The organism is Chryseobacterium sp. CG10_8 (assembly GCF_058117085.1).
In genome coordinates this window covers 57672-101583 of the sequence record NZ_JBYVEB010000002.1, presented here as the reverse complement: position 1 = coordinate 101583, position 43912 = coordinate 57672, and the positions used below count along the sequence as shown (strand labels likewise).

The window sequence follows — 43912 nt, the reverse complement described above, 5'->3', positions numbered from 1 at the left end:
AAAAATTTTAGTAAAACATTTGATTTTAGAAATTCAAGTGATTCTAAATATCAAATAGAAATTCAGAGATTGAATACATATTCATTTACCAGTAAATTTTCTGTTGCGCCCTATTCTCAGCCGAAATCGTTGATTAATCCATATAGCGTTTCTACACCAAAAACCGCTTTATTTCTGGGAATAACCCATGGAATCAAAGATGACTTACTCAAAAAGAAATGGGTGTTGCGATAAAGAATTTAACTGAATTTAACTATGTAATTACTTAAAGAAGTATACACATAAATGAGGAAGTTTAGGTAACTAGGCTTCCTTTTTCTTTGAAAAAAGTAGCTGGCGGAGGAGAGGTAGATTGGCCAAGAAGATGATAATCCAAATCATATAATCCAGATTTTCTTTCACCCAATTAATTTTTCCTAAGTTGTATCCAAGTAAGCTAATAACTCCCACCCAAAGGAAGGCACCGATAACACTATATAATAGGAATGTCGAATATTTGACTTGGGTAGAACCACATAGGAAAGGTACAATTGTTCTCACTACAGGAATAAAGCGTGCAATGATGATAGAATTTCGTCCATTTTTATCAAAGAAAGCCTTTGCTTTGTCTAATTGTTCCTTTTTGATGAAGGACTTTTCCGAGTTCATGATGAAATTGCCAAAACGCATTCCTACATAATAATTGAGGTTGTCTCCCAATATTGCTGCGAGTATCAATAATGGAATTACAATGAAAATATTAAGCGAACCCTGTTGAGCCAATAATCCAATTGTGAAAATAAGGGCATCACCGGGAAGAAATGGCATTAGAAAAGACGCAATGATAAGGCCTGTTTCTGCAAAAACAATCGCAAATAGGAATAGATAAACCCAATTATCGTACTTCTCAATAATGGCAAGAAGCACTTGGTCAGGCTTGGAAACAAAATCCATCAAAAAATTCCACAGGCTCTCCAAAGTCTCTATTTTTTCCTGTTAATTGCTTTCCAAATAATAGGAATCACTGAAATGAATACAATTCCTAAAACTACTTTTTCAAAATTTTCCTTTACCCAAGTGATATTTCCAAGGAAATATCCTAATAAAGTAATAGAAGTTACCCAAAGAATAGCTCCTGTAATACAATAAGTTAAATAGGTACGATATTTCATTTCTCCCGCTCCCGCAACAAAAGGCGCGATGGTTCTAACGATGGGGATAAATCTCGCAATGATGACGGTTTTACCACCATTTTCTTCAAAATATCGTTCGGTTTCTTGGATGTGTTCTTTCTTTAAGAATAGAATTTTTTCTTTCGACTGTATAAAATCACCAAATCTTTTACCGATAAAATAGTTGAGATTATCTCCCAATAAAGCGGCTCCTATTAGTAGAGGGATAACAATGAAAACATCAATTTGTCCAGTTGTAGCGGCGATTAATCCAACTGCGAAAAGCAATGAATCACCTGGTAATAATGGCATTACGACAACACCAGTCTCTACAAAAATTACTAGAAACAAAAATAGGTAAATGTAGATTCCGTAATCTCTGATAATCCCCGTCAATACAGTTAGTGGGTCTCCTAAAAAGTCTAATATAAACTGAATAATTTCCATCCTTAATTTTAATGCGCAACAAATATACTATTTATCCTCTCATTGTCTGAAGTTTTTACACGATAATTCCAAATTCTATCGGCTAAAATCTAATGCTGAATCCAATCCAAAATGGCTGGAAAAATCAGTTCGTCTCTCTTTTTTTTGCTCCAAAATCTTGGTACATGCCCACTGTTTTTCATCAGAATCAGACGATGCGGAATATTTTTCTCGCTTAGAACCGAATCTAATTTTAGTCCTTGGCTTTTGTTGACCAAAAAATCAGAATCACCTTGAAAAATTAAAGTCGGTACATTCGTTACTTGTTCGATTGGGCTTGCTTCCCGAAAAGCATTTGAAAGATTTTTTCTATCAAATTTGACTCCCACTGCTTTTGAGATGGTTGGTGAACTGTATTTGGAATAAGTCGAGTTCAGAAATGTATCAGAAAAAAAATCCGTTGGTCCGCTCATGGAGATGATTTTCAGGATTTGGTCTGGATTGCGATAACCATAGAGCAAAGCCAAATGCGCTCCTGCACTTTCTCCTAAAATAGTATAGTGATCGGGTTTCCATTTAGACTTTTGTGTGAGTTGGTTGAGCTTTTCTATGGACGAAGCAATGTCTTGCAATTGGTCTTTGTAATTGATATTCTTTTTTATAAGACGATAGTTGATGTTGGCAGAGGGAATTTTGTTTTCAAAAAGAAACTTCTGAATTTTAATCATATTTTCTTTCTTTCCATATTTCCAACCACCGCCATGAACAAGGATTACAAAAAGATTTTCTTCATATTGAGATGGTAAGAAAATGTCCATTTTTTGCTTTTTATTTTCACCGTACTTTAGATTGAAGATTTTTTGTTCGTTATCATCTCCAACCCAAACTCGGTATTTGGTATTACAAGAAGCCAAGAAACTTCCTAAAATTCCCAAAACCCAAAAATGATATTGCAAAATCCATTTTTTCATACTATAAAAGTATTAAAATCACCTGTATTGTTACAAAAAAAGAGTTCCTATAAGAAACTCTTTTTTTATGATTTTTAACTAAATAAATCTTTCACTTTATCAAAGAAAGTTTTCTCTTTTCCTGAAGGTTCAGCAAGCATATCTCCGTTGCTCATTTGTTTTTCAAAGAATTCTTTCTGTTCTGGTGTTAATTTTTGAGGAGTCCAAACGTTAATATGTACAAACATATCACCTTTACCATAACTGTCGATACTTGGAAGTCCTTTTCCAGCCAATCTCAATATTTTTCCAGATTGAGTTCCTGGATCCACTTTGATTTTGACTTTTCCTCCAACAACAGGAATTTCTTTAGATGTTCCCAAAGCAGCTTCTGCAAAAGAAACATATAATTCCTGATGAAGATTGTCGCCTTCTCGTTTGATATTTTTATCAACTTCTTCTTCTACAACAACCAGCAAATCACCTGCAACTCCGCCAAATGGAGCGTCATTTCCTTTTCCTCTTACATTAAGTTGGATTCCGTCTCTTGCTCCAGCGGGAATTTTGATTGTTACTTCTTCCTCTTCCTTTATCAGTCCGTGAGAATCTGCGCCACTTGGAATATGGTCAGCAACTTTTCCGATTCCGTTACAAGTTCCACAAGTTGCTTGCGTCTGCATTTGTCCGAAAACGGTATTCATTACTTTGATTTGTACCCCCGATCCATTACAAGTAGGACAAGTTTTAGAAGTCGTTCCTGGAGCGGTTTTCAAACGTTTTACCTTGATGGTTTTTTGAGTTCCGTTAACCATTTCTTCGAGGTTAAGCTTGATTCTTACCCTCAAATTGGAGCCTCTGACTTGTTGAGTTCTGTTTCCACCGCCAAAACCACCACCGAAATGTCCTCCAAAAATATCTCCAAATTGAGAGAAAATATCTTCCATGTTCATTCCGCCTCCGAAACCGCCACCGCCGAAGCCACCTGCTCCGCCAACACCAGCATGACCATATTGGTCATAACGAGCACGTTTGTTCTGGTCGCTTAATATTTCGTAAGCTTCAGCAGCTTCTTTAAATTTTTCTTCAGCTTCTGTGTCGCCTGGATTTTTGTCAGGGTGGAATTGTAAAGCTTTTTTTCGGTAAGCTTTTTTGATTTCTTCCGCAGTTGCTGTTTTAGAAATTTCAAGTATTTCGTAATAGTCTCGTTTTGCCATCTTTGTAATTAATGAGATATAGAATCAAAAGCTTTGCCATAACGGCACTACTCTTCCTAAAAGATTTGATTCTTTGTACTTTTCTTTTTGATTAAAAAATTGATTTTAGTTTCCGATTACCACTTTTGCGAAGCGAATCACTTTGTCATGCAAAAGGTATCCTGTCTCGATAACGTCTACGATTTTTCCTTTCAAGTCGTCGCTAGGAGCGGGGATTTGTGTAATGGCTTCGTGAAAATCAACATCAAAATTGTCTCCAGTTTTAACCTCCATTGTTTTCAAGCCTTTTTCTGAAAGTTTATTCTTGAATTTTTGATAAATCAATTCAACTCCTCTAAAGTCATCCTCGTTACCTGATTTAGCAATTTCTCTTAAGGCTCTTTCGAAATCATCCAAAACACCAAGCATAGAAATCATCATATCTTGGTTAGCGTATTGGAAAAATTCCATTTTTTCCTTAGAAGTTCTTTTTTTGTAGTTTTCGAACTCTGCATAAAGACGCATATATCTGTCCTTTTCTTCTGCCAAAAGTTCTTCTGTAGTTGGACCTTGCGTCACATTTGTCGCAGTTTCTTCAGGCTGATTTTCCTGAGTTGGAGTTTGCTGATTCTGCATTTCTTCGTGAATATCGTGATTTTCTGACATAATTTATCTTTTTAATAGGTTGCTTTTCGCAAAATAGTTGCCAAAATTGATTTTAGGACAAAAGGGCAGAAATTATGAACTGATGTTTAGAAAAATTTCATTGAAAGCAAATAGAGATTGAGCCCGATGATGATTGCAGAAATGGCGATAACGGTTATCTTCATCAACGGTTTGTTGGCAAAAGGTCCCATTTTGAGTTTGCTATTAGTAAACATCACGAGCGGGACAACTGCAAAACTCAGCTGCATCGATAGAATTACTTGACTCAAAACCAAAAGTTCTGTCGTGCCTTTTTCACCATAGATTGCAGTTACAATTATTGCAGGAATTACTGCTAGCAGACGTGTAAGTAGTCTTCGAAGCCATGGTTTCAGGCGAATATTTAGAAAACCTTCCATAACAACTTGTCCAGCAAGAGTTCCAGTTACAGTGGAGTTTTGGCCAGATGCTAAAAGTGCAACCGCAAAAACGATACTCGCAAGTGAAGTTCCTAAAATTGGAGCCAACATATAATATGCGTGGTCGATGTCCGCAACATCTTGGTTGCCCGTTGTGTGAAAAGTCGCCGAAGCTACAATAAGAATTGCTGCATTGATAAAAAATGCTAAAAACAAAGAAACGGTACTGTCGATAGTAGCAAATTTGATGGCTTCTCTTTTGCCTTGCTCGGTACGGTCGTAGTTTCTTGTTTGCACGATGCTACTATGTAGATATAGGTTGTGAGGCATTACTGTTGCTCCCAAAATTCCAATGGCAATATATAGCATTGATGGATTGGTGACAATTTCTGGTTTTGGTAGTAGTCCCTTGAAAATCGGAATAAAATCAGGATTGGAAGCCCAAATTTCGTAAACGAAGCAGGCTAAAATAACGAAAACTAAACTTGCGACAATTCTCTCAATCCAACGGAAACCTTTTTGCTGAAGTAACAAGATAAGGAATACATCAGCTACAGTGATGAGAATTCCCCACATTAGTGGAATACCAAATAGTAAATTGAGGGCAATCGCCGAACCAATGACTTCTGCAAGATCCATCGCAGCAATTGCAATTTCGCAGAGAATCCATAACACAAAATTGACTTTTGGAGAGAAATGGTCTCTACAAGCTTGAGCCAAATCTCTTTCTGCAACAACTCCTAGTTTTACGGAAAGATGCTGTAATATCATTGCGAATAGATTAGAAATAAGGATGACAGAAAGCAAGGTGTAACCAAATTTGGCTCCTCCTTCTATATCGGTTGCCCAATTCCCTGGGTCCATATAACCGACTGCAATCATTAACCCAGGACCAGTAAACGCCAATAACTTTTTCCAAAAACCAGCGTCTTTGGGAATATTAATGGAAGAAAAAACTTCCGGTAAGGAATTGGAGTGTTTCTCTCTTTGCCAAGGTTTCTTCATGTTGCAAATGTATAAATGTTAGATTAATCTAACAAATTAAATTTTGCCTATTTTAATTGAAATGTAGTTACTTATAAAATAAAGTTGAAGTCCCTTGATGGGATTCTAAAAATGAAAGAGGTGAAATGAGTGCTTATATCAACAGAATTCGTTGAAAGAGGTCGGAATTAGCAGGCTTTATAGTTAGTGCCTAACGAAACTGAATTTTCTAGATTGGGTTTTCGTTTCGATAAAAAGAAATATAGTTGTCTCGTATCTCTTCTAAATGAGTTGGGATAGCTTCAAGTTTTGGTGCAGGTGTTCCATTTTGGAGGAGCAGATCTGGATTTTTGATAACTATCGCTTCGTCCCACAGATTGTTGTCAATAAATTGTTGTAAAGTATATCGACCGCCTTCGATTATGATAGATTGAATTTCTTCATGATAAAGATGACTCATCATATTCTGAAGGAAATTATCTTTTTCTACTTTGATGAATTTTGCATGTTGATTATCTTCATTTTTAATTGAGTTAAAAACTATCGTTCTTGATTCGGAATTGTAAATTTTATTAGAAATTGGAACTTTAAGGTCAAAGTCAATCAGGACTCTAATGGGATGATTACCTGCTGCATTTCTGACTGTTAGACTTGGATTGTCTGTCAATGCCGTCTGTGTCCCAACCAAAATTGCTTGTTCGTCGGCTCTCATCTGATGTACGAATTGAGAAGCCAATGGATTTGATATTTGAGTAGGTTTGAAATCCTTGTCCAAAAATCCATCTTCCGATTGAGCCCATTTCAAAATAATAAAAGGTCTTTTTTTCTGATGAAAGGTGAAGAATCGTTTGTTGAGTTCTCTGCTTTCTTTTTCCATGATTCCAGAAATAACTTCGATACCAGCATCTTTTAAAATTTCAATTCCTTTGCCATTGACTTTTTCGTGAGAATCCAACGTGCCAATGACTACTCTTCGGAATCCAATTTCTTTCAATTTCAAGGAACATGGAGGCGTTTTCCCAAAATGGGAGCAAGGTTCCAAAGAAACATAAATTGTGGATTCTGCCAGTAGACTTTGGTCAGTTACCGAATTAATCGCGTTGATTTCTGCGTGATTTTCTCCTGCTTTATGATGATAACCTTCTCCAATGATTTTGTCGTTATGTACGATTACGCTTCCTACCAAAGGATTGGGATAGGTATTTCCTAATGCTTTTTTAGCAAGCTCAATACAGCGGAGAATATAGGTTTCGTGATTCATTATTTAATTGAAATTCTTTGCAAAAATAGGGAAACTTCTCTCTTATACGCAGAAAAAAAGGTGCCAAATAATGACACCTTTTCTTTATGATTTATTGATTCAAGATTATTCTGAAGCAATAATGTTGTGTAGATTTTGTTTCAAGTTTTCCAGATGCTCTTTCTTTTCATCGATACTGTTGTAAGTATCTCTAAGCAAAGGATTTTCTCGACTAGGGTTGTTAAAGAATCCAAGGTTGTTTTCTAATTTAACGATTTCAGCTTCGAGATCTGCAATTTGATTTTTGATTTTTCTTGCCTTATCTGTCAACTGGTCATTAGAGAGACCTTCTTCTTTTAACTCGAACTCAGTGATGTTGTTTCTTTTCAATTTTTCACGAAGCGTCTTATTGAATTCGTTATGAATAGACATTTTATCACGAGGAACTTTTCCAATACTGTTCCAAGTTGTTTTGATGTGCTCGATTTTTTCAATACTTCCTTCGTCATTGCCAATCGAAGACAACTCTTCCAAAAGCGCTTTTTTCTTTTCGTAATTGTTCTTCCAATTGTCTTCCTCGATACTATTTTTTAGACGATAGTTGTTGAAGAAGGTGTTACAAGCTTCACGGAACTCATTCCAGATAGTATTGGCATGACTTCTAGGAACATGGCCGATACTCTTCCAATTGTTTTGAAGTGTTTTATACAAAGGAATTAGCGTTTCCCAATCATCGGAATCCATATTGGCTTTGGCTGTCTCCACCAACTTTATTTTTTCTTCGAGATTTTTGTGTTGGTCGTTTTTAAGATCCTTGTAATATTGATTTTTTGCGTGATTGAAATCTCTTAAAGCCTGCTTAAACTCTGTCCAATTCTGGTTAGAAATCTTTCTCGGAACGCTTCCTAGCTTCAAGAATTCCGAACGAAGTTCTTCAACTTTTTTGATGGCGTTTTGCCAGTAGCTGTGGTTAGGTTCTTTATCAGGAGTTGCTTGTTTTTTGATAGATGCAATAATCTCGTTTTTCTTTTCAAGATTTTTTTGGTGCTCTTCGTCTAGTTGTGCATTAAGTTCTGACTTGCGGTCATGAATTTGATTAGAAATTGACTTAAATAATTCCCAAGTTGACTCGCGGAACTCTTCAGCAACTGGTTCTGCTTCTTCTTTCCAAAGTTTGTGCAAGAATTGTAATTCGTTAAGTGCTTTCTGAACAGAAACTTCGTTCACCAATTCTTTTGCACGGTCAATAATATGTTGTCTTTTCTCCAAATTATGACTGAACTCTTGCTCCAAGTACTCCTTGTTGAGATCCAACATGGCATAGAACTGATTCAAGTGGTGGAAGTAGTCGTTATTAAGAATTTTGAATTTTGCTTTAGCTACCTGACCGGCATTTGACCAAGCTTCTTTGATTTCTCTAATTTCTTTGAAGAGATTGGTTCCTGGTTCTGTATTGGTATACAAATGCTTCAATCGGTCAATAATCCCATGTCTAGCTTCTAGATTAGCTTCCTGTTCTTTTTCTTGAGTCTGGTGATAAGCATCTTGCTTTTCTTTGAAAATATTGACAAGACCATTGAAATTTCCTTGCGAAGCATGAACATAGATGAATTCTTCTTCAGGTTGTCCACTGTTAAGAAATTCTTGTTTTTTATCCAGTCTGTCTTCCTCAAATAGTAAAGTTGCGTTATCTCTCAGTCGATTGAATTTTTTGTATTGCGCACCTGCATTTTCAGAATTGATAATCTGCTCCATTGCGACCAAAATTTCGGGAAGTGTCAAAATCTGCAATTCTTCATGGTCTTCATGACCATGATCTTCCTCGGCTTCTTCAGTATGGATTTCGTCAGTCGTTAAAGTTTCTGAAACTTCTTCAGAAGATGATACTGAAGTAGACTCAGAGATTATTTCCTCTGATGTTTCACTTGTAACCGTTTCTGATACTTCTGGAGATTCTACAATTTCTGAAGCAGTGTCAATATTTTCTGCATCTTTTTCAATTTCAGAATTTTCCATTGAAGTTTCTTCAATTTTGTTTAATTCCTTTTCGTTTTCAGGGTTGGCGTTTTCAGTTATCATAACCTCGTTTTTTTAATAATAATACTTGATCTTTCAATCATCGAATAAATTTAACTTTAATCGTAGAAAAACGCAATAAATATACTTATTTTTTAATTAACTACTCCAAATTATCCAAGATTTTTCCGCTTGTTGTTCTAACATAAAAAGCCCATTTAAGGTTTTTGCACCCTTTTCTGCGCTCTTTTGGATGAACTGGGTATAATCAGGATTATATATCAAATCAATGATTGAATGTTTTTCTGATAAATTTTCGAACGGGAACTCAAGACAGTCCTCTATATTGGGAAAAGTCCCAACGGGAGTACACTGTACAATCAATTGATGTTCGTCAATGACTTCTGGTGTAAGATTGCTGTATGTTATTTCTCCGTTTCTTGATATAATTTTATATGCTATATCTTGCTTATTAAGGACATATTGTACTGCTTTTGCGGCACCTCCATTTCCTAGAATTAAGGCTGATTTTGGTTTTTCGCTCAACACAGAAAGACTTTGTTGGAAGCCAAAAGCATCAGTGTTATGTCCAATCTTTTTTCCATCCTTGATGCTTACACAATTGACAGCTCCAATTTTTTCGGCCTCATCACTTAATTCATCTAGGTACGGGATAATATCTATTTTGTAAGGAATTGTTACGTTAAATCCTCTTATTTCTGGATCATTAAAAAGGCTTTCTACCTCAGAAATATTCTGGAGGTCAAAAATTTCATAAGAATAATTATCCACCATTAGTCTTCGAAATTTTTCTTCGAAAAACTTCTTTGAGAAAGAGTAGCTGATGTTTCTTCCGATGAGTCCTAGTTTGATTTTGTTATTCATTTTACTAAAAAAGACCGAAATTACTCGGTCTTAGTTTATTATTCAACAATAAAGGTATGAGTTTCGTCACCTATTTTTAATATGTATATTCCTTTGGTCTGATTCTTAAGCTGAATCTGATTTCCTCCTTTAAAAGGCTGATTGATTTTTTGAATTAATCTTCCTGAAGTGGTATAGATTTCGGCTTTAGAAACTTTGCTTAAATCTTTTCCTGAAACATTTAAGATCCCATTTTTTACCGGGTTGGGATATATTTGAGTTTCGTTTGTTAAAGCATTTTCGCTAGTAGATAAGTTGGGGTAGCAAGTCCATGATAAATCATCGAATGCTACTCGATTACCAGAACCAGAATTGTCTGTTATGCTGATGACAACACTTCCTGAAACATTAATATTGTTAATCGTTGTGGTCGCTACAGTTGAAGAATAAGGAATCGTCCCAACTGTATTTCCATTGATTTTTAAATTGAAAGTTCCTGCACTTCCCGTGAATTTTAATTGAGTAGTAACCGTCAGACTTCCAACTCCATTGGCAATGGTGGAGGAGGTAAGAGCGCCATTTCTTATGCAAATAGCTTTTGTATTGATTGTTTGATCAGAACGAGAGTCCGTTGCAGTCCATGTGATTCCATTGCTAGTCCAAGTGTAAGTTGAGTAACCTCCGGTGTATGCTGGTAAAAGTTCGAAATTTTCTGTTCCACAACTACCAGATGAAGATCCAGCTAAAGTCGCTAAAGAAACGGTATTGCTTGCTGCTGATGAATTTCCTGCTAAGTCTTTTGCAATGACATAAAATGAATAAGTCGTGCTAGAACTAAGTCCGCTTACTGTTGCTGTTGTGCTTGTCACAGTTGAATGATAAACACCATTGACATAAATATCATACGCTACTACTCCAACATTATCGGTTGATGCCGTCCATGCGAGATCAATCGTGCTTGAAGTAGGATTGGAAGCTACTAAATTGGTTGGTGCACTTGGAGCCGTACTGTCGGCTGTACCCCAAATTTGTGTAGCATAATTAACGTTGTCGATAAATGGATTTCTATTTCCTTGAAACGTGTAACTAGCATTATTTCTTGCTATTTCAGCAGGAGAGACTGGATCAATAGCATTCCAGATTAAGAGTTGTTGTAGTTCCCATGTTTGCAAGCCTGGAAATGCACTTCCTCCTAATATATTTCCTGTTGCAAATCCAGCAAGTTGACCCTCGTATCTTGTTACAAAATAGAAAATCATTCTTGCTACATCTCCTTTGAAGGCATCCACTGGCTCGAAAACGGTTCCTGAATATCCAGTAGACGCTGAGGTTCCCAGTTTTGAACCGTTCATCGTTGTTAAGCTAGCTGTTCCGACAACTCCGAAAGGATAATCAGCTCGCCAACCGTTAACTTTGGAATCGGTTGGTCTAATAAAATGTACATCAGCAACCATTGGATCTGCGCTTCCAAACAAACTTTGAGGAATAATATGTTCTCGGTTGTAACATCCTCCCTCTGCGGAAGGAGTGCTTCCACTACATTGATTGGTACTCAAAGTATAATTGTAAGGATCAGATGCTGTTGCTCTTTCCGAATAGATATCCAGAATAGTACCGTCATTTTCATAAAAATAATCCCGATCGGTGGTGGCATAGGCAGTCCAAAGAGCACTGTAACCCATATTTTGGTGACCGTTGGTGATGATGTTACTCAGAGCGGTTTTGAGAGAAGCACCTGTTAATCCATTAGCTGCATCATAATAGCCAGCTGGAGCCTGAGCCAGCGCAAAACTGAATCCTAAAATGGCTAAAAAAAGTTGTAGATTTTTTTTCATTTTATCTGAAATTATGGGAGGGTAAAATTACCAAAATTAATGTTTAGTAAGTAGGTGACTTTTGTTTGGGTTTCAAACAGAGGAATCTTAAGAAACGGGTTGAAGCGTTCTTTTGACTCTGGAGAAAAACCAAGAAATAATTATGCCAAAAAAGGCAGTGAAAAATGTTACCAAAAAGTAGTTGAGTACATTGATTCTTACAGGGAAAGGAAAAGTCTCGTTTGCTTTGAAGATGCCAGTTACCATTTGGAAATAGCAAATAAGTGTTCCGAAAATCAAACCAATAATGATACCTGCAGTTACAATAAGACAGCCAGTATAGAAATATACTTTTCTTAGATCTTGAATAGGAAATCCTAAAGAAACCAAAGAACGAGCTTGTTCTTTTTTATCCAATTGTAAGATGACAATGGCTCCTGCAAGATTAAAGGTGGTGATGAAGATGACTAGAATAAAAATTAAATAGATAAATAATTTCTCTGTGTTAATCATTTTCCAAAAAGCTGCATTCTGTTCTTTTTTGGTTTTGATTACGTAAGCGCTACCTAATTCTTTTTGAAGTTTTTCTTTTTCCAAATCTGCATTTTCAGAATTCTTAAGTTTAATTACAATTTGATAGGCAGAATTCTTGGGCAAATTAAGAAGCTCTTCTGTAAGTTCTAATGGCGCAATGATATAATTGTTGAGTTGGTCATTACCAGGGAAAACCCCGCTCGCAAAAACTTCCTTTTTATTAAAAATATCTTCCTCTTTGTTTATTAAGCCTTTTCCTGCTTTTGGAATAATGACGGTCGCAAAGTCCTCATCAGTTGCGACAGGGAAGGATAGTCTTGCATCCAGAGAATGTTCGATAAGAACCTCGTTAGAATATTGAAAACATGGATATTTTCCAAAGAATACCGATTTATCGATTGGATTTACCAAAACATAAGCTGAGTCAACACCTCTGAGATATGCAACATCTCCTTTTCCTTGGTAATCTAAATAAACTTTTTCTTCGATTAGCTTCGAAAAATGTAGAACTTCAGAATTTTTCTTTAGAGTTTTAGCTACCTTCTCAGTGTCAGTAAGGGTTTTTCCTTTTCCGCTTTCAATTGTTAAATCTGCGTGAAGGTTAGAAATCATCTCGAGGTTGAGGTCCTCTAATCCCGAAAAGACGGAAACGATAATAAACATAGAGGCCACAGCAATTGACATTGCAAAAACAGCGAGCCATGTAATAAAGGTCACTGCGGTACTTCCTTTTTCGGCAAGGAGATATCGTTTTGCTATGTAGAAAGCTGTATTAGCCACGTTATATCAGAATATTAAAGTACAGGATTGTCTCCTTCTCCTTTTAATTCTCTTTCAATTCTTTCTACATCGTCCATAGATGTGTCAAGATAGAACTGGATTTCCGGAACTATTCTTAACTGGCTTCCAAGTTTTTGTCCCAAAAAGTTACGATAAGCTGATTTGTTTTCATTAATCTCTTTCATGATAGGCTTTCTTAACTCTGCTGGAAATATACTAAGGTAGATTTTGGCAATACCCAAATCAGGACTTACTCGAGCATCGGAAACACTCACAAGGAATCCTTGCTTGCTTTCGGCAGCTTGTTTGCGAAAAAGTTCAGCAAAATCCTCTTGAATTATTTGGGCTACTTTTCTTTGTCTGTTGCTTTCATTCATGGCGCAAATTTAGTATTTTTGTTTGAGAAATAAAGAAGTTGATAAATGGACGTAAAATTATCTTATTTAATACAGATTTTATGAAAATAGAACATTTAGGAATTGCGGTGAAATCTCTGGGTTTGTCTGATGATTTGTTTACAAAATTATTAGGAAAAGAGAGTTATAAAAAGGAATCTGTGGAAAGAGAAGGAGTAACGACCTCTTTTTATCAGGTTGGCGAGAGTAAAATTGAATTGCTAGAAGCCACTAATCCAGAAAGTCCGATTGCAAAGTTCATTGATAAGAAAGGAGAGGGGATACATCATATTGCATTTGGTGTTGAAGATATCAGAAAAGAAGTCGAAAGATTGAAGGAAGCGGGGTTTGTTTTTATCTCGGAAGAGCCCAAAGATGGAGCTGATAATAAATTAGTTGTCTTCTTACATCCAAAGTCTACCAATGGCGTCTTGGTAGAATTATGTCAAGAAAAGCCTTAATTTTTTTTGAATTTCTATAAAAAAGATTATTTTTGCAAACCAATTAACGAAACCTACAAGTTTCAGGTCCTATAGCTCAGTTGGTTAGAGCACCTGACTCATAATCAGGTGGTCCTTGGTTCGAGCCCAAGTGGGACCACGATTGACCTCCCTTGAAATTTTTTCAGGGGAGGTTTTGTTTTTTAGAAGGAAAAGATGATTGAATATTATAAAATTTAAATTGAGTACTTAAATTTCTCTTATTAAAAAGTTGATGCTGGAGTAGTATTGTTATTCAGTTTTTTGTTGATTTCTAGTTTTTTACCGGATGACATATCATAACTGATTCCCAAAACAAACATATTTTTGTTATTGTGGATTTGGTTAAGGACGGTATAATTGACCAAGCTTTCTGGAAGACTTTTGGTTTTGTACTCCGAAGGCATCCCTAGCCAATAGAACCCCGTTGAGAAGGACCAATTCTTCAGTTTGTAATTGGCGAAAAAATGACTGGCATTTTCGTTTGTAGAAAGGAAAGCCCCATTCAAAGTATATACCGGAATATTAAATTGGTATTGTGCCGAAAAATTCTTGTATTCCGTTGAAATCGTAAAATAGTTTCTAATATAATTGTTTTTGATTTCTGATCCGTCTTTTAGCCTAATGAGAATCGAAGTTGGTTGTAGGAAGGGTTTGATGACAAGCAAATTGTTGCCCAAAGGTTTAATCGAACCCGCCAATTGTAGTCCAGCTTGTTTTGTAAAATCCGAATTGTCATAGGTAAGTGCGATACCATTAAGTTCATCATTCAAAACGTAAAATTGCGTAATATCTTTGTACAAAATGTTATAGAAAGGAACTAAGTTAAGGTCAAAATATTTGCTGTTAAAAGAATAATTAATATTATTTCGAAATACGTGACTTGGCTCCAAATACGGATTTCCTGTCTTGTAAATATTGGGAACCAATTGTGAAACATTGCTACTCAATGCCTCTGCCCACGGACTTTTGGAGGAAAAAGACGATGTTAACCGTATCGATTGATTATTGGATATGCTATAGGAAAGAATGAGTTTTGGATTGAGAGCCCAATCATCCGAAACCGTTTCGCTACTTTTATTATGAATATTGGTTACTCCCATTCCTAGGCGGTAAGAAAATTTGTCCTTTTTTCCAGAATATTCGGTGTAAAGGTACTGTTCCAAGTAATTTACTGAATAATTAGATGCTCCAAGTAGATTGACCAAGTCGTTGGAAATATAGGTGTTGGTTACCCGATATCCAGAACTCAAAGATCCTTTCTCAAATTGATGGACATGCGCAATTTCGCCTACAATACCAGTCTGTTTCGCTTTGAGGTCCATGTCATTATTGAAAACGTCAATACCCGAATCGGTATTCCATTCGTGGTCAAATCTGTAAGATTTGGTATTATAGAAGGAGCCAATTATATTTAGGCTTAAATCATCTTTTTTTCCAATTTTTTTTGAATAGTATAAATCCAAAGTAGGAGCGGTGTAATCAGAATTTGAGTTATGAACAGTACTGTGATTTTCTGTAATTAAATCTTCTGTATAAATACTATTCCCTAAACCTTTATTAAAACTAGAGCTAATCTGAAAACTCAATTTACTCTGAAACGTATATTTATCAGGTACTACATTGGCGTAGCGTAATGCGATGTCTTGATCAGTGTATCCAAAATGATCCCTCTGTCTTTCATCTGATCGATAGTGGATATTATCTAGATCATATTCATAGGTTTTGTCAACAATTCGGTTGTCATAATCTCTAAGATTAAAAGAGTATTCGAAACCGAAATCATTTTTACCTTTTGTATAACCTGCATAAGCGGAAGCATTGATGAAACCAGTTGTGAGCGCGGAAGTAAGATCTGCACCATAAGAGTATCCAACTTCAGGATTTCTGGTGATAATATTAACTACTGTATCTGCGCGTTGAGCATATCTAGCAGGTGGAATGTCAAAATATTCGACTCGGATAATATTGCTAGGAGCGATGCTTTTAATCTGATTATCACTGACTTCGATTCCGTTAATTAAAAACAAGACCTTGCCTCCCTTGATGCTCGTAACTGTATTAGAAATAGGATCTAGCTGAAGCTCTGGCAAAGTCACCAATAGATCTTTGGAATGTCTAGCTTTATCAAGAGCTTCTTTTTCGAAAGTATAATTAGCGTGGTCAGCAAATTGTTTTTTTCGTTGTCCTTTTAGAATAACTTCTTGGATTTCTTTTGTGTTAAGCGTATCTGTTTTTTCTGCTGCAGTTTGTGAAAAAACAATTGTTCCCAAAAATGAGAATGCTAAAATACAAAATGGTCTAGCTTTTTTTATCATAGTGTTTTTAATATAAACAGTCATTGACCAGTTTTTATTACATTTTTATTACATTTTTTTAAGATCAGACTAAAATATTTTTCTAATGGAAATGTTTTTTAGTTCTAAAGATTTCGTAAGATAATTCATAATGGATTTTACCGAATTATTTTCACTCTTATTCCTTCTGTATGCGCACTCATCGTAGGGGCGTACATATTTTGGAAGGTCGTTATTCCATTGGAGAAATCACCGGCATTGTTGGCTTTCAATTCATATTCGAAGACGTAGGTGCCTTTGTACATTCGATCAAAAAAGAAATTGGTAGCTGTATCTCTCGTATTTTCATAATAACCGACGCCATTCTGCCATTTGAAAGAAGAAAGTACATTAACAGGTTCAAAACCGCTTGCTCTCATATCTTTGAGATGAATGTATTGCATGTCTTTATTCGTTTTGATGACCAGTCGAACGATCACTAAGTCTCCAACTTTTATGGGGTTTTCTGTTGTGATTTCTTTCAGTTTTACTTCATTATTATCAAACTTTTTTTGGAATAGCTTTTTCTCAATGCTAACGTCCGCAGAGCCATTATTGGTAATTTGGTCGATCGTTTCGTAATAGAGACGGTGCATTCCGCCCCAAGCTACACCTGGACTGGTTTTGTTGATCACCAGTTTGCCTTTGTCTGGTGTGATTTCTTTCCAGTAATATGAAGTTTTAAAAAATCCTGCTTCTGACGTTTTTTCAGGGTTTGATTCAGGATAAATTGTTTTATTACCTAAATTCAGGGTAATCCCTTTCTCAGCATCAATCCAAGATTTCCCATAATTTAGGAGGGCATAAACTGCTTCTGTAGTTGCTTTGGTGGTTTCCCAACTTTGGGTTTGTTTATTTTTGAGAAGCCAAATTTTCATTTCTTCGATGCTTTTTTCGTCTTCAGGAGTAATTTCGGCAAACGCACCAATCAACATGGCTTGAGTCTCAATCGGAGCTTGATACCAATACCAACCGGGATAATTATTAGTCCAGTACATTCCGTCCTCTTCTGTGGTTTTTGCATTTTTCTTTAGTATCGAAATCACTTGTTTTGCTTGTTCTTTGTATCCGTATCGATTAAGGAAGGTTGCAATCATGGCTTGATGATAAAGACTGTAGTCCTTAACATCTTCTTTGTATCTTTTGGATAACTGATCTAATATTGGTAAAAGTTCATCTGGAATTTTTTCGTCGTCAAGCCAATAGCTTCGGTAGTAAAAGTAAGAAGCATAGTCGGTAATATCCACTTCGATTTTTTCCTTTTTGGTTTGAGCATAAGCCAGAGTATATTCTTTATCAAGATAACTAATCGTTTTTTTGATCGTTCGATTAAGTTGAGAAGAGAAATAGAGATAATCTTTCTTGTTCAACATTTTTTTTAGTTTTCCAAATCCTGCTAAAATATGCCCAGAAATAGTTTTGTCACTATTTCCTCCAGAGAACCACGAGTAACTACCATCTGGATTTTGTCTTTTGATGAGGTCTGCTTCTGATTTTTTGAAATCCTTGGACATCTTATTGAGTTCAAAGAAGAGCGCTAAATTTTGCATTTGTTTCTCTTTGTCCTTGATGTCAGCTAACCAAGGAGTTTCTTCGATCAGAATACTCTTTAATTCTTGATTAGTTTCCAAAGGATTGGTTGGGGTTTCCTTACTGTTCCATTCATCAAAAACCTTTTTGATTTTTGGAGATGAATTCATGATGTAACTGGAAAGAATATTCCCATAAAGTCGACTGAAAAGTTGTTCGGAACATTCGTGAGGAAAAGTTCTTAGGTAAGGAATTGACATTACCGCAAACCATAACGGATTGGCCGTAAGCTCGACACTAAGATTGAAGTTGGCTGCAGAAGTTGAAGAAGGAGTAGTGATACTCTTCATCTCGTAAGTTTTGCTCTGACCTTCTTTTATAAAAATAGGAATGGTCTCTGTTACCAGTATTCGATTGCTTAAGATGGGTAGGATATTGGATTCCCCATCTGAATATTTATCTGCATTTGCTAAAATTTTATATTTAACGGCTTTGATATTAAATGGAATTTTAAGTTTCCATGAAACTTCTGTCGAACTTTTTGCGTTAATTGCAATTTTGTTGAGGTTATTTGTATTAACAAACGCTGAATCCAAAGGTTGATCAGTTTCTGGATCAAATAAAGATAAGATTGCATTTCCTGAAATCTTTTCTTCCGAAAGATTGTCTATTTTAGTCGAAAAGATGATTTCGTCTCCTTGTCTTAAAAATCGTGGTGGATTAGGCGTTATCATGAGTTCTTTTTGAGTCCTCGTGAAAAACTCTGCTGTTCCCACTTTCAAATCTTTGGTATGTGCGAAAATCAAAAGCTTCCATTGCGTAAGTGCTTCTGGTGAGGTAAATTCTAACAGAATATCTCCATTTTCATCGGTATGTAAATAGGGTAAGAAAAAGGCGGTCTCATTAAGATTGGTACGAGCGCTAACATTCTCCATAAGTTCTCTTTTTTTGGCTTCTTTAGAAGTAACGACATATGCTCCATTTTTTGCTCCTTCTCCATAAATTGGGATGGCTTCTTTTGCATTTAGAAATCGTATTTCTCCAATCTCATCATCAGGCAAATTTTGCGATGCTTGTTCTCCATCAATGATATAGATTGGAGCAGATGCATTTTTTTCGGTCTTTTTGCCGTAACCCAAGATTACTACTTCTTCTATTCTTTTTTCTCTAGTGGAATCTCTGCTTGAAGCACTCGCTACATATGCAGTTGCATAACTATTTCTTCTTCTTTCATTAATATCTATATGGTCAAATTTTAGAATGCGAGGTCTAGTGTAAGTGTAAAAATTTTTGATATTGTATTTTGGTTGGCCTTCGTATAGCTCTTCGGAGTCATATTTTTGCAATTCTTGTAAAAAAGATGAGGAGTTATAGCGATAAGAATCACTATAATAGTAATAACCGCGATTGTTATAAGGTTTATAATGAGAAAATTGGAAGGTGTTTTTTGCAAACTTGTCCAATGATGCATCATACATTGCGGCTAATACTTCGGTATTTAGTTTATTTTTATCCTTACCACTAATTTTCAGGGTCCATTTTTCTGGGGTCCTTGGTTGAATCTTGTCACGAAATACTTGAGTTGTGATATCTAGGTTTCGATTAATGTTCTCAGTTATTTCAAAAGTGATTGAACCATCCTCATAACTACCATGGTTGATAAAATCATATTCCAAGTAGATTCCTTTTTTGAGATCTGTATCCGTTATTGTGAATGCAAGTTCTGCTAAACCATTTTTTAAATTGATGAATTGATAGTCTTCAAACGCTCCATTTCGATGTAAGCGATAGTTAATAGTGCCTTCTTGAAAATCTGATCGGAATATAACAGTTGCTTTTTCTCCAACTTCATATATTTTTTTGGAAACGTAAGCGTTAAAGAAGATAGGACTGCCATTTTGCAGGGTTTTATCGTCAAGAATTTCAACTATTTTAAATGTTTTGATCAGTTCGTTGTCCACCAACGATTCGGCTTCGACTAGATACTTACCAGCTTCGATTCGGTCCTTTAATTCTATATTTTCCGATTGCGAAGTGTCAAAGTCCTTTTTCAGTATGACTTTTCCAAGTTTTTGTTTGCTATCCTTATCTGAAATTTCGTAGCTAATATAAGGGAAGTAAGCATCAAATACCTCTTTGTCATATTGTTGATAGTAATTAGTATGATTACTTCTGATATGTTTTGGAAGAAGAATTTTGTCTTCACCAATAAGTTGGGTAATCGTAAGTGTTCCTTTGGATTTGAGAGGTTGGCCATTGAGATTGGAAATTGCAACTTTCACGGATTTCCAGTCTTTCTGAAGCATTTTCTTTTCTACTGATAGGTCTATTTTTGCATGAAGATCACCAAGCGTAATCGTTGCTTGATTACTTTGCGATTCGCCATTAATGTCTGTTGCAGTGAAGCTGACGAAATATTGATAACATCTTTTTTTGTTGGTTGTCTTCTCGTTAGTCTTGAAGTCGGAATCAAAAGTTATTTTGAAATTTCCATTTGCATCTGTTTTTATTTCTCCTTTTGAGATGAAGAGATCATTATCATCATAAGCATCATAGGAATAGTCATCATACGAGTACCAATAGTTAGCATTTCTTCTTCTTATTTCGTACCTTATTTTGGTTTGCGTGATTGCGGCGCCAGAAAAAGCTTCTACCTTCCCTGATACTTCAATAGAATCACCTATTTTGTAAGTTTGTGTAGTTGGATTGACAGCAACTTGAAATCTTGGTCTTTTATATTCTTCAACTTTTATTGATTTGGTATAATCATAGTCTTTGTCGGACTCTCTTTGAAGGTGTAGGGTATAATAATTAGCATTGGCATCTTTAGGTAAAACAAATTCTCCAGAAATGCTTCCAAAATCGTTAGTCACAGCTTCAGTTTTTGAAATTTCATCACGATAATTGCTTTTTAAACTTACCGTAACTTTTTCGTTGGGGAGGACTTTGGTTTTTTCGTAATACTCCTGTTTTAAGATGGCTTTGTAAAATACCTTCTGTCCAGGTCTATAAATTGCACGGTCTGTAAGTGTAATGAAGCTCTGGTCGATCGGTTCTTTTTCCTCTACATTTTTTTGAGATTCGAGATTACGTATTTCATCAAATGAATAACGAATCATAAAGTACTTTTTGAGGTTCGGGAAATAGATGATGCTACCGTCATACTCTCGATCTTCGGATTTTGGTAAAGAAAATAATCCGTTTTTGTCAGTTTTGCCATTTCCCGTTTTTAACAGCTTGTTTTTGCGTCCAGCAACATAATCATTTTTGTAATCATCAGTACTTTGATACATGATGTAATCCATGTTGGAAATTCCTTTTCCAGTCGACGTGCTAATTGCTTGGAGGATCACTTTTTGATCGTCCTCGAACCTTTTGGTATAAGAGAGATCCGTAACAGCAATCCTAAAAATAATGTCGTCTTCTGCATTCAGAATTTTTACATAATAAATTCCTTCCTCTAGTGGAGGTATTGCAAGAACGGTACTATGACGTTGGAAATCGGAAAATTTCTGAAGTTGGTATTCGGTTGTGTAGAAAAAATTATTTTTGATACTTTGATGATCTTCATCTTCAATAAATTCTTCGCTGTCCTCGTAATCTTCATCCCAATTATCAATATGGTCAAAATCAATGGAGCCAGATTTTTTACTTATTTCTAATTTTAGTTTGTCAATATTCTTGTGAGAAATATTCATTGGAATATACTCTTTTGGAAGTGCATACGCTGGAAGATCAACACCAAGAGTTTTACGATCCCATTCATCAATAAGTGTTTTGCAGTAATTACTCCACTTGGACGACGGAATCTCATCAATTGCTTTTACACAAATACGATGGGCTTCTTTCAGATTCCTTTCAGGTTTTTTCGATGACCATTGATCTGCTGCTAAAAAAAGTAAGAATGAAGAAAAAGGTTGATCAAGATTAGCGTTGGCTAGTTTTTCTAATTCAAAGGCTTGATTTTCTTTATTTTTTTGAATGATGGTGGTTTTGAAATACAGAATAGCTGTTTTGTCGGCATCATTTTGATGGAAATCTTCTAGGGAATTTTCGATGTTTTCGATTTTTGTCTTTCTGTCATTGTCAAAATTTGGAGGTAGAAGATGCAAAAAATTAAGGTATGAATAAGCTATGACGTCAAAAAGAGTTGGTGTAAATTGGACATATTCTTGTTCATCAGACTCGTCAATAATATCTTTCCAAAGCATTGTTTTTTCTTTTTTCAACATTTCATGATCTATGAGAACAGCACTATATAGATGGTCGGCTTCTCTATAAAAATCATTAACAGCCCAAGTTTTGTAATCATCTGGAAGCGCTTGAAGAGCGGTTCTATCGATGCTTGCGATACGGTTGTTATAAGTTGAAATATAAGAAAAGTATATATTGGCTAAATAATATTGATATAGTGTCTTTCTAAGACCTTTTGAGGACTTTATTTTATCTCGTAGAACCAAAATCATATCGTCTTCAGGATCATCATTATCTTCATCCCAATCATAATAACCATCAATAATGTCTTCAATTTCTGATTGTATGCTGTCTGTTGAAGATGGGATTTTGATTATGGCAAGTTCGATAGAATCCTGTTTAGCTTTTTCTACTTTTTTGGCTCTTTTGTGAACAGGAATTTGACCATGAAAGAAAGTGATCGTTAAGATGCAGAAAAGGGAAAATATTTTAAAAGGAAATCTCATTAGTCTTCTTTTTTAGTCGGTTGGGAATTGGTGTAGAACGGGATCTCTAGAAGATCTTTAGATTTCATTGGAATAAAGTAGCCTCCGGTTTTTAGCAACATAATGTACTTTTGTGGTGAGATTTCAACGTAGACGAGAGGGATATTTTTTTCATCTATTACGACTTTTCCTGATGATTTATAAATGGTTTTTTTAGCGATGTAATCTGGCGATGCAAAATAAATTTCTTCAGAAATCGGTTTGTCCTTCAGATAAGGATTATTCCATTTTGACTTAGATTTTTTTTTGTAAATCTCTTCCTTAGAATAGGATTCAATTTCTGAAATAGGGATCAATTGGGTCTCTTTATTTTGATATATTTCTATAGGATACCATGCTTCGTCTTCGTAAAGCGTCTTTGATCTAATGTAAGATATATTGTTGTCTTCAAAGTAATTAAATTCGGTTTCTCTAAATTTTTTCTTAGTCTGATCTATCTCCAAAAAGTGAATACTTCCAGCGTAGAGAAGGATATGAGTGATGTTTAATATTTTTGCATCAGAAAGCGGATAACTTTGATACTCTGTATAGGTAGGAGATTTGCTGACACTACTTCTGTTGAGGATGTAATTGAATTCTTTACCATTTTTTTGTTCATGTTCTGGGTAATAGTAAGAGGTGCTATCGATTTTTTGAATTAAGTTACCTTGTTTGTCAAAATCTTTTTGAAGTACTAATTTGTCATTAATATAGGTTAATTCTGCTGCTGTTTTCAAGTTACTTTTCCAATAATAAAGAACAGTGTATTTGCGATCTTGTCCTTTGTATTCTGGTACTTGTACAGCTCTGTCATATCGACCATCAATATTATAGGAGTCATAAGAATTGCTGTTGGTCAACTTACCAGTGATCCCAGAGATTATGGTTCCATCTTTGTAGGTGGAGATTCCAAGTAGACTTCCATCGGTTTTGTATTCTGTTGTTTTGCCATTCTTGAAGCCCAAGTCACCATATTCGACACTTTTCCAAAGTTTTCCATTATCGAAGTAATAATTAAGGACTTTTTGATCAGTTTTATTAAGATTTAAATCAAAAGAAGAATCATCTCCATTTTCTTCATGCCAAAAAATTTCACCGACATAATTTTTTTCTATTCCATCAGCATAATATCCTTGCATTTGGAGGTTCTTGTTTTCGAAATAGTAATCTCTCAGAAACTCCAAATTACCAATTTTTGGGAGTGGTAAGGGTCGGTAAAATACTGCTTTATTTTTGGTAGTTTCTTTCCATTGCTCATCAAAATAGATTGTTTTTTCTTGGGAAAACAATTGGTGAGAAACGATGAGTAGAAGGAGGAGAGATATAAAGTTTTGTCTATTCATTTTCTGTAAATGATGTGTTTTTACGAATTTAGGAAATTACGGTCGTGCGGACAGCTTTTAGGATAAAATTTTATTATGATTTTTATTTTGTCAAAAATCGTCTGCTGAGGTTCCGTATTTGATTCCGGTTTGTTCAAAGAAAGATTTTAGAAGTTTGTATTTCCCGTCACATTCTTCACCAAGTTCAAAATCTTTTTTGTTACTTCTAACTCTTTCGCACTCGAAACAGATTTCAATAAAACCAATTAGTTTATTGTTTTCGTCACAGAACAAAATGGCATTTCTTGGTATGTAGCAAAGAGCTCCTCTCCTTAAATCTGTATTTCCCTTGAAACCATAATTGTATATAATATCTGTTAAATCATCAATTTGGGTTGGGTTAAGGGTGATGGTTTCATCAAAAATATCATCACTAATAACACTGTTGTTTGTATATAAGCTATCCAATAGTTTTTGTAGTTCTTCACCAATAATGCCAGCATCTTTATTTCTGTATGAGATGATTTTAATTGTTTTTGCATTTTTGAAAGGAAGTTTTGCCAACCTTTTTTGAGCAGGAATTTTGAACTTTTTTACACATTTTAATTGATCCCAAATGTATTTCTCATTATTTTTTTGAGATTTAAAAATTTGGAAAAAACAAAGTAGAGTTAAAATGAAAATGTATTTTGTTTTCATTTGAAAAATTATTTGATGGGTGGGGGAATCGGTTTTGTTGGGAGACTATTTTTGCATTGATGTTTTTCAATCAAGTCATTAAAAATATTCATAATCATTTCTTCTTTGTCTTGATTGAGTTCTATTTGATCCATTTCGGACTCGCTAAAATTCGTGAAGATTACGCTGTTTGGGATGACGACATAGCGTTCCGTTTTACCATTTTTTTTGAATAAAAAAATAAGCTGTTCGGGAATATAAGGACAATCACAACCAACAGTTTCGATTAAACTAGTTCTAAAAATATTATGGTTAATCTCAAAATAATTGAAAAGAATGTCAGTAATGGCGTCAGTTTCTTTATCACTCAAAAGCTGTTGTTCAACAAAATTATGTGTGAGAAATTCGGATTCCTTAATTCTATTATCAAGCATCGAAACATAAATGGAATCATATTGATTAAAAGGATAAAGTTTTCGTCTATCTTTTGCAGGAATATTAAAAAGTCGACGTGTTTTGTTTTTTTTATAATCTTTAAGACTTGGAGGCATTGGTGGTTGTGTCGTATCAATAATTGGGCTTCGTTCTTTTTTGAGAAATTTTATACTTCGAGGTGTTGCATTGGCAGTTCGTGCAGAGTCTAATTTTTGACTTTGCGCCAAGAATCCAAAAATGATTAATATGAAGAGTAAGCACTTTTTCATTGGGTATCATTGAAAATATTATTCACTATGATTAACCATTATTCTTTCATTGAAGGAGATCGCAAACGCTTGTAATGCCAAATAATAGAAAAGTAATTTCATTAATTGAAAGTATTAATATAATATCCACCTGAAAGGATAGTTAATCTAAAATTCCTCTAAAGTGTTAATCATCATAGCTGTTAACAAATTTATACATTTACAATTTGTTCGGCACTAACGAATACGAAAAATAACCCAGCGAATATCAAATTCGTGGGTGGTCTTTGAAGTTGTTAAAACTTGTTTAACTAGTTCGGAATGTGTACTTCTAGAATTTTGCTCTTTTCTGCAGCCTCAAAATGGATTTCTCCTAATTGTGATGCAGGAATTAAGACTGTTTCTCCGTAATTAAGGATGACGGATTCTGCGTTGGAGGTAATTTTTACCGAACCTTCAACACCTATAAGGATTACAAATGAATCTAAACCTTGATAATCTCTTACTAAATTCTCAGTTATGTTTAAAATATTAGTGTTGAAATAATCACAACTCACTAAATTAGAAACTGGGCTGTTGAAGTCTTCTTGAATTGCAAACGGACTATCTATATCGTCAAATAAGATTACTTTTTCTGCGATGTCATTATGGAGTTCTCTGGTTTTTCCATCTTTATCTATTCGGTTGTAATCATAGATTCGGTAAGTGACGTCTGATGTTTGCTGAATTTCTGCGAGCAAAATTCCGGCACCAATAGCATGAATTCTACCTGCAGGGAGAAAAATAGTATCTCCTTTTTTTACCTTCCATCTTTTAACGATATCTTCTACTTTATTCTCACGTAAAGCATTACGATATTCATTTAAATCAACAGCTTTTTCGAAGCCAGAAATAATTTCTGCGCCTTCATCGGCTTCCATTACGTACCACATTTCGGTTTTTCCAAAAGAATGATGGTGTTCTTTTGCAAATACGTCATTTGGATGAACCTGAACGCTGAGAGGTTCATTAGAATCGATAAACTTAATAAGTAGAGGGAACTCTTTGCCATACTTTTCGAAGACCCGTTTTCCAAGAACTTCGTTGGGGAATTCGTTAATAAGTTCTTGAAGATTTTTACAATCTTGGAAAGGGGCAGCCAATTGACTAACCGCTTCTTTAACCCCTGAAATTTCCCAACTTTCACCGATGTTTTCGGCTGTATAATTTTTATTTAAAACAGATTTTAGTTTGTCTCCGCCCCAAATTCTATATTGAAAAATGGGTTCAAAGGATAAAAAGGTATTCAATTGCATCGGTCTTTTTAGGTGAGACAAAAATAATGAATTAAAAGGAATTTGAAGAATTCCTCAGAGTATAATTGTTGAGTTATTAAAGTTCTAGCAATTTTTTCCTTAGAAATGATGATTCAGCTAATGTATTTATTCAAATATGATTTTTTATAGAAAGGTTTGTTATTTATTTTTTCTCAATTTTCTCTATATTTAATGGTTAAAAATGCAAAAATGGAAATCAAAGTTACAGTAAAGCAATTGGGTAAGAAGCATCCATTGCTTTCGGAACAAAGCCTTGAAATCGATTGTACAGAATCTCAAGTTTCTGTTGAAAATTTCTTAAAATTAGTCGTGAAACAGCAAGTGGAAGCATTTAATTCTAAGTCTTTTGAACTCGAAGATCAAGATTACGAAAAGACACCCAAGGAAAATTATCTCAATATTCTGACCGATACAGGTAAGGTTGGTTTTGGAAGTATCTATAATGAAAAACGTGCTGATCTTTCGCAAGCTCAGGATAATGCTATTCAAGCTTTTGAAGATGGACTTTTTGCAATTTTCTATGGCGACGAACAACTAGAAAATTTATCTCAAAATGTGGACTTAGATCAAAATAAAACATTCACTTTTATCAGGCTCACTTTTCTTGCAGGTAGCTATTGGTAACTAATTTAAAATTAAAAAAACACATGGAAATTACGGAGAAATTAAAATCAAAACAGGTTGTTGATTTTTATAAAAATTTAAGGGCAGATTTGAAGGAGCAAGCGGAGAAAAGCACTCTTTCAAGGTTGTTCTCCAAACCAAAACTCAAAAAAGAAGTTGCAGAACTGGGATTATTGTTTTTGGGAAAGGAAGACTATTTGCGAGAGGTGACGTTGGGTTCCAAAGAGGCACAAGGTATTAAGACTTATTTGAAACCTGACATTTGGGAAGATAAAGAATATTATAAATTACTCGTTTATTTTTTCGGAGATCAGGCAGAATTGGTGAAGCGGATTTGGTATTCCATGCCCAATAAAATGTATCAGACGGGTTATGCTAGAAGGTCTTTTCGAGCTCCTCATTTGGAGAGATACATCCAACTTAATCAGATGAATCTCATCCGTAGTCTTTTGCGTCTTCCGTGTACTTATTCTTACGATACAGGTACCGTGTATTATAGCTTGTCTATGGAAGAGGAAATTATCTATGATAGTGCGTTAGGAGGTTCTAATCGATTTTATATTTGGTCTGCTGCGATAGATAGCGGAAACCAAGAAATTTATCAATTGCTCGAGGATATTATATTTAACAAACACCCTGAAGGAAAGGTTTCGCGAAACATTATTAAAGCGTTGCTCAATAGTGAAGAACAACGTTGTTGGGAGCTAGTTGAGAAACTTTTGCTTGCCGCTCAAAGACAAGAAGGGCTTCGGCAGACAATTCTTGAAGCCTTGGACGAAACCAGTATTGGTGCCCTGCAATACATGACTGGAGTTATTATCGAGCACAAATTAACTCGTTTTTCATCGGTCGTTCGCGCGATTGATACATGGACGGGTCTCGGTTGGGAAGGCGAGAAAGAATCTGTAGTGAAAAATATCGTTAGTCTTGCTAATGAATACTTTAATAACCCGAATTTGATTCCATCAGCGATAAAAAGCAAGAACAATAATGAAGTTTACATGGCACTTTGGGTGCAGGGAGTTTGGGATATTGAAGGAACGATTCCATATATGCATGAACTTTATGATAACGGAAATATAGAGAAAAAGTGCTTGGCGATTAAGTTTGCCAGCGAAACAAATGATCCCCACATCCAGATGCCGATTTATTATAAAGCCGTATTGGATGGAGATCCACAGGTATTGGCTTTTGCGGGGCAGCTGATGGCGTCTCTATTGGAGGCTAATATTAAATCTAAATTTTTCATAAATAATCCTGATTACCCAGATTTCTTCAATAAGTTGTTTCAACAAGCACAAGCGCTTAGTTTTAAAGAAAAGAAGTTTGAAGGCAAAGTTTTTTCATGGTTAAATGCGACCTTCAAAAGGAGTCATCTTTATGAGTCGATGTTCTATTTAGTTGGAGAAGATATTGAGAAGAGAGATTTGCTGCTTTCGCAATTTGAGCAATTTGATATCTCCTTGAGGGAGCAATTGGCTCGAAGTATTCTTGGTGATTTCTATTGCTATTCTTATTCATACAACTTTGGGAAAAGAGAGGAAAAAGTCACTCCGTTTCAGAGAGAATTTGCTTTTAAAATCTTAAAAGATAGAGGTGAATCACTGGTTTCTTCGAGTATCAATGTTTTGCAGCAAGACCCTTTAAGCGCGGATGACGTTTTAACCTTCTACGATTTATTTAAAAGGAAAGGCGGAACCTTGAGAAAGAATCTTATTGAATTGGTAATGATGCAGGAAGATACCATTATTATTCCGCTAATTGATGAGCTGATTGCAAAGGGAGATCTAGAACAAAGAACTGCTGCTTTGGACATCATGTTACAGCTTCAAAAAGAAAAGCGTATCCCAGATCAGATATTGAAATGGCTTCAATTATATAATGAGAAACCTAAAATTTCTGATCGAGAGCAGAGCTTCCTTGATCAATTAGTTCCTTCAAAGGATAAAGAAACGCTTTCTCCAGAAAATGGTTTTGGATTTTTTGATCCTACTATCAAGTCTGAGTTCAAACTGCCAGAGATTTCGCCCGATTCAGTTTATGCGACGGCAATCAAGAAGGATAAATATGGTTTTTCAAAACCATTGAGTGACATCAAAGCTGAATTAAAGAAACTCAATGATCTATTCCTACAAAATAAAGATTACGAGTACGAATCCGAAAATTGGGATGATTCGGTTTCGAGTCAGTTGATCGGAAATAGTTTTCAGCAAATTAAGAGAAATACAGAAGGCTTCTCGCCTGAGCAGATTACCGCTAATTATCCTTTGCACGAGGTTTGGGAAAAGTGGTATACAGATTCTGGACTTCAACCCAGCGATTTGTTTTTACTAACGTTTGTTGAGAGTTGTGATAGGAAGAAGTTTAGGGATTTTCTGGAGAACTACGTGTTTTACTACAAGGATGTTTTACCTAATCCGCTTAAAAGTAATTATTATTGGAACAATCCGATCAAGATAATTTTAGAATCCCTCCAGTACAAATATGCATTTGCAGATTCGGTTGATTTCTTAATTGATATTACAGCGACTATTTTTTCTCAAATGCCAACAGAATTTATTAATTACAAATCGGAGAAAAAAGACTATTATTACAGTTATAACAATGGAGGTGATGGTTGGCAGCAGACTGGATTTTTTACCGTTTTTCTTAATTCGATTCCATTAAAACATGTTTCGGATGAACAGTTCAAAAAAGTATGGAATCTTTATCGTTGGATGCAGTTCAATGGAAGAGAGGATAATGTTTATTATACGGTTCCAAGCTTTTATCTTTTCTGTCATGCTTTTGAACTGAAGCTTATTACAAGAGATGAACTCTACGAAGGGATTTTTACTGCAGATTTTGCAATTAGGGATATGACTACAAGAAAGGTCTATTATAATGGCGAAAAATATTTGGAACTTTTTCTTTTTTTAAAACCAATCATTGAAGGAATTCAAAATAAATTTCTAGATGTAGAGTTGGTCAGAGGAGACGCGACTACACCTGTTTCTGAATACGTACAAGCATTCCAAACGATATACGGAGCTCATCGTTTTACTCAAATTTTAAAGGGACTTGGAAAATCAAGCTTGTATGCTAATTATATTTCGACCTATGGAAGAGAAAGTATGACCAAACAGAAGTTATTTTCTTACCTATTGTCCAACTGTTTTCCTTTGGAAACTGATACTCAGGAGTCCTTTAATGAAATGATGAAAAAGGAGAAAATCTCTGAGATTAAATTAATTCAAGCAGCAGTATATGCGCCTCAATGGCAAAAGTTGGTGAGCAATTATCTGGGATGGAAGGGACTTGAATCTGCAATTTGGTGGATGCATGCGCACACCAAAACTTCTGGTTATCAGGCGCAGAATTCTGGTTTGGAAAGTGAGGTAGCCAAATATTCGTCTGTGGATATTCAGGAGTTTCAAGATGGTGCCGTGGATAAAGATTGGTTTACCAAAGCTTATAAAGAATTGGGTCGTGCAAGATGGGAAATGTTATATGAGTGTGCGAAGTACATTTCGGATGGAAATGGACATCGTCGAGCAAGGCTATATTCGGACACTTTAACTGGTGATCTGAAGATTAAAGAAGTGACGGCGAAAGTTAAAGATAAAAGAGATCAAGATTATTTGCGAGTTTATGGATTGGTTCCTTTAAGTAAGGCAAATCCTGAAAAAGATGTCCTTAATCGATATCAATACATTCAACAATTCAAAAAAGAAAGTAGAGAGTTCGGCTCTATGAAGCAAGCAAGCGAAGCTTTGGCTATCAGTGTTGCTTTGGAGAATTTGGCGCGTAATGCTGGCTATCCAGACCCAGTCCGTTTGACATGGGCGATGGAAACCAAGCAGGTTCAGGACTTATTATCAAAAGAAACGCAGGTGACCATTGACGGAGTAACCGTTGGGTTGATTGTTGAGGATAACGGAAAGGCAGAATTAGTAGTTTTCCGTGATGATAAACAGCTGAAGTCTATCCCCCCAAAAATTAAGAAGGACAAAGCAATTGTCCAATTGGGAAGTTATAGGAAAATTATGCGCGAGCAATGGACTCGCTCTCGAAAAGGGTTGGAAGAAGCAATGATTAGAGGGGACGAATTTTTGTTTTCTGAAATCAAAAATCTTTTTGATCATCCAGTGATCGTAAAACATTTGGAGAAATTGGTCTTTATTTCCAATGATAACAAGATAGGATTCTATCATGACGGGAATCTGATATCGGCACAGGGCGAAATTCAGGAACTTAAAGAAGATTCAACCCTTCGCATAGCGCATTGCGTTGATTTGCATGAACATTCGGTTTGGGGTGATTTTCAGCATTATTGTTTCAGGGAAAAATTAATTCAGCCTTTCAAACAGATTTTCAGAGAATTGTATGTTCCGACACCAGATGAGTTAAAGGAAAAATCAATTTCTCGTCGTTATGCAGGACATCAGGTTCAACCAAAACAGACTTTAGCATTGCTGAAGACTAGAGGTTGGAAAGTGGATTATGAAGAAGGTTTGCAGAAAGTATATCACAAGGAAGGATTTCAAGTGAAATTGTATGCAATGGCAGATTGGTTTTCTCCAGCTGATGTAGAAAGTCCAACGTTAGAAACGATTGAGTTTCACTCGCTGAAAGATTTCAAAAATATACCTTTTGAGGATATCAATCCTAGATTGTTTTCAGAAGTCATGAGAGATGTGGATTTGGTCGTTTCGGTAGCTCATGTTGGAGGTGTTGATCCAGAGGCAAGTCATTCTTCTATTGAAATGCGAACGGTGTTACTGAAGGAGACTTCACGATTATTTAAGTTAGAAAATGTTTCAATCGAAGGTTCACATGCTTTAGTCAAGGGAAAAATGGCAAATTATAGCGTTCATTTGGGTAGTGCAGTTGTTCATCAGGTTCCGGGCAAATACCTTTCCATACTTCCAGTCCATTCACAACACAGAGGAAGACTATTTTTACCTTTCGCCGATGATGATCCCAAATCCGCAGAAGTATTATCCAAAGTATTGTTGTTAGCAAAAGACAGTGAAATACAAGATCCAACAGTTCTTTCTCAGATTAAGAGGCAGGACATATAAATTTTAGTTACAATTAGCCTAAAATCACTTTACATATTTCCAAAAGCCACTTGTTTTTACAGGTGGCTTTTTTAGTAAATACTTGGACTTTTATTTAATTAGTTGTCAGGTGAGTTTTGGATAATTCATCAAGTTTAACAATTCAAAAAACGAATCTTAATAAAATCCAAACTAATTACTCGAAAAATCAAGCGAATACAAAAGTTGGCTCACCTTGCAAGTTAACCATCGTACATTTGATAATCGAAAAATAGTTGAAATTCAATTAATTAAATCATCAAAAAATGTCACATGATACTATTAATATACTTTTCTACTTAAGTATGGTCATTGGATTTGGAGGAGGATTGTTTTTCTTCATATGGTGGGGACGTCGAATCTGGAAAAGATTATCTAATACTAATGAAGGGGGAATTGATGCAATTGCTCTCCGTAGCATTTTTTTTATGTTTCCAGCGATTCTTGTCATGGTTTTGCTGTGTACACCGATGTTCTATTTCGGACATTTATTAAAGCTGGAGCAGCATTGTAAGGATATCATTGCATTCAACAAAGGGATTACCAAAGACGATCCAGATATACAGGAAGACTGTGGTTGCTTAGACTTAGATGAACTTTTTAAAAACCAAAAACAATGAAAAAATTCGAATTCAAAAATGTTAATAACAAGAGTGTCACCAAGGGGCTTGTTGTTGCGGCAATTTATTTAATAGCAGTTTTCGCCCTGTTTTACTATATCTACGGAGGCTTTTTCGGAATGATTGAAGCGCTGGACGGTATTGGAGGTGGGGGCAAAGCCAAAGGCTTGGTGGTAGGACTCATTGTTTTGGTCCCTTTTATGGTGATTTTACAGTTTATTCATCCTAAAGTATCTGTGGAGATTGATCCTTACAAGATGGTTATTAAGAGTAAAAGTGCTCCAGATCAGACTGTTGAACTTTCTAGAATTACAAAGATGAATCACAATGTTACAAAGATTAACAAACTTAATTTTTATGATTCTTCAGGTGTTTTGATAGCTGAATTAAATCCTGCTCAAAACCAAGTGGTTCTTGGTGAAATTATCAAAGAAATTTTAAGCCATCAAAAATTCGAGAAACAAATGAAAACTGAAACCTATTTTGGAAAATCTATTGAAAAATCGACTTACATGAGGAGCTAAATGTTTCAATAGTATTTTCTAAAGGAAGTTAAATTGTTTTTCGCGAATTCTTATGTGACTTCAACGAATTTTAATGATATCGTAGCGAATATAAAATGAGCTTAGAAAGTACATAATTAATAACGACATTTATCTTGTGAAAATATTCAACCCTAGTGGATATTGATACACAACCAAGGCAAAAAACACAAATAATGACTTTTGGTGAGAACATAGATTTCAAAAAGACGAAATCTATGTTTCTTTTTTAGTAGTTATGCAGTTGTAAATGTTGTTTTTGATTTTTCTTTTTGTAATTAGTATTGAAATTTTTCTTTTGACGATTATATTATTTTTTCTGAAAATAAAATCCGTAATTTGTTGGTTAAAAGGACGCCAATAGTAGATGAAAAAAATAAAAACACTCATTGTAGAAGATGAAGCTTCCATCCTAAAAGAGATTGAATGGTTGGTAGCTCAACAAGAGAATTTGGAGCTTTTAGGAACTGCGGTTTCTGTCAAGGATGCATATGAAATAATTAGTAAAGAAAATCCTGATTTGGTGTTGTTGGACATTCAGTTGACGGATGGTACCGCATTCGACTTATTGAATAGATTGCCCGAAATTAATTTCCATATTGTGTTCATGACGGCTTTCAATCATTTTGCGATAAAAGCTATTAAATATGGAGCTTTGGACTACCTTCTGAAACCTATTGACGAAACGGAGTTTGCCGAAGCAATTATTAGAGTAAAGGCGGAAAACGATAAATTGCTCTATAACAGTCAAGTGAGTTTGACCAAATCTCTAGTTAACGAAAGTCAGGTTGACCTTAATACGCAGATTTGCATTTCTTCAGTGGATTACTTACAGTTGTTGAAGATTGGAGAAATTATGTACTGCAAGTCAGAAGGGTCTTACACAGAGGTATTTGCCCAAAATCAAAAAAAAATTGTAGCTTCCAAATCTTTGAAACATTACGAAGATATTTTGCCTCCGCAGTGGTTTATTCGCACACATCAGTCTTATATCATTAACAAATTGCATGTGGATAAATTGCACAAATCTGGTGTTATTATTATGCAGAATGGTCAGGAAGTTCCTATAGCAACGCGACGAAAAGATTTTGTTGTAGAACAATTGGTTAACATTAAGGGGTGATGAGGAATAGTTTTTTCTTTCTTTTGGTTGTTATGCTGTTTGTTTTTTCTTGTAAAAAAGGAACTTACAATCAGAAATCAGGTTTAGTTGTTGATAAAGAAGTACTGAAGGCCGTTGGTCAAATGTCAAAAGAAAGTGCGATGTCTACTAACCCAGATTCTTGTTTGTCCGTGCTTCAAAACTATCTCAAAAAGGCTGAACAAAAAAAAGATAGTGTGACCAGTGCTTATCTTCAGATGGAAATGTCCTATTGCTTGCTTAATCAAGGCGAGTTTGATAAGGCGGTAGATTACAGCGAAAAAGCACTCAATTTTTTCAAATCCAAGCCCAATAATGATAGCTTATTGACAATAGCCTACAAATTGGCCGCATATAACAATTTCTACAGCGGAAAGAATGAATATCGTGGGAATTATGATATTTCAAAGGCGGCTGCATTAATACTGTTGCCGAAAAACAAGGACATGTTTTCGGCAGAAGACAAAGCTAGAATTCTTGTTGATGCGTCTGCATTTAATGGCCAGTGTCAACAGTATGAAAAATCTGTTTTTTATGGTAAAAAATCGTTGGAGTTTGCGGAGGAATTTGGTAAGGAAGAGGATTTGTATTTAAGGTGTGTCCTTAATATGATTCTTTCATATTCCATTTCCAAAAAGTTTGATTCGGCTCAGATTTATATTGATGAGGTAGAAAAAGTATTTAAGGAGGAAAAGAACCTTCCTGGTCTAGATAGGGATTTGTATCTAGGAAAAGCAGCATTTAATTACGAGAAAAAAGAATGGGATAGTGCGCTTTATTATTCGGAAAAGGTAGCAGCAATTGACGAGAAAGATGGTAGTAGCGAAGCTACTTTAGCTTACAACTATAGCAATAACTTGGGGTTGCATACGAGACTTTTTCAGCAAAGAGAAGCAAAAGATGAGCTGAATAAGCTGCAGAATATGAAGGGAGAATTTGATGTAAGTGATGCTGATTTTTTAGAAAATATTGCTGCTTACGACATTTTGTATGGGGACAGAAAAATTGCTGTAAAGAAGTTCTATGAGTATGTTGACAAAAAAGCAGAAGACTATAACAAAGAACGTCTAAAGCAATATGCATCTATAGAATCCGAACTTGAGGTGGCTGAGCAAGAGAAAAAAATCAAAATACTTAATGAGCAAAAATCAAAGTCAGATGCGCAGAAAAAAACCTTGATTTGGGTTTCCGCGTTGTTGGCTTTTATAGCGATTACAGGTGCTTTGATGACTTATCTGTTTATCCGACAAAGAAAGTTAAAGGCTTTGCAGGAGAGTATTTTGGATGAGAACAGAAGGATGCAGTTGGAGCAGCGACTTTTGCGGACTCAGATGGAGCCGCATTTTATTTTCAATACTTTGTCAGCATTACAGAGTCTAATTAGATTCGATGAAAAGGAAAAATCGTTAAAGTATCTCAATCAGTTTAGCCGACTTCTGCGAAGCAGCTTGGAGCTCAGTCGTCAGGATTTGGTTCCATTAAGTGGAGAGTTAGAAGCACTGGAAAATTATTTGAGCTTGCAAAAAATGCGTCATAATAACGCCTTTGATTATAAAATTGAATATCCGCTAGACACGGACCTTACGGCGATTATGATACCACCCATGTTGATACAACCTTTTGTGGAGAACGCGATTGTTCACGGAATTGATATGCAAAGTCAGAAAGGCATAGTCGAAGTCGATTTGTCTCTCAAAGACCCTTTTTTACAAATTGTTATTAGCGATAATGGAGTAGGACTGTCAGGAAGTGCAACAAGTGCAACTAAGGAATACAAATCACTTTCGGGAACCATCGCTAAAGAAAGATTAAGAATTTTGACGGAAAATTATAAGCTTCCTGCGACGATTGAAACCGTTTCGGAAGAGAATAAGGGAACAAAGGTTCTTATTACTTTGCCGATATTGTAGTAATCGGAGTAGATGTAGTGGATATTGTAAAGCAATTTCGTTGAGCAAAGTTTTATGATTTAGTTGCTAAGTGTTAACGCCTTTGCGAGCTTGGTTTTTTGTATTTTGATGAAAACTAATTGATTGCGATCGTTGCGTTTTTATAGAACTCGAGATAGTATTGAAGTTAAGACTTCATTTTCCTTCTCGGTAAACCAATTTCGTTTTCGCTGGGGTAAGGTTGTCGCCAAGTCATACTGACATCTTCGTTGATTTTTTGGTAAACTTCGTAGCGTTTTTCTTTTTCTAATTCGTAGCGAGGGTCTGGAATGAAAGGCATTTTTGCCATTTTGTGTATCGTAATCGTAGGAAAATGAAAGTCGACTTCCACCGTTCCCAAAAGCAAATAAACACCACCTCCTGCGAATGGATATTGTATAAGACAATCGGGGAAATGCGCCGTATCAAAATAGTCTCCTTCCACATCAATCCAAGTTCCGAAATACATCGTTCCTTTTTTGGTGGGAACGTGTTTTCTTGAGATGAGATACGCCAACATTTTAACTTGTTTCTTATGAAATTTAATTAAATCTTTCGCCATCACAGAACCTCGATATTTGGTCTGAAGCAAATCAAACGGACTGCAAGAAACGGGAAAACCTAAAATTTCAATCTCGTCGAAAGCATCTTCCAAAGGATTGCGTTGGAGTTGTGGAAGTTGATATTTCTGAGGTGGCGTTTCAAAAAATGATGGCAGTCGAAAATCCGGTTTGAAGTTCACCATCAACAATCGGACTTCAATCAATAACTCGTTTTTTTTCTTTCCTGTGAAGCGAAATGCTCCCGCAAAAACTAAAATTTGAAGTGTTTCTAAACCGATAGGAACACGTTTCACAAAATCCTCCAAAGACAGATAATCACCATTGTTTTTTCGTTCTTCAGGGATAAATTGTGCCAATCGACCTTCTAATTTTTCGATATGCATAAAGCCCAAATAAACGTCGGTTCCGTATAACGTTGTCTTGTAATCACTCCGATTAATACAAGGATTAAGAATGGTTGCCCCCGACATTCGGCATTCGTGGACGTAGACTTCGGTTCTGTAAAATCCACCGCCATTGTTGATGGCTCCAACCATAAATTCAATCGGGAAATGAACTTTTAAATAAAGACTTTGATAACTTTCCACCGCATAAGAAGCCGAATGCGCCTTACAAAAGGAATATCCCGCAAAACTTTCGATTTGACGATAGACTTCTTGTGACAATTTTTCGGGATGCCCTTGTTTTCTACAGGATTGAAAAAAATGCTCTTTCACTTCCTGAAGCTTCTTCAAAGAACGACTTTTTCCACTCATCGCTCTTCGTAAAATGTCGCCATCGTCCGCAGAAACACCACCAAAATGCAGAGCGATTTTAATGACATCTTCCTGATACACCATAATTCCATAAGTTTCACCCAATTGTTCTTTAAAAACATCGTGAAAATATTCGAATTGATGAGGGTTATTGTGTCGGAAAATATATTCGCGCATCATTCCACTTTGTGCAACACCTGGTCTAATAATGGACGACGCGGCGACCAAAGTTTTGTAATTGTCGCATTTCAACCGTCGAAGTAGCCCTCTCATTGCAGGACTTTCGATGTAGAAACAGCCTAAAGTTTTTCCTTGAGCCAAATATTCATTTGCCGTTTTTTCATCTTTTGAAATCGATGTATCCCGAATATCCACCGTAATTCTACGATTTTGTTCGATGAGTTTTACGGTGTCATTAATTGTTCCCAAACCACGCTGAGAAAGGATATCAAATTTTTCAAAACCAATATCTTCTGCGACGTGCATATCGAACTGAACGATAGGAAAACCTTTTGGAGGCATTTCCAAAGCGGTAAAATTGGTGATAGGTTCTTCCGAAATCAAAATTCCACAAGCGTGCATACTTCGTTGATTCGGGAATTTTTCTAAAAGCATTCCGTATTTCTGAACGAGTTTCACCACCGAATTATCATCGTGCAATGCCATTGGATTTTTGGCAAGGACATCCAGTTCTTCTTTAGGTAAACCAAAGGCTTTACCCACTTCACGGAAAATTGAACGGTACTTGAACTGAACATTAGTTCCACAAAAAGCAACGTGGTTTTTTCCATATTTATTAAAAATGTAGCGCAAGATTTCGTCTCGTTCTTGCCAACTCCAATCGATATCAAAATCGGGAGGAGTTTTTCGATTTAAATTCAAAAATCTTTCAAAATAAAGGTCGAGTTCCAAAGGACAAATGTCCGTGATGCCCAAACAATAACTGACAATAGAATTGGCACCACTTCCTCTTCCAACGTGCATAAAACCCCGACTGTTGCTATACTGAATGATATCCCAAGTAATCAAAAAGTAACCGCTAAAATTGAGTTCGTCAATCACTCGCAATTCTTTTTCAATTCTTTTGGTTGCGGTTTCATCGTTTTCGGAGTAGCGTTTTTTAAGACCTTCATAAGCCAATTTTCGAAGGAGGATTCTATCATTTTCTTTGGAATCGGTAAAATTTTGTTTGTTTTTAGGTGTCGAAAAATCGAATTCAAACTGACATTGTTCGATAATTCGTTCCGTATTTTCAATAATTTGAGGGTAGTTTTTGTAGTGTTTTAGCACCTCGAAAGTCGGTTTTAGATATTCGGAAGTATCACAAATATCTTGATTTGTCAATTTTGAAAGCAATGTATTGTGGTCAATTGCCCTTAAAATTCGATGGAGGTTAAAGTCTTTTTTGGTTTTGAAAGTGATGGGTTGGAGAACCATCATTTTATGAAGCAATGTTTTCCATTTTTTCTGAACCAAAAAATTAATTTCTTCAGGACGAATACCGATGAATTCGTTCTTCTCTAAAGTTTCAGGAACTTTTTCCAAAGGATAAATCACAACTACATTTTCTAATTCGGGATGCGTTTTCGGGAGCGGAATTTGCTCACAATTGAACCGAGTCATCATTTGATTGATGTTGGCAATTCCCTCTTTATTTTGAGCCAAAAGAATATAGTACAAGTCATTATCCAACCGAACATCCATTCCGACGATAGGTTTTATCTGATGAATCTTGCAGAGTTTATAGAAGTCATAAATTCCCGTAATCGTATTAATGTCCGTTAAAGCCAAAGTGTTAATACCTAATTCCACAGCTTGCTGAACCAAATCTTCAATGGAAATGGTGCCGTATCGAAGGCTGTGATAAGTGTGACAGTTGAGGAACATTTTTTTAGAGGTTAGATTTTAGAAGTTAGATATTAGACGTGAGACACGAGATACGAGACATGAGACATGAGACACGAGACATGAGACGGGAGGAAAGAGAAAAGAGAAAAGAACAAAGAGAGAAAGTTTTAATTATTAATTTTCTTCCATCATCCATCTTCCCTCATTCTTCAAAACTCATAACTCGCAACCCGCAACCCGTTAAAACCTAAATCCCGACGCTCGTCCAACTGCATTGCTTCCGAAACGTTTTTTTAGATAGTCCATACTTTGATATAGATTTATGAGTTCTTCGGTGTCTTCAAATAAATTCATCTGATGGTTTCCTCTCACCAATCCCGAAAATCGTACACCAACCAAACGCAATCGCATTCGCCTCGTGTATAGTTTTTTGAATAATTCCGAAGCGTATTTCGACAAAGTGTGGTCAACCGCGGTGTACGGAATTTTGACTTGCTTGGTTTCGGTATCGAAATTGGCGTATCTGATTTTGACCGTCACAATCGAGGTGAGCCATTTTTCTTTTCGAAGTTGATAGCAGAGTTGCTCTACCATTCCAGAGATGAGCTCGTTCATTTTTTCGACATCCATACTGTCTTGCGTGAAGGTATGTTCCGTAGAAATTGACTTTCGTTCGGAGTATTGAATGACAGGTGTTTCATCGATTCCGTTGGCTTTTTTCCAAAGTTCGGATCCGTTTTTCCCAATCATTTGTTGAAGAACATCAACGGGCATTTCGGATAAGGTTTGGATGGTTCTGATGCCAATTCTCGATAACAATTGAAACGTAACGCTTCCCACCATCGGAATTTTTTTGATGGAAAGAGGATTCAAAAAAGGTTTAATTAAATTTTCTTTAATTTCTAATTTACCTAAAGGTTTGGCTTCACCAGTACCGATTTTGGAAACCGTTTTATTGGTTGATAAAGCAAAACTGATAGGAAGTCCAGTGTTTTTAATCACGGATTGAGCAATTTCTTGTGTCCATTGATAACAACCGAAAAATTTGTCCATTCCGGAAAGATCAAGATAAAATTCGTCGATGCTTGCTTTTTCCAAAACCGGAACTTTTTTCTGAATAATTTCGGTCACTGTTTTGGAAAGATTAGAGTACAATTCGTGGTCACCTTTGATGACTTTGGCGTCGGGACACAACCGAAGCGCCATTTTGGTAGGCATTGCCGAACGAACCCCGAAATGTCGCGCTTCATACGAGCATGAAGCAACCACACCACGGTCTCCACCGCCGATGATAACGGGGATTCCGTTGAGTTTGGAATTTTGTAAACGCTCGCACGAAACAAAAAATGTATCCAAGTCCATATGTACAATTGCACGATTCATTTGACAAAATTATTACGTTTTGTATCAAAATTTATTATATTTGTTGGTATAAATTATAACAATGTCTGTTCTATCTGATAATCTGCGTTTTCTGAGAAATCGAAAAGAATTTTCTCAACAAAAAGTTTCTGACCTATTATTGATTACCCGAGTTCGGTATGCAAAATATGAGGACGGAACCTCGGAACCCCCGATTGAAATCTTACTTAGAATTTCTAAATTTTTCCAAATCAGCATCGACCTTTTGGTGTCCGTTGATATCCGAAAATATCCTTTGGAAGAGATGTTAGCGCTTCCAGATAACCGAATTCTTTTACCAATTAAAGTTGATTCTTTTGGCGAAAATCATATCGAGATTATTCCACAAAAGGCATCAATGGGCTACCTGAATGGCTACAGCGACCCTGAATATATTGATAGTTTGCAAACCATTTCGTTGCCTTTCCTTAGAAATGGAAAATATCGTGCGTTTCCTGCGAGTGGCGATTCGATGCCACCTTACAAAGACGGAACTTACATAGTTGGAAAGTATGTAGAAAATTTATCTGACCTTAAAACCGATAAAACCTATGTTTTCATCACCACGAATGATGGGATTATTTATAAAAGATTTCAGTTTCACGAGGGGAATTTTATTTGTGTAAAATCGGATAACAATTTTTACGAACCACTGAGAATTCCATTGACGGAAGTTAGGGAAATTTGGGAATTTGCTTGTAGCATCAACACCAAAGAATTTGAACCCGATGAATTCTCCTCCGACCAAAATGTGAGAGATATGTTTTATGAACTGAAACGTGATATTCGAAAGATAAATGAAGGATTACTTAGAGAGTGATAACATATTATGAGGACGACTTTATTTTACTTATTGAGTAATGTTTGATGTGGCTAAAATGAAAATTTTATCTATTGCGTCAATCTCGAAAATCGTTTATTGCTTTCTGGAAAGTCGATTCCATAGGCGAATAGAACTAAGAATCCATAAATAAGGGCATTAAAAACTAATGAAAAGTTAAAACTACCTGTGGAAAGTGTTTCAGATTCGACGCAAGTAAAAGCAATTCCAATGAAAATTGACAGCAGAGCTAACCATTGATAGACTCTCATGCCCATGAAATAGGGAGTTTGTGGTTCGCCTCTCAAAGATTCTTCAACAAATCGGAAGCTTCCGTTCAAGATAAGATACATCCCTGCAATGAAGGAGCAAGGCATCTCTAAACTTACCAATCTGAAAAGAAAAAATAAAGTCAAAAGATTACAAGCTATAGAATAAAATTGAGTAGGGTATAGGTTCTTTCCGCTCCAACCTGCGATTTTATTGACTCGTGATTTGGGATGACAGAATTTAATTCCCAAAACTTGGTCTGTTGGTTTACCATGACAACAACCTTGCACAAGACATCGAAATCGACCAAAAAACTGAATGGAACTCGCTGCTAAAGTAGAAATTGCAACCACATACCAAAAACTGTAATCACTAAATATTGAAATTAAAATTATTGTGAGTCCCATCCCGATAACACTTCCATAATATCCGAAAGGACGCAAAAGCATTGGCGAACCTTCGATAAATTGTGCCCAAAGTCCAGCTCCAACAAAGCCTGAAATTCCAATTAGATAGACCAATGGAAGGTGATTGGGTAAAAAGTATCCAATAATTAAAAAACCTGAAATTCCTCCTAATGCGGCATAAAATCCGTGATTAATAATTCTGATTTTTCCGATTCGTCATTCTTTCCAAGAGTTTGAAATGTTTTCGCATCCTTGGATGAGAAATTCATAAATTTTTTTTCGATGATGAACGATGTAGTAGGCGGTGATTCCGAAAATTACATCCAGAATCGTATGATTTTTAGTCGTTAAACAACTGATGGTAATTGCCCAACCAATAATTGCAAAAATCAATTTTGCTTTTGGGAATGCCTTTGAATAATATTTAGAAACGATTAACGCCCAAAATATATGGAATGATGGTAATGCACAAACGACACCATCTGTTTCTCGTCCCCAAATAATAAGTTGAGTAAAGATATTGGTATTTTCAATAGGTTGATAATCAATAACAAATGGAAAAGATAAATAGCAGTAAAAAATAAGCACCATTCCTGAAATCGAATCAAAAATAAATGACCTTACTTCTCTATTCTTATTCAAAATAAATGGAAACAAAATAGCCAACGGATAAAGCAAAATGTATGGAATTACAGTGAAATCCATGAAAGGAATTTTCGTGTCCCAAATGATGTTGGTAACAATGGCGTCCATTGGTTTGCCGATGAAAATAAAACTTTCATAAATCAATAACCAAGGGATGAAAACCCAAATGTAAATGAGTATTTTATTTTTAAAACTGATATTTTCGTTGTTGTCATCGGGAAAGTCAAAGAATGTTTTGTGGTATTTATTTTCAAATGCTTTTGAAATAACTTCATTTTCAAAACCGATGATGTAACAGATAATCAATATTATAAAAGTAGGAGAGACGAACCAAAATCCCGACGGAGATTGAAAGTATCCTGAGATTCCAAATGACATGAGTATGGCTCCAACATAAATCGGATGATGAAAAAAATGATATAATCCTGTACTGACATAATTTTGTGGAGGAAAAGCGTTCATCGGAAGTCCTTTTCCTTTGTTCCATAGGTTATACATCGCCCAAAGAATCATTAAGAAACCAATGGTAGCCATCGCTAAGAATACCAATGGGAAATTTGGAACGGGAAGGTGGATGATTGGATTGGTTCTATAAGCCCAAAAGATGAGCAGGACCGGTAAAATGATACAGAAGGTGCTTCCGTAAATGATTTTTTGAAAAGTGACTTTTGCATGTTCCATAAGACTTTTTCATAAAGTGAAAATCCTTGTTCTGTTTGGTTGTCCATTTCTAAAGTGGAGCGACTTTTAAATTTCATTTCTCTGGAATTCAAAAATTTTTTACTGAAGAAAAT

At 35.6% G+C, this 43912-nt stretch carries 32 protein-coding genes and 1 tRNA gene (1 of these 33 running past the window's edge); 10 read left to right on the top strand and 23 right to left on the bottom strand.

The window, feature by feature from the left end; translation table 11 throughout:
• Nucleotides 1-234, top strand: a 234-nt coding sequence (locus tag AC4AGG_RS00890) for a hypothetical protein (RefSeq protein WP_489770081.1), incomplete at its 5' end; no start/stop codon positions are given.
• Between the two features lie 69 nt (nt 235-303).
• On the opposite strand, the gene AC4AGG_RS00885 is transcribed toward AC4AGG_RS00890, so the two are convergent.
• The 12 genes from AC4AGG_RS00885 to rbfA form a co-directional block, all read right to left on the bottom strand.
• Nucleotides 304-957 (bottom strand): VTT domain-containing protein, encoded by a 654-nt coding sequence (locus AC4AGG_RS00885; RefSeq protein ID WP_489770080.1) that lies wholly within the window; start codon nt 955-957, stop codon nt 304-306.
• Nucleotides 958-962: 5 nt separating this feature from the next.
• Nucleotides 963-1598: a VTT domain-containing protein gene (locus AC4AGG_RS00880; RefSeq protein WP_489770079.1), complete on the bottom strand. Its 636-nt coding sequence runs from the start codon at nt 1596-1598 to the stop codon at nt 963-965.
• 89 nt (nt 1599-1687) lie between these two features.
• Entirely contained in the window at nt 1688-2548 is an 861-nt protein-coding gene (locus AC4AGG_RS00875; RefSeq protein ID WP_489770078.1) for a prolyl oligopeptidase family serine peptidase, read from the bottom strand.
• 74 nt (nt 2549-2622) lie between these two features.
• On the bottom strand, nt 2623-3741 hold the full coding sequence (dnaJ, locus tag AC4AGG_RS00870) for a molecular chaperone DnaJ (protein WP_489770077.1): 1119 nt from the start codon (nt 3739-3741) through the stop codon (nt 2623-2625).
• Between the two features lie 105 nt (nt 3742-3846).
• On the bottom strand, nt 3847-4386 hold the full coding sequence (locus AC4AGG_RS00865; protein ID WP_489770076.1) for a nucleotide exchange factor GrpE: 540 nt from the start codon (nt 4384-4386) through the stop codon (nt 3847-3849).
• Nucleotides 4387-4472: 86 nt separating this feature from the next.
• Entirely contained in the window at nt 4473-5789 is a 1317-nt protein-coding gene (locus AC4AGG_RS00860; protein WP_489770075.1) for an Nramp family divalent metal transporter, read from the bottom strand.
• 208 nt (nt 5790-5997) lie between these two features.
• A complete protein-coding gene (gene ribD / locus AC4AGG_RS00855) occupies nt 5998-7029 on the bottom strand; it encodes a bifunctional diaminohydroxyphosphoribosylaminopyrimidine deaminase/5-amino-6-(5-phosphoribosylamino)uracil reductase RibD (RefSeq protein WP_489770074.1) in 1032 nt (343 codons plus the stop codon).
• 105 nt (nt 7030-7134) lie between these two features.
• Entirely contained in the window at nt 7135-9087 is a 1953-nt protein-coding gene (locus AC4AGG_RS00850) for a DUF349 domain-containing protein (protein ID WP_489770073.1), read from the bottom strand.
• Between the two features lie 96 nt (nt 9088-9183).
• Nucleotides 9184-9909, bottom strand: coding sequence for a shikimate dehydrogenase family protein (locus AC4AGG_RS00845; RefSeq protein ID WP_489770072.1), 726 nt, complete (start codon nt 9907-9909; stop codon nt 9184-9186).
• Between the two features lie 38 nt (nt 9910-9947).
• A complete protein-coding gene (locus AC4AGG_RS00840; protein WP_489770071.1) occupies nt 9948-11723 on the bottom strand; it encodes an endonuclease in 1776 nt (591 codons plus the stop codon).
• An 87-nt stretch (nt 11724-11810) separates the two neighbouring features.
• Nucleotides 11811-13016, bottom strand: coding sequence for an ABC transporter permease (locus tag AC4AGG_RS00835; protein ID WP_489770070.1), 1206 nt, complete (start codon nt 13014-13016; stop codon nt 11811-11813).
• A 14-nt stretch (nt 13017-13030) separates the two neighbouring features.
• A complete protein-coding gene (gene rbfA, locus AC4AGG_RS00830; RefSeq protein WP_489770069.1) occupies nt 13031-13393 on the bottom strand; it encodes a 30S ribosome-binding factor RbfA in 363 nt (120 codons plus the stop codon).
• A gap of 80 nt (nt 13394-13473) precedes the next feature.
• On the opposite strand from rbfA, the gene mce reads away from it, so the two are divergent.
• A complete protein-coding gene (mce, locus tag AC4AGG_RS00825) occupies nt 13474-13872 on the top strand; it encodes a methylmalonyl-CoA epimerase (protein ID WP_489770068.1) in 399 nt (132 codons plus the stop codon).
• Between the two features lie 65 nt (nt 13873-13937).
• Nucleotides 13938-14011 (top strand) — tRNA-Ile (locus tag AC4AGG_RS00820).
• Nucleotides 14012-14114: 103 nt separating this feature from the next.
• Here AC4AGG_RS00820 and AC4AGG_RS00815 read toward each other — a convergent pair.
• The 6 genes from AC4AGG_RS00815 to AC4AGG_RS00790 all read right to left on the bottom strand — a co-directional run bounded on the left by AC4AGG_RS00815 (nt 14115) and on the right by AC4AGG_RS00790 (nt 26452).
• The gene (locus AC4AGG_RS00815) at nt 14115-16208 is read right to left on the bottom strand and encodes a TonB-dependent receptor plug domain-containing protein (RefSeq protein WP_489770067.1); all 2094 of its coding nucleotides are present in this window, start codon (nt 16206-16208) and stop codon (nt 14115-14117) included.
• Between the two features lie 137 nt (nt 16209-16345).
• Entirely contained in the window at nt 16346-22456 is a 6111-nt protein-coding gene (locus tag AC4AGG_RS00810; protein ID WP_489770066.1) for an alpha-2-macroglobulin family protein, read from the bottom strand.
• Complete coding sequence (locus tag AC4AGG_RS00805) at nt 22456-23817, bottom strand: hypothetical protein (RefSeq protein WP_489770065.1); 1362 nt, start codon at nt 23815-23817, stop codon at nt 22456-22458. The genes AC4AGG_RS00810 and AC4AGG_RS00805 overlap by 1 nt, the downstream gene beginning before the upstream one ends.
• A 90-nt stretch (nt 23818-23907) precedes the next feature.
• Nucleotides 23908-24495 (bottom strand): hypothetical protein, encoded by a 588-nt coding sequence (locus tag AC4AGG_RS00800; RefSeq protein ID WP_489770064.1) that lies wholly within the window; start codon nt 24493-24495, stop codon nt 23908-23910.
• Between the two features lie 8 nt (nt 24496-24503).
• Nucleotides 24504-25178 carry a hypothetical protein gene (locus AC4AGG_RS00795; protein ID WP_489770063.1) on the bottom strand — a complete coding sequence of 225 codons (675 nt, stop codon included), beginning with the start codon at nt 25176-25178 and terminating at the stop codon, nt 24504-24506.
• 290 nt (nt 25179-25468) lie between these two features.
• Complete coding sequence (locus AC4AGG_RS00790; RefSeq protein WP_489770062.1) at nt 25469-26452, bottom strand: type I phosphomannose isomerase catalytic subunit; 984 nt, start codon at nt 26450-26452, stop codon at nt 25469-25471.
• A gap of 210 nt (nt 26453-26662) precedes the next feature.
• Here AC4AGG_RS00790 and AC4AGG_RS00785 point away from each other — a divergent pair, with 210 nt between their 5' ends.
• The 6 genes from AC4AGG_RS00785 (at nt 26663) to AC4AGG_RS00760 (ending at nt 36391) form a co-directional block, all read left to right on the top strand.
• On the top strand, nt 26663-27097 hold the full coding sequence (locus AC4AGG_RS00785; protein WP_489770061.1) for a hypothetical protein: 435 nt from the start codon (nt 26663-26665) through the stop codon (nt 27095-27097).
• Between the two features lie 23 nt (nt 27098-27120).
• Complete coding sequence (locus AC4AGG_RS00780; RefSeq protein WP_489770060.1) at nt 27121-32160, top strand: DUF4132 domain-containing protein; 5040 nt, start codon at nt 27121-27123, stop codon at nt 32158-32160.
• A gap of 284 nt (nt 32161-32444) precedes the next feature.
• Nucleotides 32445-32798, top strand: coding sequence for a hypothetical protein (locus tag AC4AGG_RS00775; RefSeq protein WP_489770059.1), 354 nt, complete (start codon nt 32445-32447; stop codon nt 32796-32798).
• Nucleotides 32795-33322: a hypothetical protein gene (locus AC4AGG_RS00770; RefSeq protein WP_489770058.1), complete on the top strand. Its 528-nt coding sequence runs from the start codon at nt 32795-32797 to the stop codon at nt 33320-33322. Before AC4AGG_RS00775 ends, AC4AGG_RS00770 begins: the two co-directional genes overlap by 4 nt.
• 385 nt (nt 33323-33707) lie before the next feature.
• A complete protein-coding gene (locus tag AC4AGG_RS00765; protein WP_489770057.1) occupies nt 33708-34463 on the top strand; it encodes a LytR/AlgR family response regulator transcription factor in 756 nt (251 codons plus the stop codon).
• Entirely contained in the window at nt 34463-36391 is a 1929-nt protein-coding gene (locus AC4AGG_RS00760; RefSeq protein WP_489770056.1) for a sensor histidine kinase, read from the top strand. Before AC4AGG_RS00765 ends, AC4AGG_RS00760 begins: the two co-directional genes overlap by 1 nt.
• A gap of 166 nt (nt 36392-36557) precedes the next feature.
• On the opposite strand, the gene AC4AGG_RS00755 is transcribed toward AC4AGG_RS00760, so the two are convergent.
• Together AC4AGG_RS00755 and dinB are read right to left on the bottom strand one after the other, a co-directional pair.
• Entirely contained in the window at nt 36558-39614 is a 3057-nt protein-coding gene (locus tag AC4AGG_RS00755; protein WP_489770055.1) for a DNA polymerase III subunit alpha, read from the bottom strand.
• A 201-nt stretch (nt 39615-39815) separates the two neighbouring features.
• Complete coding sequence (dinB, locus tag AC4AGG_RS00750) at nt 39816-40958, bottom strand: DNA polymerase IV (RefSeq protein ID WP_489770054.1); 1143 nt, start codon at nt 40956-40958, stop codon at nt 39816-39818.
• A gap of 61 nt (nt 40959-41019) precedes the next feature.
• Here dinB and AC4AGG_RS00745 point away from each other — a divergent pair, with 61 nt between their 5' ends.
• Complete coding sequence (locus AC4AGG_RS00745; RefSeq protein WP_489770053.1) at nt 41020-41796, top strand: XRE family transcriptional regulator; 777 nt, start codon at nt 41020-41022, stop codon at nt 41794-41796.
• Nucleotides 41797-41867: 71 nt separating this feature from the next.
• Here AC4AGG_RS00745 and AC4AGG_RS00740 read toward each other — a convergent pair whose 3' ends face one another.
• The 3 genes from AC4AGG_RS00740 to AC4AGG_RS00730 form a co-directional block, all read right to left on the bottom strand.
• The gene (locus AC4AGG_RS00740) at nt 41868-42587 is read right to left on the bottom strand and encodes a prolipoprotein diacylglyceryl transferase family protein (protein WP_489770052.1); all 720 of its coding nucleotides are present in this window, start codon (nt 42585-42587) and stop codon (nt 41868-41870) included.
• Nucleotides 42588-42689: 102 nt separating this feature from the next.
• Nucleotides 42690-43652 carry a phosphatase PAP2 family protein gene (locus AC4AGG_RS00735; protein WP_489770082.1) on the bottom strand — a complete coding sequence of 321 codons (963 nt, stop codon included), beginning with the start codon at nt 43650-43652 and terminating at the stop codon, nt 42690-42692.
• 2 nt (nt 43653-43654) lie between these two features.
• Nucleotides 43655-43912, bottom strand: partial view of a hypothetical protein gene (locus tag AC4AGG_RS00730; RefSeq protein WP_489770051.1) — the 3' end only. Its footprint extends 645 nt past the window's final position; 258 of the gene's 903 nt are visible here — the last part of the coding sequence; its start codon lies off the right edge, out of view; its stop codon occupies nt 43655-43657.

Excerpts from the sequence above, each read along its gene's own strand:
- AC4AGG_RS00880 (WP_489770079.1), bottom strand. The coding sequence starts at position 1,598 with ATGGAAATTATTCAGTTTATATTAGACTTTTTAGGAGACCCACTAACT.
- AC4AGG_RS00875 (WP_489770078.1), bottom strand. The coding sequence starts at position 2,548 with ATGAAAAAATGGATTTTGCAATATCATTTTTGGGTTTTGGGAATTTTA.
- dnaJ (WP_489770077.1), bottom strand. The coding sequence starts at position 3,741 with ATGGCAAAACGAGACTATTACGAAATACTTGAAATTTCTAAAACAGCA.
- AC4AGG_RS00865 (WP_489770076.1), bottom strand. The coding sequence starts at position 4,386 with ATGTCAGAAAATCACGATATTCACGAAGAAATGCAGAATCAGCAAACT.
- AC4AGG_RS00860 (WP_489770075.1), bottom strand. The coding sequence starts at position 5,789 with ATGAAGAAACCTTGGCAAAGAGAGAAACACTCCAATTCCTTACCGGAA.
- ribD (WP_489770074.1), bottom strand. The coding sequence starts at position 7,029 with ATGAATCACGAAACCTATATTCTCCGCTGTATTGAGCTTGCTAAAAAA.
- AC4AGG_RS00850 (WP_489770073.1), bottom strand. The coding sequence starts at position 9,087 with ATGATAACTGAAAACGCCAACCCTGAAAACGAAAAGGAATTAAACAAA.
- AC4AGG_RS00845 (WP_489770072.1), bottom strand. The coding sequence starts at position 9,909 with ATGAATAACAAAATCAAACTAGGACTCATCGGAAGAAACATCAGCTAC.
- AC4AGG_RS00840 (WP_489770071.1), bottom strand. The coding sequence starts at position 11,723 with ATGAAAAAAAATCTACAACTTTTTTTAGCCATTTTAGGATTCAGTTTT.
- rbfA (WP_489770069.1), bottom strand. The coding sequence starts at position 13,393 with ATGAATGAAAGCAACAGACAAAGAAAAGTAGCCCAAATAATTCAAGAG.
- mce (WP_489770068.1), top strand. The coding sequence starts at position 13,474 with ATGAAAATAGAACATTTAGGAATTGCGGTGAAATCTCTGGGTTTGTCT.
- AC4AGG_RS00815 (WP_489770067.1), bottom strand. The coding sequence starts at position 16,208 with ATGATAAAAAAAGCTAGACCATTTTGTATTTTAGCATTCTCATTTTTG.
- AC4AGG_RS00810 (WP_489770066.1), bottom strand. The coding sequence starts at position 22,456 with ATGAGATTTCCTTTTAAAATATTTTCCCTTTTCTGCATCTTAACGATC.
- AC4AGG_RS00805 (WP_489770065.1), bottom strand. The coding sequence starts at position 23,817 with ATGAATAGACAAAACTTTATATCTCTCCTCCTTCTACTCATCGTTTCT.
- AC4AGG_RS00800 (WP_489770064.1), bottom strand. The coding sequence starts at position 24,495 with ATGAAAACAAAATACATTTTCATTTTAACTCTACTTTGTTTTTTCCAA.
- AC4AGG_RS00795 (WP_489770063.1), bottom strand. The coding sequence starts at position 25,178 with ATGAAAAAGTGCTTACTCTTCATATTAATCATTTTTGGATTCTTGGCG.
- AC4AGG_RS00790 (WP_489770062.1), bottom strand. The coding sequence starts at position 26,452 with ATGCAATTGAATACCTTTTTATCCTTTGAACCCATTTTTCAATATAGA.
- AC4AGG_RS00785 (WP_489770061.1), top strand. The coding sequence starts at position 26,663 with ATGGAAATCAAAGTTACAGTAAAGCAATTGGGTAAGAAGCATCCATTG.
- AC4AGG_RS00780 (WP_489770060.1), top strand. The coding sequence starts at position 27,121 with ATGGAAATTACGGAGAAATTAAAATCAAAACAGGTTGTTGATTTTTAT.
- AC4AGG_RS00775 (WP_489770059.1), top strand. The coding sequence starts at position 32,445 with ATGTCACATGATACTATTAATATACTTTTCTACTTAAGTATGGTCATT.
- AC4AGG_RS00770 (WP_489770058.1), top strand. The coding sequence starts at position 32,795 with ATGAAAAAATTCGAATTCAAAAATGTTAATAACAAGAGTGTCACCAAG.
- AC4AGG_RS00765 (WP_489770057.1), top strand. The coding sequence starts at position 33,708 with ATGAAAAAAATAAAAACACTCATTGTAGAAGATGAAGCTTCCATCCTA.
- AC4AGG_RS00760 (WP_489770056.1), top strand. The coding sequence starts at position 34,463 with ATGAGGAATAGTTTTTTCTTTCTTTTGGTTGTTATGCTGTTTGTTTTT.
- AC4AGG_RS00755 (WP_489770055.1), bottom strand. The coding sequence starts at position 39,614 with ATGTTCCTCAACTGTCACACTTATCACAGCCTTCGATACGGCACCATT.
- dinB (WP_489770054.1), bottom strand. The coding sequence starts at position 40,958 with ATGAATCGTGCAATTGTACATATGGACTTGGATACATTTTTTGTTTCG.
- AC4AGG_RS00745 (WP_489770053.1), top strand. The coding sequence starts at position 41,020 with ATGTCTGTTCTATCTGATAATCTGCGTTTTCTGAGAAATCGAAAAGAA.
- AC4AGG_RS00735 (WP_489770082.1), bottom strand. The coding sequence starts at position 43,652 with ATGGCTACCATTGGTTTCTTAATGATTCTTTGGGCGATGTATAACCTA.